Below are 41,082 nucleotides of genomic sequence, written 5' to 3'. Positions count from 1 at the left end.
ATCAACCAACGCACGGCAACTGTCGATTGCGGCACCGAATCATGGCGCCTGCCGTTTGCAGCGCTTCGCCACGTGTTGGATGTCTAAAGCCTAGCGGCCGGTCGTGACAAGAGGGTGCGCGTCGGACTATTACGGCGCACCCGCATGTGACGAGCTTCGTCGCAACAGCCACGGACTGACGGGGTTGATCTGCGCCGTCTACACTGCAAACTTTTGTAAGCTCCGCCCATGTCGTCGATGCCCGATTCCCCGCCCGGCTCCGCCGCGCCCTTCACGCCGGAGGAATACCGCGCTGCGCTGGGCCAGTTCGCCACCGGTGTCACCATCGTCACGGCGAGGGGCGCAGACGGCCGCTTGCTGGGCCTGACGGCCAACTCCTTCAACTCGGTGTCGCTGGTGCCGCCATTGGTGCTGTGGAGCCTGTCTCGGCAGTCCAACTCGATGCCGGGCTTCCTGGGCGCCACGCACTACGCCATCAACGTGCTGGCCGCCGACCAGCGCCTGCTGGCCGAGCGCTTTTCGCGCAAGGGCATCGACCGCTACGAGGGCGTGGCCTGGCGGGCGGGCCTGACGGGCGCACCGGTCATCGATGGCGCCGTGGCCGTGTTCGAGTGTCGCCACCGCAGCCAGCACGACGAGGGAGATCACGTGATCTTCGTGGGCGAGGTCGAGCACTGCCGACGCCGCCTGGGCGCTGCGCCGCTGGTGTTCCACGGCGGGCGCTTCGTCACCGACTTCGCGGGCTGATCAGGGCAACTCGCCCCGCGCGCAGCCATCGAGCAGGTTCAGCAACCGCGAGACGTCCAGCGGCTTGGTCAGGTACTCGACGAAGCCGCGCTGGCGCGCCTCGGCGATCTGGTCGGGCATGACGTCCGCTGACAGCGCCACACGCGGGATCAGGGCCGTGTGCGTGTCCATCATCAGGGCGTCCGAGACATCGAGGCCGCTCATGTCGCCCAGGTGCATGTCCAGCAGCAGCAGGTCGGGTGGCTCGGCCCGAGCCATGGCGATGGCGGTGTGGCCGTCGCGGGCGACTTCCAGGTGCCATTGCGGGCGCATGCGCATGACCTGTCGCAGCAACTCGACGTTGATGGCGTTGTCTTCGGCGTAGAGCAGGGTGAGCGTGGCATCGACCCCGGTGTCCAGGCTGCCGAAGTTGGTGCGGATGCGTTGACCGAAGTCGCTGTCTTCGGCCTCGGTCTGGCGCTCGGCGCGTGGCAGCCAGATGCGAAAGCGCGTGCCCGCGTCGGGCTGGCTGCTGACCTCGATGCGGCCCTGCATGAGCTCGACCAGCCGCTTGACGATGACCAGGCCGATGCCCGTGCCTTCGATGGGTGTGCGCTCGGCGCCCAGTCGGTTGAAGGGCTCGAAGAGGTGGGCAAGCTGTTGTGCGTCCATGCCGCGGCCGGTGTCGCTGACGCTGATGACGACCTCGTCACCCACGCCCATGGCCTCGACCAGCACCTGGCCCGAGCGGCGGTTGTACTTGATGGCGTTGCTCAGCAGGTTGACCAGCACCTGGCGCAGCCGCAACTGGTCGGCGCGCACGCGCAGGCCGGTCTCTGGCGGGGTGGCCAGCAGTTGCACGCTGGCATCGGTGGCCTGGTTGCTGGTCATGGCCAGCGCGGCTTCGATGACGTCGCCCACGGCCAGCGGCTCGATCGACATGGGCAGGCTGCCGGCCTCGATGCGAGACAGGTCGAGCACGTCGGTGAGCATGGCCAGCAGGTGGGCTCCCGCGCGCTCGATGTGGGCCACCTTGGTGCGCTGGTCGTCGTGCAGCGGGTGGCGGGGGTCGACGCGCAGCAATTGGGCAAAGCCCAGCATCGCGTTGAGCGGCGTGCGCAACTCGTGGCTCATGCGCGAGAGGAACTCGGTCTTGGCCTTGCTGGCGCGTTCGGCCGCGCGTGCCGAGCTCATGGCTTCCTGCATGCGCTGGCGCTCGGTGATGTCTTCGATGACGGCCACCAGCTCGCGAGGCTGGCCGTGTTCGTCGCGCAGCAGCACGACGTTGACGGCGGCCCAGACGGCCTGCCCGTCGGGTCGCACGTAGCGTTTCTCGGTCTGGAAGCCTTCCTGGGCGCCACCCAGCACGTTCTCGACGTGCGCGCGCGAGGGCACGATGTCCTGCGGGTGCGTGATGTCTTCGGGGTGCAGGCCGATGAGGTCACGCGGCTGCCTGCCGACGATGTCGGCGAAACGCTGGTTGACCTCGAGGATGGTGCCCGACAGGCTCAGGCGCACCATGCCGATGCCCGCGCGATGGAAGATCAGGCGATAGGGCGCATCACGGCGATCGGCGAGGGCCTGTTGCGGGTCGACCAGCAGGTCGTCGATCGAGGCAGGTGGCGTGCCGGGTGGCTGGCTGGGCATGGGTGGCAGGAAGCGTCACCACCCACGGCCCTCGCCTGTCAGGCCCTTTTCAGGGCGTTCGATCAGGCGGCGGCCGCCTCCACTGCATCGCGTCGGGGGTGGTGTGCCCGGCGCGACCGTCATGTTGTCGTTGCTTGCAGGCAGGTGTGTCTGGATGTGTCCGAAAGACCCCTGCAACGCGCAGTCAGGATAACCGCTATGGCAGGCAGGCAACAAGCGCCCATGCGGGCGAGGCCTCAATGCCCCAAGGGGCTGTCGTCGTCTTCGCTGTCTTGGCCCAGCAGGGCGGCCGCCACCAGGCTGGCGCCGTCCGCGCTGCCATCCGGCAGGGGCGTTGCCGCGTGGGGCGTTTCTGACTTGCGGTTGGGCGGCCCGTGGTGGATGACCGTGCGGTTGCGTCCGTTGGCTTTGGCTTCGTACAGCGCTCGGTCGGCCCGCTCGATGCAGACGTCCAGCGGCTCGCCCGAGTCGTAGGCCGTCAGCCCTGCAGAGAAGGTGGTCCGCAGTTCGGGCACCTCGTTGGACAGGCGCGCATCGGTCAGCAGCTCGCGCACGCGGTCCAGCCCGATCTGGGCTTGTTCGGCCGTCGTGTCGTTGAGCAGCAGCAGGAACTCCTCGCCGCCCCAGCGGGCCAGCACGTCGGTGTCGCGCAGGCCTTGCTGCGCCACGGCGGCGAATCGGCGCAGCACCTCGTCGCCCACGCCGTGCCCGTGCGTGTCATTGACGCGCTTGAAGTGATCGAGGTCGATGATGGCCAGGCAAAAGCGATGAAAGCCCGAGCGCTGCAGGCGTTTGCGGTGTTGCTGCAGCACGTCCATCATGTGGCGGCGGTTGACCAGGCCGGTGAGCTCGTCGCGCGTGGCCAGGATCTGGATGCGCGTGAGCGCCTGGGCCAGGTCGTCCTTTTGGCTCTGCAGGCGTTCGCGCATGCTGCTGAGCTGCGCGGCCAGGCGCGAGATGGTCGGCACGATGGCCGCCGTCAGCACGAAGTGCACGATCTCGAGCTTGAAGGGGTAGTTGACCGGGTCGGTCTGCATCTTGATGAGCTGGGCGCAACCCATCAAGCCCACCGTGTAGGTGGCCGCGATGCGCGCACCCTTGGCGCTCAGGTTGAAGACACCGAAGACCAGCACCAGCACCAGCAGCATCATGGTCGAGCCATGGAACGGGCCGGTGATGGAGTAGGCGCCGATGATGATGGTCAGCGCCGCCAGGATCTGGGGCAGGGTCAGGGCCGGGTCGTCAAAGCGCTTGTTCAGGCCCGAGCGCAGCATCCCGTACCAGAAGCTGCAGTTCAGGGCGATGGCCAGGCACAGCAGCCAAACGTCGTGGAAGGACATGAAGCCCATCCAGGCGGCGTAGATGGTCGTCAGGGCGCAGGCCCCAAAGACATTGGCCGCCAGCAGCGAGCGCTTGATGCGCAGTCGCTGCCGTGAGTCGCTGCTGAACAGCCAGGTGGACCAATTCGATTTGGCGGCGGATTCCATGAGGTTGTTGACCACTGTTGGAAGCGACTTCGAGGCCTGAGGAGGGCCCTGAATCAGGGTCAACCCGCAGGTGTGCGCGCCGCGGCGCTGTGAATTCAGAAAATTTGAATCAAGGGGACAAACCCGCTCAACCCAACTGAAGCCAGGGACCGTACGCTTCACATTGTGATCCACAAGCCCCCGAGGTGGTGTGCCATGAAACCCGTGTCTTCCCCTGCCAGTTCACCCGCTGCTCGCTACACGCTCACGGCCATCGCCTTGCATTGGGTGCTGGCCGTGGCCATCCTCTCCGCGTTTGGCGTGGGGCTGTACATCGAGGGCCTGCCGTTTTCGCCGGCCAAGCTCAAGCTCATCAACTGGCACAAGTGGGCCGGGGTGACGATCCTGGCGCTGTCGGTGTTGCGCCTGTTGTGGCGCCTGACGCACCGCCCGCCTGCCTTGCCCGCGAAGATCGACTCGGCCATGCCGGGCTGGCAGCGCGCGGCCTACCACGGCACCCACCACCTGATGTACCTGCTGTTCTTCGCCGTGCCGCTGCTGGGTTGGGCCTACAGCTCGGCCAAGGGCTTCCCCATCGTGTGGTTCGGCGTGCTGCCGCTGCCTGACCTGGTGGCGCCGAACCCTGAGCTGGCCGAGGTCATCAAACCGTTGCACGGCCTGGCGGCCTGGGGGCTGATTGGACTGGTGGTGCTGCACGTGGGCGCTGCGCTCAAGCACCAGTTCATCGATCGCGACGGTTTGCTGGAACGCATGCGCCCCGGTCGCAAGGCCTGAGGGCTCGGGCACCGCGACCTGGGCGCGGCCCCTGCTTGCCGATGCATTTTCTCCCTCTCCCACTGGAGCCTGACATGACTGTTTCTTCTCGCTTGCGTGCATGGCGCTTCGGCGCCGCCGGCCTCTTGCTTGCCTCGCTGAGCCCGATCGCTGGTGCGGCCAGCCCTGTCATCACCCTGGTGGCACCGCAAAGCGAGGTGGGCTTCACCATCAAGCAGATGGGGGTGCCGGTCAGCGGGCGCTTCAAGCGTTTTGCCGTTCAGACCAACTTCGACCCGAAGTCGCCGCAGACCAGCCAGGTCGCCCTGCGCTTCGAGCTGGCCAGCGCCACCATCAGCGCCGACGCCGACCCGGAGTTGGGCAAGCCCGACTGGTTCGCCACCGCCAAGTTCCCGCAAGCCACTTTCCAGTCCACGGGCATCAAGGCCCTGGGCGGCGGCAAGTTCGAGGTGGCTGGCAAGCTGAGCATCAAGGGCAGCAGCCGTGACGTGGTCGTGCCGATGCAGCTGGCGCAAGCCGGTGGCGTCAGCACCGTCACCGGTGGCTTGCCGATCAAGCGCCTGGACTTCAAGGTGGGCGAGGGCGACTGGGCCGACACCTCCTTCGTTGCCAACGACGTCCAGGTCAAGTTCAAGCTCGTGCTGCAGGGCGTGCCTGCGCAGTGAGCGAGGCCACCGCTTGGTCCCGTTTCCCGTCAACGCCGTCTTCGTTTTCCACTCGGTCGATCTCTTGCGACCTTGCTTGACCTGTTCGACCTTTTTCTTGCCTTCCCCCTTCACCCAAGGAGCCACTCCATGATCCGCACCATCAACGTGACCCGCCTGTTCGCCGCCACCGCCCTGGCTTCGGCTTTCGCCACCTCGGCCTTTGCGGCACCCGAGAGCTACGGCGTCGAGCCCAACCACACCTACGCGAACTTCTCGTACAACCACATGGGCTTGTCGACCCAGATCAGCAAGTTCAACAAGACCAGCGGCACCATCGTGTACGACAAGGCTGCCAAAACCGGCTCGGTGGACATCACCATCGACATGACCTCGGTCGACACCGGCTCGAACCTGTTCAACAGCCACATCCAGGGCGCCGACTTCCTGGACACGGGCAAGTTCCCGACCGCGACCTTCAAGTCGACCAAGGTGGTGTTCGAGGGTGACGCCCCCGCGACCATCGAAGGCAACCTGACCATCAAGGGCGTGACCAAGCCCGTGGTGTTGAAGGTGAGCCACTTCGCCAACATGGCCCATCCGATGGCCAAGAAGGACGCCATCGGTGCCAACGCCAGCACCCTGATCAAGCGCAGCGACTTCGGTGCCGGCAAGTACGCCCCGATGGTGGGCGACGACGTCACCATCACCATCTCGCTGGAAGCCATCCAGCAGTGACGAGCTGAAGCTCAGGCCGCCACGGCCGATGCCGTTGGCGGCAGGTGCCTTTGCAGCACCGCCAGCAGCTCTTCCACCCGAAAGGGCTTGGGCAGGTGGTCGTCCATGCCGGCTGAGAGGCAACGGGCGCGGTCGGTGCTCAACGCATTGGCCGTCAGGGCCACGACCGGGATCGGTTCGAGCCGTTGGTCGTTTTCCCAGCAGCGCAGGCGGCGCGTGGCCTCCATGCCGTCGAGTTCGGGCATCTGCAGGTCCATCAGCACCAGGTCGAAGGGCCGCTCCAGGTGCTGCAACAAGGACAGCGCCTGCGCACCGTCTTCGGCGCGCGTGACGTCCAGGCCCAGGCGGGCCAGGTTGGCTTCGGCCACGAGGGCGTTGACCGGGTTGTCTTCGACGAGCAGGATGCGGCCGCTCAAACGCGGCACGGTTGTGGCCCCGAGTTCGTTGCCTGCCGGTGCGACCTGGGCCACGGCGAAGGCGGGCATCGGCGAGGCCGAGAAGACCGCCGCAGCGGGCGCCTGGGCCGGCGTGGCCACTGGGTGCAGGGGCACCTTCAGGGTGAACACGGAGCCTTTGCCGACTTCGCTGTCGCAGGCCACGTCACCGCCCATGGCGCGGGCGATCTCGCGCGTGATGGTCAGGCCCAGGCCGGTGCCCTTGTGGCGGCGCACGAAGCTGCCATCGACCTGGTGGAAGGCGTCGAAGATGAGCCCGAGCTGGTCGGCCGGGATGCCGACGCCCGTGTCCTGGATGTGGAAGGTGACCGTGCTGCCACCGCCTTGGGGTTCGGTGGCCACGCGCACGCGGATCTCGCCGAGGTCGGTGAACTTGATGGCGTTGCCCAGCAGGTTGTGCAGCATCTGGCGCAGGCGCGAGGCGTCGCCGCTGACCCAGCAGGGCTGGGGCAGGCGCACGTCGGCGAGCAGGCGCAGGCCCTTTTCCTGGGCGGTGACGCGTTGCAACTCGATGATCTCGTCGATCAGGGTGCGCAGGTCGAACGTGGCGTGCTGGATCTGCAGCTTGCCCGCTTCGATGCGCGAGAAGTCGAGCACGTCGTTGATGATGTGCAGCAGGTGTTCGCCGGCGCGTTCGATCAGCTCGACCTGGTGACGCGACTCGTGCAGCACGCCGGGGCGCTCGGGCAGGCGGTCGCGCAGCAGGCGCGCCAGGCCCAGGATGCCGTGCAGCGGCGTGCGCATTTCGTGGCTCATGGTGGCCAGGAACTGGTCTTTGACGGCGCTGTGGCGCTGGGCCAGCACCAGGGCGTGCGTGCGCTCGCGGGCGATGCGGTCGGTGGTGAAGCGCAGCCACAGCAGCTCGGTGATGCGGCGCTCGGCGCGGCGGCTCTCGAACAGCATCAGCGCCATCAGCGAGAGCAGGCCCAGGCCGCCGAAGAAGCCGTAGGTGTCCTGCCGCGACAGCAACATCAGGCTGGCAGGCACCAGCGTGGGCAGGTTGGTGGCGAGGTTGGGCCGCAAGTGGGCCTGCAGCGTGAAGGTGCCGACCGCGCAGGCGCCCACCAGGGTGGAGGCGAGCACCGAACTGGTGACCATGTCCTCGATGGGCATCATCATGCCGATCAGGCCCCAGCAGCCACCGTGCAAGGCGCACATCAGGGTCAGGCTTTGCAGCCACATGGGGTGGTCGCGCTGGCTGCTGCGGCGGTAGGCGCGCAGGTGCAGCAAGCGCACCATGGACGCCAGCACGCACAGCGCTGCCCAGGCGATGGCCCAGCTGCGACCGGTCTGGTCGGAGATGGCCACGGCCAGCGCCACACAAACCAGGGCGCTGACGACGGACACCGGCACCGTGGGCGCGAACAGCATGCGGATGCGCTCACCCCGGATCTGGCGGTTGAGCTCAGGGTCTTCGGGCTCGGTGTGGGGCTCGCCCCCGAGCAGGGGGAGCATGAAGGCGGGGAAACCGAAAGGCATGCTGGCTGGCCTGCCCTGCAAGCGCTCCGCAGTGCGTTGCCCAGGCTGCCCTGATGTTTGTCAATTAGGACACCGATCCTGCGACGGCTGGCAGGTCATGTCAACGGGACAAACATCGGGACACGCCGTTTTGCCACCCCGTGAAACCGGGGTGCACGCGCGGCGCAGGCGCTCAGACCTCGCTGGAGCCGAGGTTCAGGCGTTCGCAGACCCGCATGGTGGCCAATTGGAAGGCCTGGAAGTGCAGGCCAACCTGGTGCGAAATCGGTTCGAGCTCGGCCCAGACGCTGGCGGGGTCGCTGGAGCGCACCGGGTTGAGCAGCAGGGCGTCCACCGCAGCGCTGATGGTCAGCAGCTTTTGCACGGGGGGGCGCTCCTGGGACCACTGCGTGGGGCTGTTCGGGCGGGCGCGCACGCAGTCGCTGACCTCGCGCGAGAGGCCCCAGGACTGGCACAGCGCGCCGCCCAGGGCAGAGTGGCTCACGCCGAAGGCTTCGATCTCGGCCGCGCAAAGCATCGACTCGTCGGCCGGATCGACCTCGAGCGCGGCATAGCGCTGGCGGTCGTAGGCATAGAGCACGGCGCGGCCGCTTTCGGCGAACAGGCCGGTGGTGTGCGCCAGCCAGGGGTCGACGTCGAGCTGGCGGGCGATGCGGCCCATGGCCAGGCCGCGAACGCCGGCGCGGTCCCAGATGCTTTGCAGCAGCGGGCTGGGCGGGAAGGCGCCACGCAGGCCGATTTCATAAGTCAGGCCGGCGACCTGTGCCATGCCCAGGTAGCGGATGCCTTCGTGCACGGTTTCGACGCGCTTGAGCAGGCCGAACAGCGCCGAGTTCACCGTGCGCACCACGGCCGAGGACAGGGCCATGTCGGTCTCGATCAGGGCGGCGAGCTGGTCCGTCGAGCTGTTCTCGTCGGACATCAGCAAGGACAGCTTGACCAGCGTGCTCGGACAAGCCGGCAGGTCGATGTTCAGGTTGCGCAGTTGGGGAGAGATGCTCATGGCGGGAAACCTCGGTCGCTTGCCCGCAGTCTAGGCGCGTGAGGGCGCCGCGAACCGTGAAACAGTTCGCGTCCAAGCCGCCTTTATGGGCTTTCAGCGTGGGATGAAGCGCCGCCTGACCACCGGCCCGCCTGGGCGCAGCAGGCCCTGGGCTTTGCGGAACTCGCTGGGCGGCACGCCCTTCCAGCGGCGGAAGGCTTCGATGAAGGTGGTGACGTCGGCGTAGCCCAGGCGCTCGGCGATTTCCGAGTGCGTCAGGGACGCGGTGGTCATCAGCTCTTCGGCCAGGGTGGAGCGCACCTCTTCAAGCAAGGCGCGAAAGGACGCGCCCTCGGTGGTGAGGTGGCGGCGCAGCGTGCGCGAGGTGATGTTCATCTCGGCGGCGATGGCTTCCATGTCCGGGATGCGGCCGGGCGTGCGCATCAGGCGGTCGCGCACCTGGGCGGCCACGCCGGTGCGGCTGCTGCGTGCGTCGACCAGCTTCTTGCACATCTGCTCGCACAGGGCGGCGGTGTGCGGGTCGGCCTGGGGCAGTGGCTCGTGCATCAGCGAGGCGGCGAAGACGCTGCGGTCGTGCGCCTGGCCGAACTGCGGGCGCACGCCGAAGAGCTCGGTGTAGGCCTGGGTGAGTTCGGCCGAGGGCTCGGTGCGGCGCATGTGCACGGCCTGGTAGGGCATGGGCTGGCCCAGGATCTCGCGCTGCAAGGTGAGCACGGCGGCGCGGTCGCGGTCGACGATGAACTGGCGAACCTCGGGTGGCAGGTGGTCGGCGTGGTAGGTCACGAACACCTGCTCGCCCACCTGCTCGACCTCGTTGGTGGTCAGCGAGAAGGTCTGGTTGAGCATGCGCGAGGCCATGCTCACGGCCATGCCCAGCGTCGGGCTGGAGAGCACGGCGTAGCCCCACAGGCCGTAGGTGGTGACGTGGTAGCGGCAGCCGGCTTCGATGCCCAGCGTGGGCACGTGGGGCAGGGCGCTGATCAGGTTGCGGATGACCTGGATTTCTTGCTGGGCTTCGATCTCGCCCTTGGGGTCTTCCAGCTGGGCGCGGCTCAGGCCGGTGTGCTGCAGCAGTTGATCCAGGCTCAAGCCATGGTCCTGGCCGAGCTGGCACAGCACACGGGCCGTGGCCATGCCTCGGCGGAAATCCCACAACTGCCTGGGAAGGCTTTTGGCGTTCATGGCCACATCCAAACGATTCACATTCTCATCCAATTATGTCCGAGGGGCCAAAGACCCCGGCCGTTCAATTGTTGTCCAACTGAACAATACCGTGAGATTCGTCAGGTGTTCGTCGATTCAACCCTTGCGGACGATGGCCAGGCCCTTGAGGTACTCGCCTTCAGGAAAGGTGATGGTGGTTGGGTGGTCGCTGGTGGCCTCCAGTCGGCGCAGCAGGTAGCCGTCGACCTGGGCGTCCAGGCCGGCGCCTGCGACGATTTTGTGAAAGAGGTCGGCGCTGATGCCGCCCGAGCAGGAGAAGGTCAGCAGCAGGCCGCCGGGGTTCAGCAGCTTGAGGGCCAGCCGGTTGATGTCCTTGTAGGCGCGGCTGGCGCGGTCGGCGTGGGCGGCGCTGGGGGCGAACTTGGGTGGGTCGAGCACGATGGCGTCGAAGCTGCGGCCGTCTTGCAGGAACTGGCGCAGCGTGGCGTTGACGTCGGCGTCCAGGGCGGTGTGCGCAGCGGGGTCGAAGCCGTTGAGGGCGACGTGGTTCGTGGCGCGCACCAAAGCGGGGCCTGATGAGTCGACGCTGGTGACGTGCGATGCGCCACCGGCCAGGGCGGCCACGCTGAAGCCGCCGGTGTAGCTGTAGCAGTTGAGCACGGTCTGGCACCCCAGCTCGCGCACCAGTTTGGCGAACAGGCCGCGGTTGTCGCGCTGGTCGAGGTAGTAGCCGGTCTTGTGGCCTTCGGCCACGTCCAGGGTGAGCTTCCAGCCGTTTTCGTCGATGGTGACTTCGGTGGGGCGCTTGTCGCCGCTGGGGGCATCGGGGTGGCGCAACCAGCCGGTGACCGGCGCCAGGCCTTCGAGGCCGCGCACGCTGACGTCGGAGCGCTCGTAAATGAAGGGGCAGCCGGTGGCCGCGACGAGTGCGTCGGCGATGGCGTTCTTCCAGCGCTCTGTGCCGCAGCTCAGGAACTGCGCTGAGAGCACGTCGTCGTACTGGTCGACGACGAGGCCGGGCAGGCCGTCGGCTTCGCCGTGGATCAGGCGCACACCGTTGGAGGCGATGGCCAAGCGCCGGCGCAAGGCCACCGCCGCTTGCACGCGGCGGGCGAAGAACGATGCATCGATGCGCTCGGCCTCGTCGAAGCTCCAGGCGCGCACACGGATCTGCGAGCTGGGGCTGAAGGCGGCCCAGCACAGGAACTGGCCGTCGTGGGACTGCACGCGCACGGTCTCGCCCGCGTCACCGCCGCCTTTGGCGATGCTGCCCTGGAAGACCCAGGGGTGTCGGCGCAGCAAGGAGCGCTCTTTGCCTTCGCGCAGGGTGATCGTTTTCATCGTCGGGGTCCGCAGGTCGCATGCAAACCCCCGATTCTCCTCCAAGGCCTCCGGCATGGGGCCGGGGCCCGGCCTCAGCTTGCGATCACGCCGGGCTCTGTTCGGGCGGGCTCACGCGGCCCGCCGAGGCGGTGGGCTGGGCGGCGCCTGCGTAGGCGCCCAGGATGGCCTGGTCCAGGCGCGCGGGGCTCAGGCGCTCGCGCACCTGCTGGCGCGCGGCCTGGCCGAGCTTGTCGCGCAGGGCCGGGTCGTCGATGAGGCGGCTGACCTGGGCCAGGGCCTCTTCTTCGGAGCGGTAGAGCAGGCCGGTGGCGCCGTCGCGGATCAGGTCGCGGTGGTGGGGCGTGTCGGCGGCCACGCAGGGCAGGCCCAGGGCCATGGCCCAGCTCAGCATGACGGGGAACTGCTCGGCCTCGCTGGCGGCCATGAAGATCCAGCCTGCAGACAGGCGCGAGACGAGCTCGGTGGTTTCGTCGATGGCGTAGCCGCCCACGTTGGCCGCCTTCAGGCGTGCGGCGGTGAGCTCGTCGGTCGGGCCGAACCAGTTGAAGCTCAGGCCCAGCTCGGCGGCGCTGAGCAGCACGGCCAAACGGCAAAAGAGCTCGACCGAGCGTGGGTTGCCCTCCGGGTCGCCCGAGACGAGCAGGGGGCGGCGGGCTTCGTGGCGTTCGGCGGTGAAGAAGCGCTCGTCAACGGGTGTTTCGGCGGTCTTGATCGCGGCCGCAACCAGGCCTTTGAGCCTCTGGGCATCGGACAGGCTGCTGGCGATGACCTCGGGTTGGCGCACGCCGGCCAGCGACATCAGCGCGCCCACGATGGTCTGCAGCGGGCGCAGCAGGCCCAGCGTGCGCGAGCCGTGAGGCGAGTAATAGACGCGGGTCTCGCGCGGCAGCAGCCGGCCCATGCGCGTGCCCAGCGCCCAGGGCAGGAAGCCGTGCAGGTGCACCGCGCTGAAGGCGTGCTGGCCGATCTGCTGCTGCACCACCTTGGCCAGGGTCAGCCAGTGCTTGCGGCTGCGCTCTTCGCAAGGCACGGTGACCAGGTGGATGGCTTTGTGAAAGCGGCCTTGCAGGTGTCGGTGCCGGGGCTGGTCAAGCATCACCACGGTCTGTCGGTAGCCGGCGCGCGCGAGGGTGTCGGTGGCCGGGCCCATGAAGCCGAAGACGGCTTCGGTGAGGTCGCCCACGATGTGCAGGACGTGGCCCTGCGGGGGCGACAAGGCGTGTTGAACGTCGGAGAGGTTGGTCATGGGGTCGACGGGGTTCAGCGCGCGCCACCTTTGCCCAGGACCACGGCGATGGTCTTGACCAGGATCACCGCGTCGCTCCAGAGGCTGCGCTGCTCGACGTAGTCCCGGTCGAGCTCGACGCGCTCTTCGTAGGTGGTGTCGCTGCGACCACTGACTTGCCAGAGCCCCGTCATGCCGGGCATGGCGTTGAGGTAGTGCCAACGCGCTTCGCCGTAGCGGTCGAGCTCTGCCAGGGTGATGGGGCGGGGGCCGACCAAGCGCATTTCGCCCTTGAGCACGTTGAACAGCTGGGGCAGCTCGTCCAGGCTGGTTTTGCGCAGGAAGGCGCCCACGGGGGTGATGCGGGGGTCGTTGGTGAGCTTCTGGTCGCGGTCCCATTCGGCGCGGGCGGCGGGGTCGTTCTTGAGCAGATCGGCCAGCATCTCGGCCGAGTTCAGCACCATGCTGCGGAACTTCCAGCACTTGAACATCTGGCCATCTCGGCCGACGCGGTAGTGCCCGAAGAAGATGGGGCGGCCGTCGCGGCGCCAGATCAGCCAGGCGACCACGGCCATCAGCGGGGCGAACAGCGTGAGCAGGATGGCGGCGCCCAACTGGTTGAGCCAGGTGATGAGGCGATCGAAGCGGTTCTTCTCGCGCAGGCGTGACTTGACGCTCAGGCCTGTGACCACGTAGGACGTTGAGCTGGGCATGTTCGGGGGCTCCCTGGAGGATGCAGGTTTTCCTGCCTTGTTTTTTGGTATTGCATGTGGTGTGCCATGTGGCCGGATGGGGACGGGCACCTCAGGTTTGCCCCAGCGTGGCGCTGGCGCAGACCCCTTGCACGAAACGGGTGCGTTGGCGTGGCTTGACAAATCCCTGTTGTGGCGCGGTTGGTGGATTTGTTGGTGCCCTGTGCACTGAGTTGGCCGCTTGTGCTCGGTTGAGGGGTGGCCATGGCACGCGGCGTGCTTGATGGGGTGGGTAAACACGGACTCAGCCCATGACCCTCACTCAAATCTTGTTGTCAATCCAGGCCCGCTGGCGCCTGGTGGCCGGGGTGTTTGTCCTGGTTTTCATCACGTTGCTGGCCATGCTGGTGTCTCAGCCCAAGCAGTACAAGGCGCAGGCGTCGGTGATGCTGGATGTGAAGTCGGCTGACCCGGTGGATGGCGATGTCATCCCCGCTCTGGGCGTGGCGTCTTACATGGCCACGCAAGTTGACTTGCTCCGCAGCGAGCGCGTGCTCCGCCGCGCATTGACGTTGCTGAGGGCAAACGAAAGCGAATCCACCCTGCAGCGCTGGCAGGAGGAAACCGGCGGTCAGGGCGACATGCTGACTTGGTTGAGTGAGGTGACGCTGCGCCGGCTGGAGGTGCAGCCCTCGCGCGAGTCCAACGTGATTTCGTTTGCCTATGCGGGCGCCACGCCGCAGGTCGCCGCCGAGGTCACCCAGGCCATCACCAAGGCTTACATCGACACCAACATCGAGATCCGTGTTGACCAGGCCAAGCAGTACACGAACCTGTTCGACGCACGGGCCAAGCAATTGCGCGAGGCTGTCGAGGCCGCACAGCTCAAGCTTTCGAAAGCGCAGCAGGAGGGCGGGGTTCTGGTCAGCGACGAGCGGCTCGACTTCGAGACCGCGCGCCTGGCCGACCTCTCGGGGCAGGTGTTGGCTGCACAAGTGTCTGCGGGGGAGTCCGGTGCCCGCACTGACATCAGCCGCGGCAGTGGCGTCAAGATGCAGGAGGTGCTCAACAGCCCGCTGTTGTCAACCTTGACTGCTGGCCTGGTGGCTGAAGAGGCTCGTGTGGCCGACCTGGCCACACGGCTGGGTGAGAACCACCCGGACCTGGCCAAAGCCCGGGCCAATGTGGCCCAGATGAAAACACGCATCGCCGAAGAAACCCAGCGCGTTGTCGGTGGGGTCGCGGTCACCGATCGACTGGCCTCGACAAAGCTGGCGCAGCTTCGCGCAGCCTATGACGCCCAACGCGCGCGCGTGGCCCAGCTCAAGGCCCTGCGAGATCAGTTCTCTGTCTTGCAGCGCGACGTCGATAACGCCAACCAGGCCTACAGCCAGGCCGTGGCCAAAGCCGCTCAGATCGAGTTTCAGTCGCAGGCGCGGCAGAGCAATGTCACCGTCATTCGCGCGGCAACGGTGCCTGCGCGCGCAGCCAGTCCGAACCTGCGCAACGGCCTGCTCCTGTCGGTGCTCGGGGCATTGTTGCTGGGGATTGTGGTGGCCTTGACTTTCGAGTGGCTGGATCAGCGTGTGCGCCACGAAACCGACGTGACCGTGATGTTGGGCCGACCCTTGCTGGGCGTGTTGCCGGATGCCGATCGAGCAGGGGCTGGTGCGGGGCGCATGACGGCGTTGCGCGCTGACCTGATGAAGAGGCTGGGGGTGGGGGCTGCATGAACATTCGCCACGAACATGCGATCGCGACGCGCACCTCAGACGAGCCTTTCGCGCAGCCGCTGATGCATCCCGTTGCTTCGGCCAGCGATCCTTCTCGCGCTAGCAGGTCCATTGGTGGCTTCATCCGAGAAGCCCGCAACCTGAGCGATGAGCAGGTCGAACAGATCCTGATTTACCAGCGCAAAAATGACTTGAAGTTTGGCGAGGCTGCCGTGGCGCTGCAGTTGGCCAGCGGTGAGGACGTGCGTCGCGCCTTGTCGTTCCAGTTTGACTACCCGTACGGTGAAGCGCGGGTGCGCAGCCTCAGTGCAGAGTTGGTGGTGGCGGCGTCGCCGTTTTCAGCGGCTGCCGAGGTGTTTCGCGATTTGCGCAGCAAGCTGCTGGGCCTGGGTCCCGCAGAGGGCGAGGCCAAACGTGCTTTGGCGGTGCTCAGCCCGGAAGTGGGCGATGGCAAAACCTTCGTGGCGGTGAACCTGGCGATTGCGTTCAGCCAGCTGGGTTTGCGCACGCTCATCGTTGATGCCGACCTTCGATCCCCCAGGGTGCACAAGATCTTCGACGTGCCTGACCGGGTTGGTCTGAGCAATGTGTTGGCTGGTTTGACACACCAGGATTTCATCTACGACGTGCCTGGCCTGCCCAGCTTGTACGTGCTGCCGGCGGGCATCGAGCCGCCCAACCCGAACGAGCTGATCGCCAAGCCGGGCTTCACGCTGTTGCTCAGGGACTTGCTGCAGCGTTTCGACCAGGTCATCGTGGACACGCCTGCATCCAGCCTGGGTGCCGACGCGCGCATCACCGCCATGAAAGCGGGTTCGTGCCTGGTGGTCTCTCGGCGCCATGGCACCAAGGTCAAGGCGCTCAAGGGCTTGCTCGATGCCATCGACAAATCGCCCACGGCCTTGGCCGGGGTGATGCTCAACGATCGATGAGCATGGGCGCTCTGGGCGTGAACGCAGGCGTGGTCATGGTGCGCTCGCCGGGGGCCGAACGTTGGCCCATGTCCATGATCTACGGCACCGCCTCGCTGCTGGGGTTGTTGTTGTTGGCCCTGGTGGAGCCCCACCCCTTGTTCACTGTGCTGGCCACGCTCGCGTATGGGGTGGTGGTGGGCAACCTGATGTGGCGCTTGCGGGGCGCCAGCGCCCTGATCGCGCCGATCGCGCTGTTGCACGTGGCCGTGCTGGTGTCGCTGGCGGCCATCGAGTCGGGTGCGTCAATGAAGGAGCTCGGCATGTTTGGCGAGCCCTCGGCGGGCGGGGTGGCGTTCGCGGTGATCGGGGTGGTGTTTGTGTTGGCTGCCACGGTTGCGACGCGTGCTGCGATCTCGAGGTGGCCGTCGCCCCCACCGGGCCAAGTGGTGCGACTGAGCGGGCCGATGGCCTACCTCAGCGTCACCATCGTCGGTGTGCTGGTGGTCTACCTGTTCCTCCGTGGTGCCGTCACCGGCTTTCCTTTGTTGTCTGGGGCCGATCGATTTGCCTACCGGGCCGCCGCCGATGTCATCGTCATCAACGTGCTGACATTGAAATATGTCATCGCCGGTTTCATGGGCGCTGGTGCTGCGCTGGCTGCAGAGCGCCGTTGTCGCTTCGCCCACCAAGCTGTGTTCGTGGCCTACCTGGCGGTGACGTTCTTGTTCGCCGACAAATTCTTCAACATCCTCATCGCGGCGATCATCTTTTCAGCGCCTGCGTTCATGCTGGGCGTGCACTCAGGTGGTCGGGCCTTGTTGCGCCTGTTGCCTGGCGCGGTGCTGGCTGTGGCATCGGTGCTGGCGGTGACGGTCTACATCTATTCGGGTGGCGGCGTCTTGTCTGCGGCACAGACCGCCGAACGCCTGCTGGGCCGGGCGGCTGGCCAGGGACAGCTGTGGCATGTGGCGGTGCGAGAGCATGGCGACTGGCTGCGCTTTGATGCCCAGGAGGCGTCCAAGACGCTCGGCAGCCTGACAGCCAACCCCGCGGCCACGTATGCACTCAGGGAACGCATGGGCCCGTTTTACTTCATCGAAAAGCACGCGCCCTCGGCCATGCACCGCTCGTTCTTTGCCAACTCCGGCTGGGTCACGCCCACCATGGTGAGCGAGGCCTACGCGCTGGTGATGTTTGGCCACCTGGGTTTGCTGGTCATCGTGGTGGCGATGGGGGCGGTTCTGGGCGGTCTGATCGGATTTTTCCGCTGGCGCCTGCTTTCGGGCAACCCATTCATGGTGCTGCTGCCTGCGGCCATGCTCACGCAGTTCATTTACGGCTACGCGCAGGGCACGCTGTACTCCCTGATCGGCTTGTCGACCTTGAAGATCTACGCGGCCTTCTTTGTCGTCGGCTGGTTCAGTCACCTTTGGCTCAAGCGACATGCACAATCGACTGGCGCACCTTGATGGGCTGCGGGGCCTGGCGGCCTTGCTGGTCCTCTATCAGCACCTGGTTGAGTACCTGGTGAAGCCAGCCTCTGCCTGGCCGTGGTTGAGCGAGCACTTGGTGTTCCTGCATGGCGTGATCGACCTGGGCAAGGTTGGTGTGGTGGCGTTCTTCCTCATCAGCGGGTTCATCGTTCCTTACAGCTATCGCGCGCCTGGGGCGGTGGGTCGATTCGCGACCTCGCGCTTCTTTCGCCTGTACCCCGCTTACTGGCTGTCGCTGCTGCTGTCTGTGCTGTGCCTGCCTCACCTCAAGGACGTGAGCTTCACGTTGCCACAGGTGCTGGCCAACCTCACCATGCTGCCGAAGGTGCTGGGCCACAAGGAGGTCCTGGGGGTGTACTGGACGCTGTTTGTGGAGCTCGTCTTCTACGCCACCACGGTGGTGGTGTTCATGCTGGGCGGCCTGCGTTCGCTGCGTTGGTGCGTGGCGCTGGTGGTGATTTTCTGCGCGCTGGCTTTGGTGGGCGCCGGGCTGCGCGCGCAGGGGCGCTCGGGTGCGCCGGTCACGCTGTTGCTGTATCTGGCCTACATGTGGTTTGGGGCCTGCTGTCGATTGTGCTTTCTTGAGCGCTTGCCGGGTGCGGGCCGTGTGGTGGCTTGTTTGTTGGCGGTGCTGCTGGTGATCACCCCACTGGTCTGGGGCATTGCGTTCGACGATGCCTCACACACCGAGTCCGTGTTGGCCGCGGTGCTGGGTTGCCTGGGGGGCATGGCGCTGTTCCTGTGGTGCGTGTCGCGTCAGGTGTTGGTGCACCCGTTCTGGCTGCGTGCTGGCGCTTTGAGCTATTCCGTTTACCTGTTTCACCCGATCGGGCTGGATCTGGGCATGGCGCTTGGCACGGCCATTGCGGGCGATGTGTTCGTGGTTCACCTGCTGGCCCAGGTGGCGGTCACGCTGGGGTTCACCTGGGCGGTGGCCGACTTGGCAAAGCGGTGGATCGAGGCCCCGGCCATCGAGGTGGGAAGGCGATTCGGTGATCGCCTCTGGGGCACGAAGGCGGCCAGTTTGAACATGGCGGGCAGGGTGAAGTCATGAAGGTGTTGCACGTCGCAGAGAGCATTTGGGGAGGTTGTGGCACTTACCTCAACGAGATCGTGCCGCTTCAGCAAGAGGCGCTGGGGTTGGCACAGGTCCGTTGTGTGGTGCCCGCTCAGCACGTGGCCCACCTGTCCCGAATCGAGCCCGCCAGCCTGAGCCTGTTTGACCGACCCGGTCGTCTCCAGGGCTTGCCGAAACTGGCGTCTGCGGTGCTGCGCGAAATCAAGGCTTGGCAGCCCGATGTGATCCATGCGCACTCCACGTTTGCCGGTCTCGTTGTGCGCTCGATCGCGCAAGTGCTGCGCTGGCCACCGATCGTGTATTGCCCGCATGGGTGGGTCTTCGATGTCGAGCAGCCGCGATTGGTGCGCACCTTGGAGCAACAGGTCGAGCGTGTGTTGTCGCACCGGTGTCAGCGCATCGTGGCGATTTCCGAGTCCGAACGCGTCAAAGGCATCGAGGCCGGCATTCGCGAGGACAAGATCACGGTGGTGCCCAACGGGCTGCGCGATCGGCCCGATGTGCGACCTGCTGCCTGGGACGATGCGCGCTTGAAAGTGCTCTTTGTGGGGCGGCTGGATCGGCAAAAGGGCATCGATGTCTTGCTGCAGGCCGTGCAGGGTTTGCAGGAGCATGTGTGTGTCAAGGTGGTGGGCGAAGCGGTGGTGGGTGCGACCGACCCGCAGCACGACGCCTCCTTGCCGCACGTGACGTTCCTGGGTTGGATGAGCCAGGATCAGGTGGCCGCACAGATGGCCGCCTGTGACGTCGTGGTGATGCCCTCTCGGTGGGAGGGCTTCGGGCTCGTCGCCATCGAGGCCATGCGCGCGGCCAAGCCTGTTTTCGCCTCGGAGGTGGGCGGCTTGGTTGAGATCGTCACGCCCGACACCGGGCACCTGTTTCCAGTGGGTGACGACAAGCGGCTGCAGCAGCTGTTGCTGGACGCCTCCGATGAGCGCTTGCGGGAGATGGGGGCGCAAGGTCGGCGGCGCTTTGTGGAGCGCTACCTGATCGACCGCACCAGCGAGGGCTTGTTGTCGATCTATGGCGACCTGGCGGGAGCGGCCAGATGAGCGGAGAAAGCCGATCCTCGGTGCGCGTTTGCGTCAACGGCCGCTTCCTGACCCAGTCCACCAGCGGCGTGCAACGGTTTTGCCGCGAGCTGCTGGCCGCCGTCGACAAGCACCTCAACGAGCACCCAGCCAGTGCCCAGGGCCTGGCCTGGGAGCTTTGGGTGCCCGCGGGCGCCCGCGACCTGCCCACCTACCAAGCCATCCGCCTTCGCCAGTTCGAGGACAAGCCTGGTCACGCCTGGGATCAGCTCTTGCGTCGTCATGCCGCGCCCGATGACATCCTGGTCAACCTGGCCAATGGCGGGCCTGTGCTGCGGGGGCGCAGCCTGTCGGTGATCCACGATGCGGCGGTGTACCGCACGCCTGCCAACTTCACGCGGGCATACGCCTTCTTTCACCGCATGCTGGGGCGCATGCTGGCCTGGCGCAGCCGCGTGTGCACGGTGTCCGAGTTTTCGCGTGCCGAGCTGGCCGAGGTGCTGGGCCTTCGTCGCCAGGACATCGCTGTCATCCACAACGGTGGTGAGCACCTGGGGCGGGTGAGCCCCGATGACAGCGTGGTCGAGCGACTGGGCCTGCGTGATCGGGGTTTTTTCTTGTTCATCGGCTCGCCTGCGCCCAACAAGAACCTGCAAACCGCGATCAAGGCGTTTGCCGATGCGCGCTTGAAGGACTGGCCCTTCGTCATCGTTGGCTCCCTTGACCTGAGCGTGTTCGGTGCGGCCAGCAGCGAGCTGCCGCCCAACGTGCGCACCACCGGCCGACTCACCGACGAAGAGGTGGCGGGCCTGCTCAGGCAGGCAAGGGCCCTGGTCTTTCCGAGCCTGTACGAGGGTTTTGGCATCCCGCCTCTGGAGGCCATGCTGGCCGGCTGCCCGGTGCTGGCGTCTGACATCGCGCCGGTGCGCGAGGTGTGCGGCCAGGCTGCCTGGTTCTTTGATCCGCGCGACGCCGGTGCCCTGGCCACGCTGGTGTTGCGTGCCACCCATGACGAGGCCGGGCTGGGCGACTTGGCCGCGCAGGGCCTGGCGCGCGGCGCTCACTTCACCTGGGGGCGCAGCGCGCAAGCCCTGCTCGACGTCGTCGGGCAGGTGGCGCGCTCCACCCCCTTCACGCAGACCGCAGGCGGTGACTCGCACCCAAGCGGCAAAGGAGCCAAGGGATGAGAATCCTTCACCTGAGCATGTTGTACCCGCCTCGGATCATGGGCGGGGCCGAGAAGTCGGTCGCGTTGCTGTCCGAAGCCCTGGTGGCGGCGGGGCATGAAGTGGCTGCGGCCTGCATCACGCCCGATGGGTGGGAAGAAGAGGTGCGCAACGGCGTCAAGGTCTACCGCATGCCCCATGAGACGGACTTCTGGCCGGAGGAGTGGCCAGAGCACACCGTGCTTGAGCGCGGTGTGCGCCGCTTCAAGCAGCAGTTCAATGTCCGCATCGAAGACCACTTCCTGCGCGTGATCGACGACTTCAAGCCGGACGTGGTGCACACCCACTCGCTGCTTGATGTTTCGACCCGCGTCTGGTTGGCGGCCAAAGAGCGGGGCCTGCCCATCGTGCACACGTTGCGCGACTTCGACCTGGTGTGCGGCAACGCCGCGATGTTCAAGGACGGCAAGCGCTGCGAGAAGCGCCACCTCAAGTGCAAGGCGTTCACCTTCATGAAGGAAAAGCACCACCATTGCGTGGATGCGGTCGTGGGCGTTGGCGCGGGCATCCTGCAGTCGCACCTCGACCTGGGCTACTTCTCGCACGTGCCCAGTCAACATCGTCGCGTGATCTGGAACCCGGCGGTGGTCGAAGGCATCGGCAGCGACTACGTCAAGCCCAGCATGGCTGGCAAACCCATCACCTTTGGCTACCTGGGGCGCATCAACATCGAAAAGGGGGTGGGCGTCATGCTCGACGCCTGTCGCTTGCTGCCCTCCGAAGGGTGGCGCCTGATCGTGGCGGGCAAGGAGCCTTCGGAGAGCGACTCGCTGAAGCCGCGTGCGGCGGGCATGCCGGTCGATTTCGTGGGCTTCATCCAGCCCAAGGAGCTGTTCGATCAGATCGATGTGCTCATCGTGCCGTCCATCTGGGCCGAACCGTTGCCGCGCACCATCCTGGAGGCTTATGCAGCAGGGGTGCCCGTCATCGGCGCTGACTCGGGGGGCATCCCCGACCTGATCGGCACGGACAACACCGATTGGCTCTACCCACCCAACGACGCGGCAGCGCTGAAAGCGCGCATGAGCCGGATCATGCAGGTGGGCAGGGAAAGCCTGCCTGGCAAGGATCGCTTCCTGCACGTCCTGTCCGAGACCACGCCACCCCAGGTCGCCAGTCGCTACCTGGAGCTTTACCGTTCGGTGATGGCGCGGCAGGCTCAGGCCGCCTGAGCGCTGGCCACTCTGGGAGCAGGTGATGTTGTTTCGCAGCATGGCGTTGATGACGTTGCTGAACATGGCCAAAGCGGCCGTGTCCCTGATCGTCTCCGTGCTGGTGGGCAGGCACATCGCGCCGGGTGACTATGGTTTGGTCACCTTCGCCATCCCCTTGATGGCGCTGGTCACTTTGCTGACCGACCTGGGCCTGAGCAGCGCGTTGGTGCGCCATCCGGATCTGACGCCGCGCACGCAGGCGCGCGCTTTGTCCTTCCTGGCCTGGCTCGGCCTGGCGGCGGGCGGCTTGCTGGCCTTGATCGCCACGCCCATGGAGGCCTGGGTGCGCTTGCCCGGTCTGACCCCCGTGCTGCTGTCGTTTGCGCTGGTCACCGCCTTGGCGATCTGGGCAACAGGCCCTCGCGCTTTGCTGGAGCGTGAGATGGCTTATGGGCAAGTCTCTTTGACCGATGGCGTGGCGCTGTTGATGGCCATCGTCGCATTCCTGGTTCTGATCGCGATGCAGGCGGGGCTGGCCGCGGTGCTCGCCTTCCACGTTGTGCTGCAGGCGGTGCGAGCGCTGGGTTTCAACCTCCAGGCATGGCGGCGTTACGCGCACGCGGGACCCTTCTCGGAGATGCGGCCGCTGTTGGCCATCGGTGGCTGGGTGCTGGCCACCAACCTGTTGTCCTTCATGGGGCGCAACCTCGATCGGTTGGTGATCGCGCCGGTGTTGGGTGCCACCGCCCTGGGGCTGTATGGCATGGCCTATCAGTTCATGACCATCCCGCTGGTGCTGATCTCCTGGCCTGCCAGCGGGGTGCTGTTGTCGGCGCTTTCCAAGTTTCATGGTGCGCCGGATCAAAGGCAGCGCATCGTGCTGGCCGTTGTCACGCTCACGGCCCTGTTCTCAGGGCCCTTCGTGGCGGCCATGGTTTTCGTGATCGACGAGCCGCTTCACTGGTTCTTCGGTGAACGCTGGCATGGCCTGCTTGACCTCATCTGGTGGATGGCGCCGGTGGGCGCGGTCCAGTCCATCGCGGCCCTCGCTGGCGCTGTGCTGGTGCAGGCCGGCAAGGTCAGGGAAAACTTCCTGCTCGGGGTGCTCAATGCTTCGGCCTTGGGGCTCACCTTCGTGTTGACAGTCTCGCATGGCCTGGCCCACCTGGTGATGGCTTATTCGGTGGTGGCGGTGCTGGTGTCCTGCGTGATGATCCAGCGCATGTGCGTTGAACTGGGCATGGGGGCTGGGCAGCTGCTGCGCGCGATCGCGCCGGGTGTGCTGGCCGGTCTGGCAGTGGGGGCGCCGTACCTGCTTGCCGATGTTGCGTGGCCGGGGCAGGTGATGCAGTGGGGCCACGTCCTGCTGGGCGCCTTGTTTTGCTGGGTGTTGATGAACCTGCTGCAGCGCCACGCCTGGCTGGGGGCCATCCAGGCCTTGAGCAGCGTGCGCATCACGGGTGCCGGCGCAGCTGCCGCGCCCGCCGATGGGGGCGGGCGATGAGCCAACCAGGTGGACCGATTCAAGGCGTCCAGGTCTTGCGGGCGGTGGCCGCGCTGTGCGTGCTCTTCGGGCACCTGCAGCAGCACATCGTCAGCCTGGCCAAAGCGGTGGGCGATTCGCGTTCGCCCTGGCTCGCTTGGGCCGGCGGTCTCGGGGTCGACCTGTTTTTCTGCATCTCCGGCTTCATCATCGTGTTGTCGGCCCGCAAGGTGATGGGGCAAAGCGGCGCGGGTCTGGACTTCATGGTTCGCCGCCTGATCCGAGTCGTGCCGCTTTACTGGCTGGCCACGTGCGCCTACCTGCCGATTTTCCTGTTCGGTGCGAGCACCGCGGGGCGTGATGTGTGGCTGCCCTTGCTGACTTCGATGTCCTTTGTGCCCTACCCGGTGTTCGGTGACTGGGCTGCCCCATACCCGCTGCTGACGCTGGGCTGGACGCTGAACTACGAGATGTGGTTTTACGTCAGCATGGCCGCGGTGATGTGCCTGGTCAGGCAGCGTGTCGTGCTCTGGACGGCGTTGTGGATGGGCTCGCTGGTGGCGCTGGGCGTGGCTTTGGAGCCGGAGCATCGGCAGCTGTTTTTCTGGAGTCGCCCCATCGTGCTCGAGTTCGTCGTGGGGGCCGCGATGGGGATGGCGCATGCCCATGGCAGGCTCAGGCTGGGTGGGGGCTGGGCGTGTTGCCTGGGCGCTATCGCCGTGTCGTGGGTGGCGCTGGACCCTTTTGGCATGACCACCGCCAGCGGCCCCACCCCCAATGACTTCGTGCGCCTGGCTGCCTGGGGTGCCCCAGCGGCGCTGATCCTGCTCGCTGTGGTGGCCAGCCCGGTGGTGCTGGGGCTGAGCCGACACCGTTTGCTGGCACCCCTGGTGCGCCTGGGCGATGCCTCGTACTCGCTGTACCTGCTGCATCCATTTGTGCTGATCGTGCTGGGCAAGTTGTGGGTCGCCACGTCCCTGCATGCGCTGTTGCCCTGGTGGTCCCTGGCCTGCCTGTCGGTCATGGCGGCCTGGGTTGTGGCCCGGCTGTCACACCACTGGATCGAATTGAAGGTGTCCGCTTGGTTGGGCCGTCACAGGCTGGCCAGGCGCTGGATGATGGGGTCCAAGGTGGATGGGGTGGTCAGGACATGAGTTGGGCAGAGGTGGTGGCGGCGGATTTGCGAGCCAACTGGGGGCAGGGGGGCTGGCGTGGGTTTGTCTCCGCCATGCTCTACCACCCAGGGTTCTCGGCGGTGTTCCACCATCGTGTCGCGCAGGCCATGTGGGCGCGCGGGCACAAGCGCATTGCCCAGGTGCTCTGCAAGCGCAACGTGGTGCGCACAGGCTGTCACCTTCACCTCGATGCCCGGATCGGTCCTGGTTTGAGCCTGCCTCACCCGGTCGGGGTGGTGGTGGGGTCAGGGGTGGTCATTGGTGAGGGGGTGACCCTTTATCAGAACGTGACCTTGGGGCGGGGGCGTGGCCGCAGCCACTACCCCTTCATCGAAGACCGGGTGGTGGTCTACCCTCAGTCGGTGATCGCCGGGGGGGTGCGCGTGGGGTCGGGTGCCACGATCGGCGCGTGCTGCCTGGTGATGGACGACGTGCCCGCTGGCGCGGTGGTTCGAGGCCGTGCCAGCTCGGTGCCTGGTCCAGGCCTTGCAGACATGGACGGCCATGCAACACCGCATTGATCAACTGCAGCTGATCCGCCTGTTGGCCGCGATGCTGGTGCTGATCGGGCACGCGCGGGACAAGGTGGCGGCTGGCATCGACACCCTGGGGGGGCGGCGAACTTCTATGCCGGCGGTGTGGATGTGTTTTTCGTGCTGAGCGGCTTCATCATGTTCGTGATCTCGCGCGAGGACGCAGGCCGCCCTGGCGGTTGGATGCGCTTTCTGCGCAAGCGCCTGACGCGCGTGGTGCCACCCTACTGGTTCTTCACCACCTTGATGCTGGCCGTGGTGGTGGCCGCGCCTGGGCTGGTTTCCAACGCCGCGCTGGAGCCTTTGCACGCCTTGGGCTCGTACCTGTTCATCCCGGTCGACAACTCGCAGGGCGAGGCCTTCCCGCTGCTGGCGTTGGGCTGGACCTTGAACCATGAGGTGTTTTTCTACGTGCTGTTCGCGTTGGGCCTGCTGTTTGCCAGGCCAGTGGGGGTGTGGGTCACGGCGGTGCTGGTGGCTTCGTGTGGTCTGGTGGGCTGGCTGGCAGCCCCTGTGCAAGCACCGGCCTCGTTCTGGTTGAACCCGATCGTTTTCGAGTTCCTGCTGGGCATGGCCCTAGGCAGTTTGCATGAACGCGGGTTCCGACTCTCGGCAGGGCCCGCCGCTTTGCTGGCCCTGCTTGGTTTGGCTGGCTTGTGGATGGCGTCCACCGGCTTTCACGGTGGCGTGCTGGTGCCGGAGCGCGCGCTGTGGATGGGGTTGCCCGCCTTGTGCCTGGTGGCGGCTGGAGCCTTGGCTGACTCGCCGCCAGCGGCGGGTCGCTGGATGCGCGCAGGGGTGCTGGGGGGCGATGCGTCTTATGCGCTGTACCTTTCGCACCCCTTCACCCTGGCGTTGTGCGCTTGGGTGTTTCGCTCTCTGGGCTGGCCCCTGGGCTGGGTCACGCTCTTGCTGGCCTGCGCCGCTTGCCTGCTTGTTGCCGTCGTGTTTCACCTCTGGCTGGAAAAGCCGTTGGTGAGCAGGTTGAACCGATTGTTCTCACGTCCTCGAATCTCCCCTCAATGCGCATCCTCCACCTGAGTTCGGTGTACGCCCCTGATTCGGTTGGCGGGGCTGAAAAAGTCGCTGAAACCCTGGCCTTGTCTGCGGTGCGCGGTGGGCACACCGTGGGTGTTTGCCATGTCGCTCGCTCAGGCGGCACCTCGCGTTGTCAGGATGGTGTGACGGTCTACCCCTTCGCCCATCGCAATCCGATCTGGATCGGGGACGCCGTCAGTCGGCCGGCGCCTCTGCGTCAGCTCAACAAGGTTGCAACCCTGTTCAATGCGCTGATTGCTTCGGACTTTGCGCGGGTGCTTGACGAGTTCCGACCCGACGTCGTGCACTCGCACTCGATGGTCGAGTTGCCGCCTTTTGTCTGGCAGGTTGCCCAGCGCAAGGGGGTGCCGGTGGTGCACACCCTGCACGACTACGACCTCCTTTGCATCCGTGCGGCCCTGTTCAAGGACGGCGAGCGTTGCGAGCAACTGCACCGCGCCTGCGCCGCATTCTCGGTGGTCAAACGCGGGCAGCATCGGCACATCGATCACGTTGTCGCCGTCTCGCGCTCGGTGCTCGACCGCCACCTCGCCGCAGGGCTGTTTGCGCACCTGCCTGAAGAGCGACGGCACGTGATCTGGAACCCGGTGCATGGCGCCGATGGGGCTCGAGCCGCTGGTGGTGGGCCCATCGAGGGCGCGATCCGCTTTGGATTCCTGGGTCGCCTGGTCACCGAGAAGGGCATCGAGGCCCTGCTGCGCGCCTGCCGTGAGCTGCCAACTGGAGGCTGGAGCCTGCAGGTGGCTGGCAAGCCCCCTGGGGGCGAGCAGGCGATGGCGCCCTTGCTCGAACTCGCCAAGGGGCTGCCGGTTACCTTTGTGGGGCACGTGAATCCGCAAGCTTTTCTCGCTGGCATCGATGTGCTGGTGGTGCCCTCGATCTGGGACGAACCTTTTGGCCTGACGGCGCTGGAGGCCTATGCCCAGGGTGTGCCAGTCATTGGCAGCACACGTGGCGCCATCCGCGAACTGGTGGGTGGCGTCAGCCCTGCTTGGTTGTTCGATCCGGGCGAGCCGGGCGCCCTGAGCGCTCGCATGCGCGGCTTGATGAACAGCGGTGCGACACCCGCTTGGGACGCCCGAGCCCTGCTGGCGCAGACCCGCCCCGATGCCGTGTTCGAACGCTACCTCGAGGTCTACCGGCAAGCCACTCGTCAATCGGCTTCGATGCGCGTCGACTGACTTTCTCGGGCTGTCACGCCCCCGGTGCTGTCGCCCTGGCGACGGTTTCTTTTGACGACAACCTGGCTGGAACGATCGACCTGGATGCTGGGCGATCGTGGGGTCCGCAGGTTGGTGTCGACACAGGTGTTGTCCTGGATGGTTGCCCTGAGGCTGTTTGCCACGGTGATGCAGCCTTGCTGGGCGCGGCGAACCGTGTTGCGTGCGATCAGCAGGTCCGCGTTGACCGCCCCTTCGACCAGGCCGTTCTTGCCCCCGCCGTAAGCGGTGATGACCGCCCACGGGATGCCCGGGATCTCATCGATCGCGGTGTTGTCGAATTGGTTGTCCGTGACGGCAACATCGATCGCGCCTGCACCCTCGTTCCAGCGGCCAGTGTCTGTGAGCAGCCGAACCGCGTTGCGGTTGATCGCATTCACGCGGTTGGCGTGAACCCGTCCCCGAGCCTGCTGCGCCAGCACGGCGTGTCCATTGAAGCGCTCGAAGCGATTGCCTTCGATGTCAAAGCGCCCCCCCTGGAGCGCCAGCGAGCGGATGGACCAGCCCGCTTTGGCCTCTGGCAGGGCGGGTGTCACCACCACCCGGTTCAGCAGGCCACCTCGGGCCAAGGGGCCTTGCGCGAGGGTGGCGTTGCCCGCCACCTGGCCTTGCGGATCGACCAGGGTGAGGGCCTGCCCGGCGCGCAGGAAGCGAGAGTACTTCGACAGGGTCAGACCCGCGCCTGCTTCGTCCACCGACACGATCGGGCTTTGTGGTGCGCTGAGGTTGATGGCGTCGTCGCCCTGATCGGCAAACAGGTTGTTGCGCACGAGCGTGTCGCCGCCGGAAATCAACACATGCAGGGCGTCGTAGTTCGTGCTCAGCGGGTTGCCGGTGAGCTCTTCGTCGGCCTGAACCTGGCTGTTCACAAGCGCCAGGCCGCGCTTGAGCCCGTAGGCGAGCACACCCATGCCGGGACCCGACGCGATCTTGACGTGATCGATGGTGACGTCCTGGGTCTGCTGGGGCCCGGGCTCGTCTTCGATGCGGATCGCCGCACCCTGGTACCAGCTGTGGAACACCGCGAAGGTGCTGCCGACGGGCAGCCGGCTGAAGGCCGTCGAGTGGTAGGTCTGTGGCGCGATCAGCGTGGCAGGCGTGGCACTGTCCGGGGGCAGGATGACGCGCTTGCCGCCAGGCACCCATTGCCGCTGCTCGCGGTCGTACTCCGTGACCTGGTGCAGCGGTGTGCTCGCCGTCACCGGGTGGCGGGCGTCCACGACCAGCACCACCCGGTCGCCGTCGCGTCGGGTCACGGCCAGCGAAGAGCAGCGTGCGTCGTAGCCGATGGTCAGGTTGCTCAGGCGCACTCGTTCGGATTGGCGGATGCGGATGCCGTCACCCATGCCCGAAAGGATCAGGCTCGCACCTCGTCCATCCAGCGTCAGGTCGGACAGGCCTTCGATCATGAGGTGGGCGGCCAACTTGGCGTTGAGCTGGAGCCGGTAGCGGCTGCCTTCGAGCACGATCCGTTGCGCGCCTGTTTGCCGGGCCGCATCCAGGGCGGCTTGCAGCAAAGGGCTGGCGTCTTCGTCCGGCCGCGCGGCGCGCACCGTGAGCACCTGGCGCTTGGCGTCCTCAACGGGGAGCCTGACGACCACGCGGATGCCTTGCCCGGATGGGCCTTGCCAACTGCTGACGAGGTCGCCCGCTTGCGCCTGGGCCGGGCTGGTGGGTGAAGGCTGCTGTTCGGCGAACCACTGTGCCTGGTGAGGCGAGGTTTTTGGACGCGGCAAACCTGCCAGAGGGTCTTGCGCCTGGCACCCCAATGCCAACATGGGCACGATGGCCCACGCCAGCAAGCTGCCGCGCCGCCTGGTCGCCAGAGGCCGGGTGGCCGCCATCACACCTGGTGGTAAGCGCGATACCACGCCACGAACCTTTCAATGCCCTCTTTCAGCTGTACCTGCGGTGTGCGCTGGCTCCAGGCCTCGAAGTTGGACATGTCGGCGAAGGTGGCGGGCACGTCTCCAGGAGCCATGGGCTGCAGGTCGAGCGTGGCCTTCATGCCCAGGGCCGACTCCAACGTGGCGATGAAGTCCATCAGCCCCACGGGTGCGCTGTTGCCGATGTTGAAGACACGGTAAGGCGCCCACGAGCTGCCGGGGTCGGGGTTGGCCTTGTCGAAATCGGGCAGACCATCCGGCACGCGATCGGCCGCCGCGATCACGCCATCGGCGATGTCGTCGATGTAGGTGAAGTCGCGCATCATCTGGCCGTGGTTGAACACGGTGATGGGCTTGCCCGCCAGGATGGCTTTTGTGAACAGGAAGGGCGCCATGTCCGGCCTGCCCCAGGGCCCATAGACCGTGAAGAAGCGCAGCCCGGTGGTCGGCAGCTGGTAGAGGTGGCTGTAGGTGTGTGCCATCAGCTCGTTGGCCTTCTTGGTGGCTGCGTACAGGCTGACAGGGTGATCCACCGAGTCCCGCTCCGAGAACGGGATCTTGGTGTTGCCGCCGTAGACGCTGGAGCTGCTGGCGTAGACCAGGTGCTTGACCCGGTGGTGGCGACAGGCCTCGAGGATGTTGAGAAAGCCTGTCAGGTTGGAATGCGCGTAGGCGTGCGGGTTGGTGATCGAGTAGCGCACCCCGGCCTGGGCCGCCAGGTGAATGACCGTCTCGAACCCTTCGTTGGCGAACAGCCTGTCCAGCGCGGACTGGTCGGCGATGTCCTGCTCGACAAAGCGCAGCCCCGGGTGGGCCGACCGCAGTGCTTCCAGTCGATCGAGCTTGAGCTGGGGGGTGTAGTAGTCGTTGAGGTTGTCGATGCAGACGACCTCGTCGCCGCGGTTGAGCAGTCTCAGCGCCGTGTGCATGCCGATGAAGCCGGCGCCTCCAGTGACAAGGATTTTCATGTCGGGGTAGGTGAAGGTGGGGTCAGGCTCGACGAAGCAGGTTCCGAGCCACCCAAAGCGGCGCGTGGCGAGCCGGGGTGCCCACCTGCCAGCCCGCTGCCGCACCAAAATCGTGCCGTTGCCGTGCTGACGCTGGCGGCCCCGAACTTGCAGGCCCACACCTCGACTTGCTGCGCCGCACAAACCGAACCCGGTTAGCATCTCCTTCCTGACCCCGACTCCACCGTTTCACCCAGCCATGACCACCCCGTCCACCCCGCTCCCCCAAGCCCCGTCGAAGATCGCCGTCGTGGGCCTCGGCTACGTCGGCATGTCCATGGCCGTGCTGTTGGCGCGCCAGAACCAGGTGGTGGCGGTGGACGTCATGCAGTCGCGCGTCGACCAGGTCAACAGCCGCGTCTCGCCCATCGAAGACGCCGACATCACGCGCCACCTGCAAACCGAACAACTCGACCTGCGCGCCACCACGAACCTCGCCGAAGCCTGCGCCGAAGCCGAGTACGTGGTCATCGCCACGCCCACCGACTACGACGCCGACACCAACCGCTTCAACACCAAAAGCGTCGAGTCCGTCATCCAGGCGGTGCTGGCGGCCAACCCGAAGGCCGTGATGGTGATCAAGTCCACCATCCCCGTGGGCTACACCGAAGAGGTCAACCGCAAGTTCAACACCGAGCAGGTGATCTTCTCGCCCGAGTTCCTGCGCGAAGGCCGTGCGCTGTTCGACAACCTGCACCCCAGTCGCATCGTCGTGGGTGAGCGCTCCGCCCGCGCCGAGCGCTTTGCCGGCCTGCTGCGCCAGGCCGCGCTCAAGGCCGACGTGCCCGTGCTGCTGACGGGCTCTTCCGAGGCCGAGGCCATCAAGCTGTTCGCCAACACCTACCTGGCGATGCGCGTGGCCTACTTCAACGAGCTCGACACCTACGCCCAGACCCACGGCCTGAACACCCGCGAGATCATCGACGGCGTGAGCCTGGACCCGCGCGTGGGCTCGCACTACAACAACCCGAGTTTTGGCTACGGCGGCTACTGCCTGCCCAAGGACACCAAGCAGCTGCTGGCCAACTACTCGCAGGTGCCGCAGAACCTCATCGGCGCCATCGTCACCTCCAACACCACGCGCAAGGATTTCGTCGCAGACAGCATCCTGGCGCGCAAGCCGAAGGTGGTGGGCATCTACCGCCTCATCATGAAGGCGGGCAGCGACAACTTCCGCGCCAGCTCCATCCAGGGCGTGATGAAGCGCATCAAGGCCAAGGGCGTCGAGGTCATCCTGTACGAGCCCGTGCTGCAAGAGGACGAGTTCTTCAACTCCAAGGTCATCAAGGACCTGGCCGAGTTCAAGGCCAAGTCCGATGTCATCGTCGCCAACCGCATCGGTGCCGACCTGCAGGACGTGCTGGACAAGGTCTACAGCCGCGACCTGTTCGGCCAGGACTGAGGAAGGACGCGGGGCCATTCGGGGCCCCAACCGCTGCCGCTGCGGCTGCAGCCCCTGAACCTCGGGGTGCCTGCGGCTCAGGGATGACCCCTGGGGATGTGCCAGGGAGGGCGTTGCACGTGTATCGTGCAGGCGTTGTCCTCACCGCTGTCCCACCAAAGACCCATGGCGCCCCTCAACCCTGGCTCAGCCGACCTGCTGTCTGGCCAAGCAGACGACCCGGCCGCGCTGCGCCGCGAGATCGCCTTGCTGCGTGCGCAGCTGCAGTTGCGAACCCAGAGCCTGGAGCGCCTGCAGACCGTGCTCGACCGCATGCCCGGGGCGGTGGCCTATTGGGATGCCGAGCTGGTCCTGCGCTTCGTCAACCGCAAGTTGGCCGGACACTGGGCGCACAAGCCCCAGCCCCTGCTCGGGCGCCACATCACCCAGGTGCTGTCGCCACGCGGGTGGGAGAACACCCGTGCCTTCGTGGAGCGGGCGCTGGCAGGCCAGGCCTGCTCGTGCGAGCACGTCGAGGCTGGCCTGACGGCCCAGGTCAGCTACACGCCCGACGTGGTCGAAGGCCGCGTGGTCGGCTTCATCGTCATGGCGCTGGACGTCACCGAGCTCAAGCAGGCCCGAGCTGACGCCGAGCAAGCCAGCCGCGCCAAGAGCGACTTCCTGGCCAGCATGAGCCACGAGATCCGCACGCCGCTCAACGCCGTCATCGGTTTTGCCCAGCTGGGTGCCATGCGCCATGCAGGCCAGGCGCCGGCCGAGTCCTTCGCCCACATCCAGCAGGCGGGGCGCCACCTGCTGGGCTTGGTCAACGACGTGCTCGACTTCTCCAAGATCGAAGCCGGCAAGCTGGCGCTGGTGCCCGTGGCCACGCGCCTGGACGACGTCATCGAACAGGCCACCAATCTGGTCGGGCAACAGGCGCGTGACAAGGGCCTGAGCCTGCTCGTCGAGCGAGAGCCCGGCCTGCCAGATCACTGGTTGGTCGATGGCCTGCGCCTGGACCAGGTGCTCGTCAACCTGCTGACCAACGCGGTCAAGTTCACCGACCAGGGCAGCGTGCAGTTGCGCGTCAAAGCCGCGCCTCAGGGTGAGCACCCCGGCGCGCACGCAGGCCTGCTTCTGCAGGTGCAAGACACGGGCGCGGGCATGTCGGCAGACCAGCTGGCCCGGCTGTTCCAGCCCTTCGAGCAGGGCGATGCCAGCCGCACGCGGCGCGTTGGGGGCACGGGCCTGGGCCTGTCGATCTGCAAGCGCCTGGTGGACCTCATGGACGGGCGCATCGAGGTGGACAGCACCCCGGGCCGGGGCACGCGGTTCGACGTCTGGCTGCCTTTGCAGCCGGTGGTGCCCGTGGCCGAGCCGGTGGAGGCGGGCCAGCCGAGCCTGGCACCGACCTGGGTGCCCGCGGGTGCAAAGGCACGTCAAGCCCATCGCCCTTTGGCCGCGCCCGAGGGCAGCTTGTCTGGCTTGCGCATCCTGCTGGCCGAGGACAACCCGGTCAACCAGCTGCTGCTGATGCAGTACTTCCGCAACCAGGGCGTGCAGGTGCAGGCCGTGGCGGACGGGCAGGCTGCGTGCGAGGCGGTGGCCGAGGCGGGCCCAGGGGCTTACGACGCCGTGCTGTGCGACATCGAGATGCCCGTGCTCGACGGCTTCGGTGCCACGGCCCGCATGCTGGCCATCGACCCGGGCCTGCCCGTCATCGGCCTGACGGCCCACGCTTTCGAGGACGCCCGCCAGCGCGGCCAGGACTCGGGCATGCTCGACTACCTCACCAAGCCGGTGATCTTCGAGTCGCTCAACGCCTGTTTGCTGCGCCACGCGCGTCGCTCAGGCGCCTGACGGGCCTTCACTTGCGCTTGGCCCGTGGGTGCGCCGCGTCGTACACCTTGGCCAGGTGCTGGAAGTCCAGTCGCGTGTAGACCTGGGTGGTGCTGATCTGGGCGTGGCCGAGCAGCTCCTGCACGGCGCGCAGGTCGCCGCTGGACTGCAGCACGTGGCTGGCGAAGCTGTGGCGCAGCATGTGCGGGTGCACGTGCGTGGGCAGGCCGGCGTCTTGCGCCAGTTGCTTGAGCCGGTTGCGCAATTGCATGGGCGTGAGCCGGCGGCCCAAGCGGCTGACGAAGAGCGCAGCCTCGCCATCGCGCAGGCCGAGTTCGCCGCGCACCTGCAGCCAGGCGTTCAGGGCTTTGCGCGCGGCCTCGCCCACCGGCACGATGCGGCGCTTGCTGCCCTTGCCGGTCACGTGGGCTTCGCCGGCTTGCAGGTCGACCCAGCCCAATGCTTCGGTGTGGGCCTGCACGTCCAGGCTCAGCAACTCGGCGCTGCGCAGGCCACTGCTGTAGAGCAGCTCGACGATGGCGTGGTCGCGCGCGGCCAGCCAGGGGCCTTCGCGCTCGGCCCGGGTGGCTGCTGCGGGTGAGGCCGCGCGGGCCGCTGCGTCGGTGTCGATGTGCTCGGACAAGGCCACGGCCTGGTCCACTGACAGGGCCTTGGGCAGTGGGCGGGGCGCTTTGGGCGGCCTCACGCCGTCGCTGGGGTTCAGGGCGATCAGGCCCTCCACGCCCATCCACTTGAACAGGCCGCGCCAAGCCGACAGCGTGATCGCCAGGCTGCGGGGCCCCAGGCCCTGGCCGTGCAGGCGGGCCACCCAGCCGCGCACGTGGTGGCTTCGCACCTGGGCCAGCGTGAGCCCTTCCTTGTCGCAAAAGGCCTGCAGCCGCAGGAAGGCGTCGCCGTACATGGCCAGCGTGCGCTCGGCCAGGCGGCGCTGTACGCGCAGGTGTTCGAGGTGGTGGGTGATCAGCGGGTCCGACTCGGCCGGGTGCGGCACGGGCGGTGTGGCGGACTGAGGCGGGGGCATGGCTGTGATTGTGCAGCCGAGCGCGCCAACGGGCGCGCTCAAGGAGGGCTTCAGGCGCGGCGGCGGCGCACGCAGGCCATCAGGCCCAGGCCGCCCATCAGCAGGGCCCAGGTCGAGGGCTCGGGCACGGGGCTGGTCACAGAACCTGTCGTCCGGCCAGTCAGGAAGGGCACGGTGTATCGGCCGTTCCCTGGGGAGACGTTGACCCCGCTGTTTGTCACGTCGATGATGCCAAGCGCGTCGATCGGGCCGAAGAACGCACCGCTGATGCTGCCGCCACCGACCACGACGCTGCCACCCGGCTGCCTTGTGCCATAGGCTGGCACCATGAACGCGGCCGAGAGCACCAAGTTGCCTGACCTTGACCCGTCGATGGTCACCGCGCCTCCTGCGATGGGGTTCAGGATCGCGTCCTGGCGTGTGCCGCCTTGCCCAACCTGGGCGCGTGGAGGCACCCCAACAAACACGTCACCGAGGGCACGCACCACCAGCCCATTGCCCAGCACCACCCGCTGCTCTGACGTCAGCTCGATGGTGTGCGCAGCCAGTGCCAGGTTGTCCAGGCTCAGGCCCTGCTCGCCGTGCAGGCGGATGGCACCGGCGTGGGAGAGCACGTCGTTCGGGTCGCCAGCGCTGTCGCCGCGCACATCGAGCACGCCGCTGCAGCGCAAGACCAGGGCGTCGCCCACCTCGCGGGTGAGGCTGTCCGAGCAGTTGAACTGGATGGCCGAGTGGCCGCTCAGCGAGAACGCGCTCAGGCAGATGGCCAGCGACAGCGTGCGAAAGGCGAAGGATGGACGCATGGAGACGCTCCCATTTTTTGAATTCGATGTCCGCCGAGTCTCCTCCACCCATGTGACAGATTGCCTCACCCTTTGCGAGTCGCATCTGCCAAACGGCTTGTTTGCGTGATCCGAAAGGGCCATGCCAGCCCCTTGCGCAGGGGCCCCCGGCCCTCATCCTGATGGGCGGTCAGCCCAGCAAGCGCGCCAACGCCGCGCTGCTCACATCCCCCACCTGCAGCAGGAAGTCCACGCCCATGTCGGAGGTGTAGCGGGTGGCGTCGGGCGAGCCCAGCACCAACAGGCCAAAGCACGCGCCGCCGTGGTGCAGCGGGATCAGGGCCAGCGAGGTGATGTGGGCGCTGTCTTCCAGCCACTTGCCCGCTTCAAACCCGGCGTTCAGGCCGCAGTAGGGCTGGTTCAGGCTGGCCGCAAAACTGCGCGCGTCTTCGCTGACTTCGGCCGCGAAAGGCAGGTCGGTCAGCTCGGGGCGCAGGGCGCGCTCGGGGGTGGACCACAGGCGCACCGCCACCTGCGGGATCAGGAACTCGTGGCGCAGCGTCCCGACCAGGGTGTCGGTCAGGGCGCGGTCGTCGTGGGCCAGCATGACGGCGCGCACCCAGCGGTGCAGGCGGTCGGCGATGGCCTCGTTCTCCTGGCTGTGGCGGATCATTTCCATGATGCGCTTTTCCAGGCCGCGGATCTTGTCGCGCAGCATCTCCATCTGGCGCTCTTGCAGCGAGACGGCGCGCTGGCCGTGCGGGCTGGTGAGCTGGATGGAGGCCAGCAGCTGGGCGTTGCGCTCGAAGAAGCCGGGCGTGTGCACCAGGTAGTTGGCGATCTCGTCTTCGGTGATGCCTTGCAGGGTCATGGTGTCAGCGGGTGAAGGGTTGGGTCGCGCAGGGCGGGATCGGGCAGGGCCGGGTTCACAGGTCGGGGTTCACAGGGCAGGCACGTCGATCTCGCCCGAGAAGACGGTGACGGCCGGGCCGGTCATGAGCACGCTCTGGCCAGGGCCGGCCCAGGAGATGGTGAGCCGCCCACCGGGCATGTCGACGTCCACGGTGTGATCAAGCCAGCCCAGGCGGATGCCGGCGACCACGGCCGCGCAGGCGCCCGAGCCGCAGGCCAGCGTTTCGCCCGTGCCGCGCTCGAACACGCGCAGCTTGATGTGGTTGCGCGAGACGACCTGCATGAAGCCGGCGTTGACCCGGCGCGGGAAGCGCACATGGCCCTCGACCTGCGGGCCGACCTCGTCGACCGGGGCGTGCTCGGTGCTGTCCACGCGCATGACGGCGTGCGGGTTGCCCATGGACACCACGGCCACCTCGACCGGGTGGTTGGCCAGCTGGATGGGCCACAGCTCGCAGCCGTTGAGCACCTTTGGAGTCAGGCCGGTGGCGTCGAAGGGCACCTCGGCGGGCACCAGGAAGGGCGCGCCCATGTCGACCGTGACGCGGCCGTCGGCCTGCAGGCGCGGCTCGATGATGGCCTTTTGCGTCTGCACGCGGATGACGTCTTTGCTGGTCAGGCCCGTGTCGTGCACGAAGCGGGCGAAGCAGCGCGCGCCGTTGCCGCACTGCTCGACCTCGCCGCCGTCGGCGTTGAAGATGCGGTAGGTGAAGTCGGTGCCGGTGGCGGCGTTGCCGGGCTCGACGACCAGGATCTGGTCGGCGCCGATGCCGAAGCGCCGGTCGGCGATGAAACGGTATTGGGCCGTGCTCAGTGGCAGCGGCCCGCGGGTGGCGTCGAGCACGACGAAGTCGTTGCCCGCGCCGTGCATCTTGGTGAAACGCAGCTTCATGCAGGCGATTATCCGCCTGTCGGCAAGCCCCTGGTGCGGTCGGCGTCGCCGCCCGGCTTCGTGCCCTGCGCGAGCCTCAACTCAGGTGAAAGCGCTGCACCGTCTTGGACAAGTCGATGGCCTGCTGGCGCAGGCTGTCGGCCGCAGCAGCGGACTGCTCCACCAGGGCGGCGTTCTGCTGGGTCATGTGGTCGAGCTCGGTCACGGAGTTCGTCACCTGGCCGATGCCGCCGGATTGCTGGCGCGTTGCATCGGCGATCTCGCCCATGGCGTGCGACACGCGCTGGATGGCGTCGACGATCTCGTTCATCACCGAGCCGGCTTCGCGCACCTTTTGCGAGCCCACTTCGACGCGGTCGGTGGACTGGCCGATCAGCGTCTTGATCTCGCGCGCGGCCTCGGCGCTGCGTTGCGCCAGCGAGCGCACCTCGCCGGCCACCACGGCGAAGCCACGGCCCTGTTCACCGGCTCGGGCTGCTTCCACCGCGGCGTTCAAGGCCAGGATGTTGGTCTGGAAGGCGATGCCGTCGATCACGCTGATGATGTCGTTGATCTTGCGCGAGGCCTCGCTGATGTCTTCCATGTGCTGCACCACGCTGGAGACCACCTCGCCGCCCACGACGGCGCGCTGGCTGGCCGTGGACGCCAGCTGGTTGGCCACGTTGGCCGAGTCGGCCGAGTGCTCCACCGTCTTGCTGAGCTCGTCCATCGACGAGGCGGCGGCCTGCAGGTTCGAGGCGGTCTGCTCGGTGCGGTTGGACAGGTCCTGGTTGCCGGCGGCGATCTCGGTCGACGCGGTCAGCATGCTCTCGGATGAATCCCGCACCGAGGCCACCATGTCGCGCAGGCCGTCCTGCATGGTCTTCATGGACGTCATCAGGTGGGCGATTTCGTCCTGGCCATTGGGCCGGATCTCGCGCGTCAGGTCGCCATGGGCGATGGCCTGGGTGATCTCTTCGGCGCGCTTGAGCGGGCGGGTGATCGAGTAAATGGTCGCGCCCATCAACGGCAGGAACACGACGCCCGGCGACAGCAGCAAGGCCCACAGCGACACGATGGTGGACTGCACCTCGCCTTCGACGGTGTGGCGGCGCGCGTCGGCCAGGGCCGTGATGCTGGCGTTGAGTTGCGCGGCGATGGCTTCGGCCTGATCGGCTTCCTGGCGTGCGCCTTCGGTCGACTGGTAGGCCTCGCCCGAGGTGCTCAAGGCGTTGCTGGAGATGAGGTCCAGGGTCGGGCGCAGGGCCTTGCTGTAGGCGGCCAGCTTGTCTTTCAAGCTGGTGGCGGCCTGGCGGATTTCATCGTTCGGTGCGGCGCCGATCAGGGCTTCGGTGGCCTTGCCGGTTTCGGCCAGTGCGCTCGCCCAGGCCTTGACGTGACCTTCCACGGTGACCGAGTCCCCGGTGTTGATGACGGCGGCCTTTTCTTGCCCGCGCAGCTTGCCGAGGGTCAGCGCCAGGTCGGCCATGCGTTGGGTGGCCGTGAATTCTTCATGGGCAAAGCTGTCGAACTCGCCTTGCAGCGACATCAGCTTCCAGCTCATGCCGGCCCCCACGATGCTGCCGATGACGACGACCAGCGCCATGCAGGCGATCAGTCGCGAGCGGATGGAAAAGCCTCGCAACCAGGTGATCCAGTTCATGTGCCCGAACTCCTCGAATGTTCACGGGGACGCCCTGGGTGGCGCGCCCCTCTCGCATGAGGTATCGGTCGGGTTTTGCACCAACTTGAGTCAGTCGAGCTTTGGCTTGATCTGGATCACGTTGGCGATGCGATGGCGTCGCTCGATGTGGCTTGGCGGCCTGGCAGCCCAGCTCAATACAGGCTGGGCAGGCCCTCGGGGCGCGTCTTGAAACGCTTGTGCACCCACAGGTACTGCTCGGGTTGCAGCAGGATCTGCTGCTCGATGAAGCGGTTCATGGCGGCCGTGTCGGCTTCGGCGTCGCGGGTGGGGAAGCCCTCCAGCGGCGGCAGGAACTTCACCTTCCAGCCTCGGCCGCCCGGCAGGATCTCGGCGATGACGGGCTGCACCACCATGTCGAGCATGCGCGCCAGGCGAGAAGGCGCCATCAGCGTGGCCGCTGGCACATCGAAAAAAGGCACGAAGGTGGCGTCTTGCAGGCCGAAGTCCATGTCCGGCAGGTTGAAAAACCCCCGGCCGGCTTTGACGGCGCGCAACAGCGGCTTGATCGAATCCTGGCGCGGGAAGATTTCGGCGTCGCCAAAGCGCAGGCGGCCCTGCTTCATGAGCCGATCCATCAGCGGGTGGCTTTGTGCCTGGTAGATGGAGGCGCCGGGGCGCGGCTGCTTGAGCAGGATGGCCGCGCCGGCCACGTCCAGGCCGACGAAGTGCGGGCACAGCCACATGGTGGCGCGCTGCTCCCGCTGCCACACTCGCTCGGCCAGGCCGATGTCGCCTTCGACCTGGATCAGGCGGCGGATGCGCGACTCAGGCGCCCACCACAGCACGGCGCGGTCGAGCAGGCTCTGCGTGAGCCACTGGAAGTGACGCTGGAGCAGGGCCTGGCGCTCGGCCAGGGGCATCTCCGGGAAGCAGAGCTCGAGGTTGCGCAAGCCCACCTTGCGGCGCGAGCCAGCCAGGCGGTAGAGCAGGGCGCCCAGGCCGCGAGCGAAGGCGGCCAGCACCGGCAGGGGCAGCCACTGCAGCGTCCACAGCACGCCCAGGCCGAGCCGGATGGCGGCTTCTTTTGGCAAGTTGCCGTCTTTGGTTGCCATCAGGCGGTTTCCTCGCTTTTTGTTGCCGACGTCAGGATTTCGGCGCGGGGGCCCTTGTAGCGGTTGTAACCCCACAGGTACTGCTCGGGTGCTTGCATGATCAGGTCTTCCATCAGCCGGTTGATGGTGGCTGCGGATTCTGCCGCATCGCCTGCGGCCAGGAGCGTTTCGGTCTGCGGGGCGACCCGGCTGGCGTGCACGACGTAGCTGCAGCCCTGACGGCGGCGCGCCAGCCAGCCCAGGCGCTCGCCACGCAACAGCACCACGGCGCAGCGCGTCTGAGCAACCAGCTTGGCGGCCATGGTCATCGTGTAGGCGGGGCGGCCGAAGAAAGGCGCCCAGGCGCCCATGCCCTCGGGCGGCACCTGGTCGGGCAGCAGGCCCACGGTCTGACCCGATTTGAGTGCGCGCAGCATCTGGCGCACGCCGCCCAGGGTGGCCGGGCTGGTCAGCATGCCGGGCCTGTTGCGCGAGTCCTTCATCACCTCGGCCAGCCAGGCCTGCTTGGCAGGGCGGTAGAGCGCGGTGATGGGTTGTTGCGCACCGAAGCGCTCGGCATAAGCCTGCGCCGTGACCTCGAAGCAGCCCAGGTGGGGCGTGAGCAGCAGCAGGCCTTTGCCCTCTGCCAGCGCCTGCGTGACGACTTCGGGGTGGCGCCATTGCACGCGCTCGCCGAAAGCCTCCTCGCGCGGGCGGCCCCACATCAGGGGCAGCTCACCCACCATCTTGCCGGCGTGGCCGACCGCCGCCCAGCGCTGGCTGCGGCTGAGGCCCACGGCGTCGGTGTGGGCCTTGAGGCGGCGGCGGTAGCTGGGCGAGCCAAGGTAGGCCAGCCAGCCCATGGCCGCGCCCAGGGGGTGCAGCAGGCCGAGGGGCCAGTGGCTCAGGCGTTGGAGGGCGTTGAGCATGTCGGGCTGCATTCTGCCTGAGGGGGGTTCGTCTCGTTGCACATTTGCCTCCGATGGGGGATCTCCTTGCTCAACGCGTCCGCCTAGGGGCTGTTAACACTAATTGCAACGCTGGGCATCATGCTGGACACTGCCCGACATGGAGATCACACCCAAGCAATTCGCGCGCATCGAGCATTGCCTTCCACTGCAGCGAGGCAACGTGAGCCTGTCCAAT

At 66.8% G+C, this 41,082-nt stretch carries 36 protein-coding genes; 19 read left to right on the top strand and 17 right to left on the bottom strand.

Annotation, left to right across the window (positions count from 1 at the left end):
• Nucleotides 1–237 precede the first annotated feature (237 nt).
• Nucleotides 238–747, top strand: coding sequence for a flavin reductase family protein (locus ABG80_RS10190; RefSeq protein ID WP_407638746.1), 510 nt, complete (start codon nucleotides 238–240; stop codon nucleotides 745–747).
• On the opposite strand, the gene ABG80_RS10185 is transcribed toward ABG80_RS10190, so the two are convergent.
• Both ABG80_RS10185 and ABG80_RS10180 read right to left on the bottom strand, forming a co-directional pair.
• Entirely contained in the window at nucleotides 748–2,373 is a 1,626-nt protein-coding gene (locus tag ABG80_RS10185; protein ID WP_058087586.1) for a hybrid sensor histidine kinase/response regulator, read from the bottom strand.
• A gap of 236 nt (nucleotides 2,374–2,609) precedes the next feature.
• Complete coding sequence (locus tag ABG80_RS10180; RefSeq protein WP_152987562.1) at nucleotides 2,610–3,860, bottom strand: GGDEF domain-containing protein; 1,251 nt, start codon at nucleotides 3,858–3,860, stop codon at nucleotides 2,610–2,612.
• Nucleotides 3,861–4,055: 195 nt separating this feature from the next.
• Between ABG80_RS10180 and ABG80_RS10175 the strand changes: the two genes are divergently transcribed.
• The 3 genes from ABG80_RS10175 to ABG80_RS10165 all read left to right on the top strand — a co-directional run bounded on the left by ABG80_RS10175 (nucleotide 4,056) and on the right by ABG80_RS10165 (nucleotide 6,016).
• On the top strand, nucleotides 4,056–4,634 hold the full coding sequence (locus ABG80_RS10175) for a cytochrome b (protein WP_058087584.1): 579 nt from the start codon (nucleotides 4,056–4,058) through the stop codon (nucleotides 4,632–4,634).
• 74 nt (nucleotides 4,635–4,708) lie between these two features.
• On the top strand, nucleotides 4,709–5,299 hold the full coding sequence (locus tag ABG80_RS10170) for a YceI family protein (RefSeq protein ID WP_058087583.1): 591 nt from the start codon (nucleotides 4,709–4,711) through the stop codon (nucleotides 5,297–5,299).
• A gap of 129 nt (nucleotides 5,300–5,428) precedes the next feature.
• Complete coding sequence (locus tag ABG80_RS10165) at nucleotides 5,429–6,016, top strand: YceI family protein (protein WP_058087582.1); 588 nt, start codon at nucleotides 5,429–5,431, stop codon at nucleotides 6,014–6,016.
• Between the two features lie 11 nt (nucleotides 6,017–6,027).
• Here ABG80_RS10165 and ABG80_RS10160 read toward each other — a convergent pair whose 3' ends face one another.
• From ABG80_RS10160 to ABG80_RS10135, 6 genes are all read right to left on the bottom strand, one after another.
• On the bottom strand, nucleotides 6,028–7,926 hold the full coding sequence (locus tag ABG80_RS10160) for an ATP-binding protein (protein WP_160322509.1): 1,899 nt from the start codon (nucleotides 7,924–7,926) through the stop codon (nucleotides 6,028–6,030).
• A 196-nt stretch (nucleotides 7,927–8,122) separates the two neighbouring features.
• On the bottom strand, nucleotides 8,123–8,953 hold the full coding sequence (locus ABG80_RS10155) for an HDOD domain-containing protein (RefSeq protein WP_058087580.1): 831 nt from the start codon (nucleotides 8,951–8,953) through the stop codon (nucleotides 8,123–8,125).
• Between the two features lie 93 nt (nucleotides 8,954–9,046).
• Nucleotides 9,047–10,135, bottom strand: a complete 1,089-nt coding sequence (locus ABG80_RS10150; RefSeq protein ID WP_058087579.1) for an AraC family transcriptional regulator — start codon at nucleotides 10,133–10,135, stop codon at nucleotides 9,047–9,049.
• Nucleotides 10,136–10,252: 117 nt separating this feature from the next.
• Complete coding sequence (locus tag ABG80_RS10145) at nucleotides 10,253–11,458, bottom strand: class I SAM-dependent rRNA methyltransferase (RefSeq protein WP_058087578.1); 1,206 nt, start codon at nucleotides 11,456–11,458, stop codon at nucleotides 10,253–10,255.
• A gap of 85 nt (nucleotides 11,459–11,543) precedes the next feature.
• Entirely contained in the window at nucleotides 11,544–12,707 is a 1,164-nt protein-coding gene (locus ABG80_RS10140; RefSeq protein ID WP_058087577.1) for a glycosyltransferase family 4 protein, read from the bottom strand.
• A gap of 14 nt (nucleotides 12,708–12,721) precedes the next feature.
• Nucleotides 12,722–13,399 carry a sugar transferase gene (locus ABG80_RS10135; protein WP_058087576.1) on the bottom strand — a complete coding sequence of 226 codons (678 nt, stop codon included), beginning with the start codon at nucleotides 13,397–13,399 and terminating at the stop codon, nucleotides 12,722–12,724.
• A gap of 290 nt (nucleotides 13,400–13,689) precedes the next feature.
• Here ABG80_RS10135 and ABG80_RS10130 point away from each other — a divergent pair, with 290 nt between their 5' ends.
• The 13 genes from ABG80_RS10130 (at nucleotide 13,690) to ABG80_RS10075 (ending at nucleotide 27,438) form a co-directional block, all read left to right on the top strand.
• Nucleotides 13,690–15,111: a GNVR domain-containing protein gene (locus ABG80_RS10130; RefSeq protein WP_058087575.1), complete on the top strand. Its 1,422-nt coding sequence runs from the start codon at nucleotides 13,690–13,692 to the stop codon at nucleotides 15,109–15,111.
• Nucleotides 15,112–15,173: 62 nt separating this feature from the next.
• Nucleotides 15,174–16,043: a polysaccharide biosynthesis tyrosine autokinase gene (locus ABG80_RS10125; protein WP_160322508.1), complete on the top strand. Its 870-nt coding sequence runs from the start codon at nucleotides 15,174–15,176 to the stop codon at nucleotides 16,041–16,043.
• On the top strand, nucleotides 16,040–17,494 hold the full coding sequence (locus tag ABG80_RS10120) for a DUF6418 domain-containing protein (RefSeq protein WP_152987561.1): 1,455 nt from the start codon (nucleotides 16,040–16,042) through the stop codon (nucleotides 17,492–17,494). The genes ABG80_RS10125 and ABG80_RS10120 overlap by 4 nt, the downstream gene beginning before the upstream one ends.
• Nucleotides 17,469–18,572 carry an acyltransferase family protein gene (locus ABG80_RS10115; protein ID WP_058087572.1) on the top strand — a complete coding sequence of 368 codons (1,104 nt, stop codon included), beginning with the start codon at nucleotides 17,469–17,471 and terminating at the stop codon, nucleotides 18,570–18,572. The genes ABG80_RS10120 and ABG80_RS10115 overlap by 26 nt, the downstream gene beginning before the upstream one ends.
• Nucleotides 18,569–19,648 (top strand): glycosyltransferase family 4 protein, encoded by a 1,080-nt coding sequence (locus ABG80_RS10110; protein ID WP_058087571.1) that lies wholly within the window; start codon nucleotides 18,569–18,571, stop codon nucleotides 19,646–19,648. The genes ABG80_RS10115 and ABG80_RS10110 overlap by 4 nt, the downstream gene beginning before the upstream one ends.
• The gene (locus ABG80_RS10105; protein ID WP_058087570.1) at nucleotides 19,645–20,814 is read left to right on the top strand and encodes a glycosyltransferase family 4 protein; all 1,170 of its coding nucleotides are present in this window, start codon (nucleotides 19,645–19,647) and stop codon (nucleotides 20,812–20,814) included. The genes ABG80_RS10110 and ABG80_RS10105 overlap by 4 nt, the downstream gene beginning before the upstream one ends.
• The gene (locus tag ABG80_RS10100; RefSeq protein WP_058087569.1) at nucleotides 20,811–22,025 is read left to right on the top strand and encodes a glycosyltransferase family 4 protein; all 1,215 of its coding nucleotides are present in this window, start codon (nucleotides 20,811–20,813) and stop codon (nucleotides 22,023–22,025) included. Before ABG80_RS10105 ends, ABG80_RS10100 begins: the two co-directional genes overlap by 4 nt.
• Nucleotides 22,026–22,050: 25 nt before the next feature.
• A complete protein-coding gene (locus ABG80_RS10095; RefSeq protein WP_058087568.1) occupies nucleotides 22,051–23,511 on the top strand; it encodes an oligosaccharide flippase family protein in 1,461 nt (486 codons plus the stop codon).
• Entirely contained in the window at nucleotides 23,508–24,644 is a 1,137-nt protein-coding gene (locus tag ABG80_RS10090) for an acyltransferase family protein (protein WP_083505988.1), read from the top strand. The genes ABG80_RS10095 and ABG80_RS10090 overlap by 4 nt, the downstream gene beginning before the upstream one ends.
• Entirely contained in the window at nucleotides 24,641–25,186 is a 546-nt protein-coding gene (locus ABG80_RS10085) for a serine O-acetyltransferase (protein ID WP_058087566.1), read from the top strand. Before ABG80_RS10090 ends, ABG80_RS10085 begins: the two co-directional genes overlap by 4 nt.
• Nucleotides 25,170–25,325: a hypothetical protein gene (locus ABG80_RS22690; RefSeq protein WP_160322507.1), complete on the top strand. Its 156-nt coding sequence runs from the start codon at nucleotides 25,170–25,172 to the stop codon at nucleotides 25,323–25,325. Before ABG80_RS10085 ends, ABG80_RS22690 begins: the two co-directional genes overlap by 17 nt.
• Nucleotides 25,304–26,239 (top strand): acyltransferase family protein, encoded by a 936-nt coding sequence (locus ABG80_RS10080; RefSeq protein WP_083505987.1) that lies wholly within the window; start codon nucleotides 25,304–25,306, stop codon nucleotides 26,237–26,239. The genes ABG80_RS22690 and ABG80_RS10080 overlap by 22 nt, the downstream gene beginning before the upstream one ends.
• Nucleotides 26,221–27,438 (top strand): glycosyltransferase family 4 protein, encoded by a 1,218-nt coding sequence (locus ABG80_RS10075; protein ID WP_058087564.1) that lies wholly within the window; start codon nucleotides 26,221–26,223, stop codon nucleotides 27,436–27,438. Before ABG80_RS10080 ends, ABG80_RS10075 begins: the two co-directional genes overlap by 19 nt.
• Here ABG80_RS10075 and ABG80_RS10070 read toward each other — a convergent pair.
• The gene (locus ABG80_RS10070) at nucleotides 27,411–29,321 is read right to left on the bottom strand and encodes a hypothetical protein (protein WP_160322506.1); all 1,911 of its coding nucleotides are present in this window, start codon (nucleotides 29,319–29,321) and stop codon (nucleotides 27,411–27,413) included. The two genes, ABG80_RS10075 and ABG80_RS10070, sit on opposite strands and share 28 nt — an antisense overlap.
• Nucleotides 29,321–30,331 carry an NAD-dependent epimerase gene (locus ABG80_RS10065; protein ID WP_058087562.1) on the bottom strand — a complete coding sequence of 337 codons (1,011 nt, stop codon included), beginning with the start codon at nucleotides 30,329–30,331 and terminating at the stop codon, nucleotides 29,321–29,323. Before ABG80_RS10065 ends, ABG80_RS10070 begins: the two co-directional genes overlap by 1 nt.
• 238 nt (nucleotides 30,332–30,569) lie before the next feature.
• Between ABG80_RS10065 and ABG80_RS10060 the strand changes: the two genes are divergently transcribed.
• The gene (locus ABG80_RS10060; RefSeq protein ID WP_058087561.1) at nucleotides 30,570–31,772 is read left to right on the top strand and encodes a nucleotide sugar dehydrogenase; all 1,203 of its coding nucleotides are present in this window, start codon (nucleotides 30,570–30,572) and stop codon (nucleotides 31,770–31,772) included.
• Nucleotides 31,773–31,937: 165 nt separating this feature from the next.
• The gene (locus ABG80_RS10055) at nucleotides 31,938–33,614 is read left to right on the top strand and encodes a PAS domain-containing sensor histidine kinase (protein ID WP_058087560.1); all 1,677 of its coding nucleotides are present in this window, start codon (nucleotides 31,938–31,940) and stop codon (nucleotides 33,612–33,614) included.
• A gap of 7 nt (nucleotides 33,615–33,621) precedes the next feature.
• Here ABG80_RS10055 and ABG80_RS10050 read toward each other — a convergent pair whose 3' ends face one another.
• From ABG80_RS10050 to ABG80_RS10020, 7 genes are all read right to left on the bottom strand, one after another.
• A complete protein-coding gene (locus ABG80_RS10050) occupies nucleotides 33,622–34,635 on the bottom strand; it encodes a tyrosine recombinase XerC (protein WP_083505985.1) in 1,014 nt (337 codons plus the stop codon).
• Between the two features lie 50 nt (nucleotides 34,636–34,685).
• Nucleotides 34,686–35,438: a PEP-CTERM sorting domain-containing protein gene (locus tag ABG80_RS10045; protein ID WP_058087559.1), complete on the bottom strand. Its 753-nt coding sequence runs from the start codon at nucleotides 35,436–35,438 to the stop codon at nucleotides 34,686–34,688.
• A gap of 169 nt (nucleotides 35,439–35,607) precedes the next feature.
• The gene (locus tag ABG80_RS10040) at nucleotides 35,608–36,288 is read right to left on the bottom strand and encodes a DUF484 family protein (RefSeq protein ID WP_058087558.1); all 681 of its coding nucleotides are present in this window, start codon (nucleotides 36,286–36,288) and stop codon (nucleotides 35,608–35,610) included.
• Between the two features lie 69 nt (nucleotides 36,289–36,357).
• Nucleotides 36,358–37,221 carry a diaminopimelate epimerase gene (gene dapF / locus ABG80_RS10035; protein ID WP_058087557.1) on the bottom strand — a complete coding sequence of 288 codons (864 nt, stop codon included), beginning with the start codon at nucleotides 37,219–37,221 and terminating at the stop codon, nucleotides 36,358–36,360.
• 76 nt (nucleotides 37,222–37,297) lie between these two features.
• Nucleotides 37,298–38,863, bottom strand: a complete 1,566-nt coding sequence (locus ABG80_RS10030; RefSeq protein ID WP_058087556.1) for a methyl-accepting chemotaxis protein — start codon at nucleotides 38,861–38,863, stop codon at nucleotides 37,298–37,300.
• Nucleotides 38,864–39,036: 173 nt separating this feature from the next.
• Nucleotides 39,037–39,957, bottom strand: coding sequence for an LpxL/LpxP family acyltransferase (locus ABG80_RS10025; protein ID WP_058087555.1), 921 nt, complete (start codon nucleotides 39,955–39,957; stop codon nucleotides 39,037–39,039).
• Complete coding sequence (locus ABG80_RS10020; RefSeq protein ID WP_058087588.1) at nucleotides 39,957–40,865, bottom strand: lysophospholipid acyltransferase family protein; 909 nt, start codon at nucleotides 40,863–40,865, stop codon at nucleotides 39,957–39,959. Before ABG80_RS10020 ends, ABG80_RS10025 begins: the two co-directional genes overlap by 1 nt.
• Nucleotides 40,866–41,082 lie beyond the last annotated feature (217 nt).

This window comes from Aquabacterium parvum, assembly GCF_001447195.1.
GTDB classification, from domain to species: Bacteria; Pseudomonadota; Gammaproteobacteria; order Burkholderiales; family Burkholderiaceae_C; genus Aquabacterium; species Aquabacterium parvum.
Note: the sequence above shows the minus strand (reverse complement) of the source record. Positions and strands in the feature narration are given on the sequence as shown.

Bases quoted from the DNA above. Each gene is read 5' to 3' on its own strand.
- ABG80_RS10190 (WP_407638746.1), top strand. From the start codon at position 238: ATGCCCGATTCCCCGCCCGGCTCCGCCGCGCCCTTCACGCCGGAGGAA.
- ABG80_RS10185 (WP_058087586.1), bottom strand. From the start codon at position 2,373: ATGCCCAGCCAGCCACCCGGCACGCCACCTGCCTCGATCGACGACCTG.
- ABG80_RS10180 (WP_152987562.1), bottom strand. From the start codon at position 3,860: ATGGAATCCGCCGCCAAATCGAATTGGTCCACCTGGCTGTTCAGCAGC.
- ABG80_RS10175 (WP_058087584.1), top strand. From the start codon at position 4,056: ATGAAACCCGTGTCTTCCCCTGCCAGTTCACCCGCTGCTCGCTACACG.
- ABG80_RS10170 (WP_058087583.1), top strand. From the start codon at position 4,709: ATGACTGTTTCTTCTCGCTTGCGTGCATGGCGCTTCGGCGCCGCCGGC.
- ABG80_RS10165 (WP_058087582.1), top strand. From the start codon at position 5,429: ATGATCCGCACCATCAACGTGACCCGCCTGTTCGCCGCCACCGCCCTG.
- ABG80_RS10160 (WP_160322509.1), bottom strand. From the start codon at position 7,926: ATGCTCCCCCTGCTCGGGGGCGAGCCCCACACCGAGCCCGAAGACCCT.
- ABG80_RS10155 (WP_058087580.1), bottom strand. From the start codon at position 8,953: ATGAGCATCTCTCCCCAACTGCGCAACCTGAACATCGACCTGCCGGCT.
- ABG80_RS10150 (WP_058087579.1), bottom strand. From the start codon at position 10,135: ATGAACGCCAAAAGCCTTCCCAGGCAGTTGTGGGATTTCCGCCGAGGC.
- ABG80_RS10145 (WP_058087578.1), bottom strand. From the start codon at position 11,458: ATGAAAACGATCACCCTGCGCGAAGGCAAAGAGCGCTCCTTGCTGCGC.
- ABG80_RS10140 (WP_058087577.1), bottom strand. From the start codon at position 12,707: ATGACCAACCTCTCCGACGTTCAACACGCCTTGTCGCCCCCGCAGGGC.
- ABG80_RS10135 (WP_058087576.1), bottom strand. From the start codon at position 13,399: ATGCCCAGCTCAACGTCCTACGTGGTCACAGGCCTGAGCGTCAAGTCA.
- ABG80_RS10130 (WP_058087575.1), top strand. From the start codon at position 13,690: ATGACCCTCACTCAAATCTTGTTGTCAATCCAGGCCCGCTGGCGCCTG.
- ABG80_RS10125 (WP_160322508.1), top strand. From the start codon at position 15,174: ATGCATCCCGTTGCTTCGGCCAGCGATCCTTCTCGCGCTAGCAGGTCC.
- ABG80_RS10120 (WP_152987561.1), top strand. From the start codon at position 16,040: ATGAGCATGGGCGCTCTGGGCGTGAACGCAGGCGTGGTCATGGTGCGC.
- ABG80_RS10115 (WP_058087572.1), top strand. From the start codon at position 17,469: ATGCACAATCGACTGGCGCACCTTGATGGGCTGCGGGGCCTGGCGGCC.
- ABG80_RS10110 (WP_058087571.1), top strand. From the start codon at position 18,569: ATGAAGGTGTTGCACGTCGCAGAGAGCATTTGGGGAGGTTGTGGCACT.
- ABG80_RS10105 (WP_058087570.1), top strand. From the start codon at position 19,645: ATGAGCGGAGAAAGCCGATCCTCGGTGCGCGTTTGCGTCAACGGCCGC.
- ABG80_RS10100 (WP_058087569.1), top strand. From the start codon at position 20,811: ATGAGAATCCTTCACCTGAGCATGTTGTACCCGCCTCGGATCATGGGC.
- ABG80_RS10095 (WP_058087568.1), top strand. From the start codon at position 22,051: ATGTTGTTTCGCAGCATGGCGTTGATGACGTTGCTGAACATGGCCAAA.
- ABG80_RS10090 (WP_083505988.1), top strand. From the start codon at position 23,508: ATGAGCCAACCAGGTGGACCGATTCAAGGCGTCCAGGTCTTGCGGGCG.
- ABG80_RS10085 (WP_058087566.1), top strand. From the start codon at position 24,641: ATGAGTTGGGCAGAGGTGGTGGCGGCGGATTTGCGAGCCAACTGGGGG.
- ABG80_RS22690 (WP_160322507.1), top strand. From the start codon at position 25,170: ATGCAACACCGCATTGATCAACTGCAGCTGATCCGCCTGTTGGCCGCG.
- ABG80_RS10075 (WP_058087564.1), top strand. From the start codon at position 26,221: ATGCGCATCCTCCACCTGAGTTCGGTGTACGCCCCTGATTCGGTTGGC.
- ABG80_RS10070 (WP_160322506.1), bottom strand. From the start codon at position 29,321: ATGGCGGCCACCCGGCCTCTGGCGACCAGGCGGCGCGGCAGCTTGCTG.
- ABG80_RS10065 (WP_058087562.1), bottom strand. From the start codon at position 30,331: ATGAAAATCCTTGTCACTGGAGGCGCCGGCTTCATCGGCATGCACACG.
- ABG80_RS10060 (WP_058087561.1), top strand. From the start codon at position 30,570: ATGACCACCCCGTCCACCCCGCTCCCCCAAGCCCCGTCGAAGATCGCC.
- ABG80_RS10055 (WP_058087560.1), top strand. From the start codon at position 31,938: ATGGCGCCCCTCAACCCTGGCTCAGCCGACCTGCTGTCTGGCCAAGCA.
- ABG80_RS10050 (WP_083505985.1), bottom strand. From the start codon at position 34,635: ATGCCCCCGCCTCAGTCCGCCACACCGCCCGTGCCGCACCCGGCCGAG.
- ABG80_RS10045 (WP_058087559.1), bottom strand. From the start codon at position 35,438: ATGCGTCCATCCTTCGCCTTTCGCACGCTGTCGCTGGCCATCTGCCTG.
- ABG80_RS10040 (WP_058087558.1), bottom strand. From the start codon at position 36,288: ATGACCCTGCAAGGCATCACCGAAGACGAGATCGCCAACTACCTGGTG.
- dapF (WP_058087557.1), bottom strand. From the start codon at position 37,221: ATGAAGCTGCGTTTCACCAAGATGCACGGCGCGGGCAACGACTTCGTC.
- ABG80_RS10030 (WP_058087556.1), bottom strand. From the start codon at position 38,863: ATGAACTGGATCACCTGGTTGCGAGGCTTTTCCATCCGCTCGCGACTG.
- ABG80_RS10025 (WP_058087555.1), bottom strand. From the start codon at position 39,957: ATGGCAACCAAAGACGGCAACTTGCCAAAAGAAGCCGCCATCCGGCTC.
- ABG80_RS10020 (WP_058087588.1), bottom strand. From the start codon at position 40,865: ATGCTCAACGCCCTCCAACGCCTGAGCCACTGGCCCCTCGGCCTGCTG.